Below are 57,671 nucleotides of genomic sequence, written 5' to 3'. Positions count from 1 at the left end.
GCGGTCGTTGGGAGGAGCTATAGCCGCCTGGCTCGGCGCCCGGACAAATCCTGCGGCACTGATTATTGAATCTACCTTTACTTCGGCGGCAGATCTCGGAGCTGACTTATATCCCTGGCTTCCGGTAAGGCAACTCCTCCGGTATCAGTATCCGACTATAGATTACATCAAGGAGGTGAAAGTGCCATTGTTTATGGCGCACAGTAGAGACGATCGGGTTGTGCCCTTCCACCATGGAAACGTACTCTTTGAGGCAGCACCGGAACCCAAGACATTTGTTGAGTTGCAGGGGAGTCACGGAACTGGATTCCTGGATACGGGGCTAGAATACCGGGAAGCACTCCAACAGTTTTTAGACACTGACGCATACCCAAACTCAAAAGATTGAACCTATGGATATTGTCGGACAAAAAATCACGGTAGAAATGGAAGGGTTCTCGGATATCAGGGATATTACGGATCATGTTCGTCAGTTTGTCCGTGAGAATGATTTTACCGAGGGACTTATCCATATTTTTCCGATTGGATCTACGGCTTCTATCACAACCATTGAATTCGAACCCGCTCTAGTGCAGGATATGAAAGACAAGCTGGAGGAGTTTGCGCCCCAGGATCAAACGACGCGCCATGGCCAGACTTGGGGCGATGACAATGGATTCTCGCACATGCGTGCCACTATGATGGGGCCCGGCATCACCGTACCATTGCACAACGGCAAACCGGTCTTGGGCACCTGGCAGCAGATCGTCATTATCAACCACGATAATCGTCCACGGGAGCGAGCTGTTTTCTTGCAGGTTTTGGGAGAGTAGATATTTGGAATTCATTGACAAAAAAACTAAATATGAGTACAGCTTTTTAACAAAGAGCGTTTAAAAAAGAGAGAAATCATTCACAAGAGTTGGAAATTATGAGTTGGGTAAGAATTTGGGTGCATATCGTATTCTCAACAAAAAACAGGATGCCGTTTCTCAAAACAAGAGAGCTGAGATATAAAGTATTTCGGCATATCAAGCAGAATGCTGAAGATAAAGAGATCTGGCTGGACTGTGTGAATGGTTACCGCGATCATGCACATTGTCTTATTGCGCTTGGAAAAGAACAAACGTTAGGCAAGGTTGTTCAGTTTATAAAAGGAGAATCATCCTATTGGATCAATGAAAATGAACTCACCCGGCATAAATTTATGTGGCAGGATGATTATTGGGCAGTGAGTGTAAGCGAAAGCCATGTGTCATCATTGAGGAAATATATTCATAATCAGGAAAAACATCATAAAACCAAGTCTTTTTCCAAGGAGCTTAGAGAATTTACAGATAAGTATGGATGGAAGGAATGAGAAGCCACAGTTATCTATTGCAGTTAGCTTCAGCTGACTGCATGATAAGAAGACAGTTCGAATTGACTGCTAAGGAAGAAGGCTTAAATCTTTTTTCAATTCTTATTCAGTTGACTGAAGTCAACTGCAATAGATAATATAAATTTTAGAAAGTTAAGTATTCTCTACAGTCTGGTCCGGGAGCAGGAGTCTTTGTCTTTGCTCCAAACAATTCCAAATATCTCCTTAATTTTGTGGCGTATGAATTGTATCATTATGCCAACCTTTCATTCTTAAACTGGAGTAATCTGCATGAACTTTTCACACCTTCATTGTCACACGCAATTTAGTATGCTTGACGGCGCTGCGAGCATCAGCCAGCTTGTCAAAAAGTCGAAAAATGAAGGGATGCCTGCCATTGCAATTACGGACCATGGTAACATGTTTGGCGTGCCGGAGTTTGTGAATGAAGCGCACAAGCATGGCGTGAAGCCGGTGATTGGATGTGAGTTTTACATTACGCCTTCGGGCATGGATGATAAAAGCGACCGAACGCGGTATCACCAGGTGCTGCTGGCTAAGAATATGGACGGTTATCGAAACCTTGCAAAGCTCTGCTCTCTCGGTTACACGGATGGACTTTATTACAAGCCCCGTATCGACAAAGAAACACTGGCCGAGCATTCCGAAGGACTGATTGCTACCACCTGTTGTATTGCCAGCGAGATTAACCAGACCATCATCAATGAGAGCGAGAAAGAAGCACGAGCCCTTTTTGAGTGGTATTTGAATGTCTTTGGGGATGATTACTACATTGAGCTTCAGCGCCACGGCCTGGAAGACCAGAATCGGTGTAACGAAGTGCTGATCAAATGGTCGAAGGAGTATAACGTAAAGATGATTGCGACCAATGATTCGCATTACGTGGAGGAAGAAGATTCTGAGGCGCACGATATTCTGTTGGCTCTGCAGACTAATGCGGATATTAATGATCCCAATCGATTTCGGTTTACCGATGACAACAACAACCTGAATACCGAGTTCTACCTGAAGACGCCGGCAGAGATGAAGGAGCTTTTTAGCGATGTTCCGGAGGCGGTGGATAACACCAATGAGATTATCGAAAAGGTCGATGATATTGAGCTCAGTTCAGAGTTGCTGCTTCCAGATTATACCATCCCGGATGAATATGACTCCATGTACGACTACCTGCGCCAGTTAACCTACGAGGGCGCCAAGGAGCGGTATGGGCAAGTCACTCAGGATGTAAGCGAGCGCATTGAGCAGGAGCTTGCCATTATCAAGGATATGGATTTCGTCGGTTACTTCCTGATTACACAGGACTTTACGACCGAAGCCCGTAAGCGTGATGTTTTTGTGGGGCCGGGTCGGGGTTCGGCGGCAGGCTCTATCGTAGCCTATTGCCTGGGCATTATCAATATAGATCCACTGCGGCACGACTTGCTGTTTGAGCGGTTCCTGAATCCCGAGCGGGTAAGTCCACCGGATATCGATATTGATTTTGACGATGGCGGCCGGCAGGAGGTCATTGACTACGTAGTTGAAGAATACGGGCGCAGCAATGTGGCCCAGATTGTGACTTACGGTACGATGAAGGCCAAAACATCCATCCGTGACGTGGGGCGTGTACTGGGTGTGCCGTTGGAAGAGGTAAATCGTATCACAAAAATGTTTCCGGATGGACCGGGCTTTACTGAGTTTGAAGACGTCCTTGATTCCCGCAAGAACCCAGAGTCGGCCAAAGACATCCAGCAGCTTTTTGAACATCCGGATCCACAGGTACAGAAGATGATGCGGTTTGCACGTACGCTGGAAGGCTCTGCGCGACAGACCGGTATACACGCGGCGGGCGTTATTATCGCACCGGGAGAAATAAGTGATTATGTGCCGGTGGCGCTCTCCAAGGATAAAGAATTGATTACCCAGTACGACGGTCCCCATGCCGAGCAGTGCGGACTGTTGAAAATGGACTTCTTGGGTCTTAAGACGCTTTCGATCCTGAAGACGGCCATCCAGTATGTGGAAGAAAATCATGGCGTTCATTACGAGCTGGATGATGTGCCTGAGGATGATGACAAGACCTTCGAGCTGTATCAAAAAGGGAATACCATTGGGACCTTCCAGTTTGAGTCGGACGGAATGCGGAAGTATCTCAAACAGCTGAAACCCACCACCCTGGATGACCTGATTGCCATGAACGCACTCTATCGTCCGGGCCCCATGCAGTTTATCCCCGAATATATTGATCGTAAGCACGGACGTAGCGAGGTCGAGTATCCCCATCCTGATCTGGAAGAATTGCTCAAGCCGACCTACGGCATTATGATCTACCAGGAGCAGATTATGAAGGCTGCTCAGATCATTGCCAACTACTCACTCGGTGAAGCGGATTTGCTGCGCCGTGCGATGGGGAAGAAGAAAAAGAAAGTGATGGCCAAGCAGCGCAAGGTGTTTACCGAGCGCGCGGTAGAAAACGGGGTGACCGAGAGCAAGGCCGAAGAGCTTTTCGATATTATGGCCGAGTTTGCCAATTACGGCTTTAATAAGTCGCACTCGGCTGCTTATTCGGTGGTGGCTTACCAGACGGCCTTCTTCAAGGCGAATTACATGCCGGAATATATGGCCGCCGTACTCACCCACAATATGGGTGACATCGATAAAGTATCGAAATTTATTGAGGAAGCTTACCATAATGGTATTACGGTGGATCCGCCCAATATAAACACTGGTGCCGGTAAGTTTGTAGCTGTGGATGGACGTATCCAGTACGGGATGGAAGCTATTAAGGGCGTGGGCTCTAATGCGGTGGCAGAAGTGGTAGAAGAGCGAAAAGAGAATGGAAAGTATGAATCTATTTATGATTTCGCCCGCCGTATCGACTCGCGCATCTGCAACAAGCGCACGCTGGAAAGCCTGATCCAGGCCGGAGCCTTTGATGAATTGAATCCGCATCGCCACCAGCTGCTGGAAAGTATGGAAATGATTGTTAGCTATGGCTCGCGCGTGCAGGAAATGGAAAATTCCAATCAGTCGGATCTGTTCGGCGATGGAACGGGTAGCGCTTCGGCCATTGATGAGCCCGAGCTTGCCAATGTTCAGCGATGGTCGAATATTGAGCGGCTCAACAAAGAGCGCGAGCTTATTGGGTTCTACCTGAGTGGGCATCCGCTTGAGAAGCACCAGGAAGATGTTGATATGTTTTGCTCACACACCCTCGATCCGGATAAGCTGGAGCAGCTGAACAATCGTACAGAAGTTCGATGTGCAGGCATCATCACGGAAGTAAACCGCGTAACGGATAAAAAAGGGCGCCCTTTTGCCTTTCTGCAGGTAGAAGATCTGCACGGCACGGTCGAAGTCATCGCTTTTAACGACGTATATGACAGCAATCTCGGTATGATTCAGGTGGATACGCTGGTCGTCGTTGATGGTAGCATTGATACCCGCCGCGGCAAAGCCCAAATTATTGCCAACAGCTTTGAACGCATCGAAAGCATGCGCGAAAAATACCAGGATCAGATTGAGTTAAAACTGGATATTGATACGACCCAGGTAAATGAGGATGAGTTGCAAGAAATGGCCAATTTGTTTAAACAGCACCAGGGACAAACGAATGTACGATTGAATGTGTTGAGCAAAGAAGCAAAAAGACCATTTGCAATGCACGTTCGTAAATTCGTTATTGATCCCAATGAAGAATTGTTAAATGGACTAAAAACGCTCTTAGGTAACGATTCTGTTACCTTAAAACGAAATGCGAGTCATGGTCGATAAATTTTTGCAATCTATCGGATAACAAGAAATGATATGATTGCATCGTTATATTATACGATATTTAACAAAATTCAAAAGCATTTAACCTTAATTAATGGATAAAATGTAGTTATGAGCAAAGCACTAAAATTTACAGATGAGTCTTTTGAAGAAGATGTCATTAACGTGGATTCCGATAAACCCGTATTGGTTGACTTTTGGGCCGAATGGTGTGGACCTTGTCGTATGGTAGGTCCTGTGGTGGATGAATTGGCTGATGAGTTTGAAGGGAAAGCCAAGATTGGTAAAGTAGATGTTGATTCCAATTCTGAAACATCCACAAAGTATGGCATTCGCAGTATTCCCGCACTATTGATTTTTAAAGGTGGTGAAGTAGTTGACCAGATTGTTGGAGCCGTTCCTAAGGCCCAGCTTAAGAAAAAGCTTGAAGCTCAGCTGTAATAGCTAAGTACCAATTACTTTCGAAGGGCGGTGGAGTATTCCATCGTCCTTTTTTATTTGCAGGAGGGTTTGTAAAACCACTCCACCTTGTCATTCTGAACTTGTTTCAGAATCTTATCTACATTTGTCAGCGTTTAAATGGAGATCCTGAAGAGATACTGAAACAAAGCTTGTCCCGACTTCAATATGAGTTCAGCATATGATTCAGGATGACAAGTCAGGTTATGCAGAAGGTCTCTTAAAGAGATCTTTGCTAAATCCGTCAGACGATTATGGTGGGTAGCTTGTAATATCTACCCCGGACTTCCAAAGTGCAGGAGAAGTGTTGCGATTTATTTATCAAACAGGTGCTGCAGGATAATGCCTTGGACCTGGGTCGGTTCCAATCTGGATTTAGGAATATGTTGCCCCTGTTGCGAGACTAACAGCGGATTTACGCCAGCTGATTCTGTTATGAGTCCGTGTGAGCCCCGAACACCTTTGCCATGGATGGGTATCAAATCCATCATATACCGGAAGCCCAACTTTTTTTGGAGCAGCCGCATGCCGGCTTTGAGTATTGGAAAGGTGATTTCTGGATCCATGAGCATTTCTGCGGGGTCGTAGCCCGGTTTAGCATGAATGTCGACGGTGGGAGCAAAATCCGGGGCTTTGGCATCATCCAGCCAGTAGTAGTAAGTAAACCATGCTTTGGACTCTGCAATGGCTACCAACTCACCGGATCGCGCATGATTCAGCCCGGCTTCCTTTTTACCTTCTTTACCTAAAATAGCAGCTACGCCCGGCATCTCTTCAAGCATCTGTTTGACAGGCTCAATATCCACCGGATCTTCGACATAAATATGAGCTACCTGGTGGTCGGCCACGGCAAAAGCGCGGCTGGCTCCGGCATCTAAGACCTCGCCTCCCAACTCTTCACGAACGGTAATGAAGCCGTTTTTTCGCAAGGTTCTGTTGAGCGAGACGGGCTGATTAACTTCAGTAATGCCATACTCAGAGAGAACGATTACCTGCGTGCCACGCTCTTCATAAAAATTGATAAGCTCTTCGCAAACTTGGTCAATTTCCTGCAGATCTGTTTTTATTTCTGAAATATCAGGCCCGGATCGTTGCAGGCAGTAATCCAGATGGGGGAGGTAAACAAGGTTTAATGTAGGATCGAACTCTTTGGCTACCATCTTGGCTGAATCGGCAATCCACTGGCTGGAAACAATAGATGTATTCGGTCCCCAGAAATTAAATAGTGGAAACTGTCCCAGTTCATCCTGAAGCGTATCTCGATAGGACATCGGCTTAGCATAAATATCCGGAACTTTAACGCCGTCTTTGCGATACATCGGTCGTTCGATAACTACATAATCAGCCCCGGAATAAGTAGCATAACGCCAAAATAGGTTTGCACAGGTAAAGTCAGGATTTTTTTGGCGGCTGATATCCCAGATAGTCTGTTGTTGGATGAGTTTGCCGGACCGCATCCAGAAGCGAATTTCGCCGGTGTCTCGAAAATACCAGCCGTTGCCCACTACTCCGTGTTCGCTGGGCATGGTACCGGTAAGATAAGTAGCCTGGGCGGAGCATGTAACAGCAGGCAGGATGGGATCCACCGAAGCCACGGATCCCTTATTGAACCACTTCTGTAAAAAGGGAGTGTGCTCGCCAATCAGGTCGGGCGTCAACCCTACAACATTTAGTACAGCTGTTTTCTGCATTTTCAAAAAAAGTTGGAAGCCAGATTAATTAAGACCTTTGCAAAATTACCTCATCTTGTCATTCTGTCCCGAATCCTCGGGATCAGAATCTTATAGCTATTTGATAGCATTCAAACGAAGATCCTGAACTAAATTCAGGATGACAAGTTAACTTTTGCAAAGGTCGCTGATAATTTACTAATCTAATCTTTGTTAAATTCTGTCAGAACCCATTCGAATTCACGTTCAATAGAATCAACGGGCGTTTTCTTAAGTTCTTCGGGTAGTACATCCCAGGTATATGTTTCTATTTCAAAATGCTGGCACAGGTTGTTTTCTTTCAGAAAGTCCAGACTTTTACTGATATCTTCCTGCGTGGAGGTCAATTGATTGAACTGATCGATAAAAATAGGCACGTGGTAGTGGATACGCCACTCACGAGCATCCGAGTCAAAGATATGAGGCAGAGCGGTATCTAAATCTCGATACTGATTTATGGATCCATCTGTTCGTCGCTCTACCACCTGGTGCAGGTAGGTTGACTCTTCAAATTTTTGGAGTTCCTTCTGGATAGATTGACGGTCTTTTGCAGCTTCAGGAAGAATCACCTTCAAAGCGGCACTGATTTGTGTTTTGCCTACCTTAATTCCGGCTTCATGGATTTGCTGTAGGGCTTCACTTGGTTCTTCGTATTCAACGGCAAAGTGACAGGTATCATAACAGAGTTGGATGTGATCTTTCAATAACTGTTTCGCTTCCTCAAAACTATAGTTATGGTGCTCCATCAGGTAGGCGGCACCGACCGGGAAGAGCCATTCGGTAAAAAAATCCACCGTTTCCTGGGTGTTTTCCAGCAGGCAGTCAGGTTCGGGTTCAATATCGATATGGATTAGCTTACCGTGTTCTTCCCTGATATCAGCTAACAAAGCAGCGACCCTCGCTAAGTTGATGCTTCCTTTCCGAAAAGCCTGTTCTTCCAGGCAAGGTTGTTGAAGCCAATATTTATAGGAAATGGGTGAGGTAGAAATGCCACCTTCAACGTCATTGGGTAAGAGCTCAGCCAAAATGTGAGCCAAATTAATTGTGTATTCAACCCGTTCTTCCGTCCGCCAGTCGGGGGTATAAACCAGATCCTTAACTCGCTGACGATGAAAGTTGCCATAGGGAAAGCCGTTCATCGTAAAAACGTAGCAGTCCTCATCGGCAAGCCAGTCTTTAAATTCGTTTAGCTTATTATCAGATCGGAGCGTTGCAGCTGCCTGGGCAGACAGACGGAGACCAATACCAAACGGCTGTTGTGGAGCAAGGCGCTTCTTAAGACCGGGGACATGGGTTTTAAGTTGTTGAAAAACCTGATCCCATTTTTCACCGGGATGAATGTTAGTGCAATACGTTAAGTGAAATGAGGGGTGGTTGCTTAATTGCATCCTTATTTATTGTGGGTGTTGTTAATAATTGATTATTTGTAAACCCATTTAGCGGTTAAAAGAGAGATAACATTCTATGTACAGGAGTTCAATCTCCCTAAATCCCTCTTCTCCAAGAGGGACTTTGAGTTATTATGTAGTACTTATGTTGAGCAAGGAGTTCCTCCTTGGAGAAGGAGGACAGGAGGATTGACAATGCTTTTTTCCAATTAATAAATTCTTATTCCAAGGGTCATGTTAAAGGTATCCATTAACAGATGACCAACAACTAAAACATTACACTTGGGCTCGCTGCTCTTCAAATGCTTTTAGTTCTGATATTGCTTCCCGGTACACATCGTAATCTACTTCATGAACCTCTCGTCCTGTGCCAATCTCTTCCAGCAACATAATGGTTAGTTCACCGCCAAGATGCTCGCGGAATTCTTCCAAGCCATGGAAAATAGATTCAGGATTCTCCGGGGCATCAATCTTATGCTCTAATTCTGGAATAAAGAGCTTGTATCCGGCATTGCGCAGCATTGTTAAAACTCGTTGGCACGCCTCTTCAGAGAGCAGGCCATCAACTTGGGAATAGATACAATCCAGGGCCAGGCCGATAGCGACTGCTTCGCCATGGCGCAGTTCGTAGTCCGTAATTTGTTCAAGCTTATGGGCCGACCAGTGTCCAAAATCCAGTGGGCGCGAGGAGCCCATTTCAAAAGGATCGCCAGAGGTGGCAATATGCTCCAGATGAAGCTCCGCACAACGATAAATGAGATGATGCATTGCTTCAGGGGCACGATGATCAAGAGCGGTGGCCTTATCTTCCAGGAATTCAAAGAAATCAGCATCTTTAAGCAAGGCTACTTTGACGGCTTCAGAAATCCCCGAACGCCAGTCTCTCTGATCGAGTGTGTTGAGGAATGAAAAGTCATTTAATACCGCAAAAGGCGGAGCAAAAGTGCCGAGAAAATTTTTCTTTCCAAAAGCATTAACCCCGTTTTTTACACCAATGCCGGCATCATTTTGTGCGAGGACGGTTGTGGGAATGCGAATGAGGCGGATGCCGCGATGGGCCGTTCCGGCAGCATAGCCTACCGCATCAAGTACGGCACCACCACCGATGGCTGCTACATATGAATGCCGATCGAGGTTGGCAGCATTGATGGCTTCGTGGAGCTGGTCAATAATGGTCGGGTCATTTTTAACGGCTTCTCCACCGGGAATAACCTGTATCTCATTTACCGCCTGAAAGGCATCTGCATGCGATTTCGCATACGACTTAATTTGGTTTTTGAGGTCCGGATGATGTTGGGAAACACCGGCATCAATGACAAAGAGGACTTTGCGGGCTACCTCAGCCGAAGCTTTGGTAACAGTATCCGAAAATAAGGCGTTATCGTGTTCGAATAAACCACTTGTAAAGTGGATGTTATAGGTAAAGGATACGGGTACGTTCTGTTCAATAGATTTCATAATGGCAGAACCTATTTAAATGGCTCAATAAGTGCAAAAGTTTTGAGTGTTAAAATTACAAGTTTTGCATTTTTTATATTTAATTCCCTGCGCCTATTGTTATTTTTATAACAGCCGGTGGAAATTCACCTAAATGATTGTTACCGTAAGGCACAATAAAAACAGGATAATAAATAGTTTTATTGTCTGTTGAATTACCTCGTCTAAAACAAATTATAACCGAACATAATTTATGTTATAATGGCTGATGCTCAACAAGAAATAGCCCTTTCTACTCTGCAATCGTTGATACATTCCTGGATAGAACAAAGATTGGATGGAGAAGTATTGGATTGGCTTAACTCGACCAGCAAAAAGTTGCAGGGAGAAGCGGAAGATTGGGAATTTTTTGCTTCATTTAGTGGAGTACCTCAGAAGACAGGGAAAGCCGCATTAGAATTGAAACCGGAAGAGATTGAGGCCGCCCGGAATATTAGACCCGGATGGCAGCCCGAATACTGGTCGCTGGATGAACTGGCAAGAACCTCTCTGGTGTTGAGTATTGCGGAAAGAGATCAGTCGTATTTTTTGGATATTCTCGAAAAGACATTTGTGGCAAGTGACATTGGAGAAGCGGTGGCACTTTATCAGAGTTTAGCAATCCTGCCTTATCCTGAGCAATTAGACAAAAGAGCCGCCGAGGGGATACGTAGCAATATGACTTCCGTTTTCAATGCCGTGGCCCTTAGAAATCCTTATCCGGCAGATTATATGGATCAGGGAGCCTGGAACCAGGTGGTGCTCAAAGCCCTTTTTGTCGAGAGCCCGCTCTACCTGATTGAGGGTATCGATCGGCGCGCCAATGAAAAACTGGCACATATGCTGGTTGATTATGCGCATGAACGTTGGGCCGCCGGTCGGAGCGTATCTCCCGAGTTGTGGCGCTCGGTGGGGCCTTTTGCTGAAGGTGATATGATTGGCGATCTTGAAAAGGTTTTAACCCATGAGGATGAAATTCAGCAGCAGGCCGCCGTCTTGGCTTTGTCAGCCAGTTTATCAGAAGAAGCAAAGGGCTTGCTTAACCAGCATTCCGAGATTGTAAAACGCGCTAAAGAAAAAAAGGCTAACTGGGATGACATCGGGGCCCGGTTTAATAATAATGATGAATAGTTAAGTCCTGAAGTCATCCAGATATTTTAACACAATTTTGAATCAAATTATCTTGTTTTATGTCCATTGATGAAATGAATTTTATTGATCCGCATGTTCACATGATTTCCCGAACAACGGATGACTACGAAGCCATGCGTCAAGCGGGGGTTGTAGCTGTCATTGAACCGGCTTTCTGGCTCGGACAGCCACGAACGGATGCGGCCTCTATGCTCGATTATTTTAGTATGATTGTTGGATGGGAACGGTTTCGGGCCGAGCAGTTTGGTGTTCGCCACTACTGTACCATCGGCTTGAATGCCAAAGAAGCCAACAATGAAGAGTTCGCGGAGGATGTCATGGAGCTGTTACCTCGCTTTGCCAATAAAGAGGGAGTAGTAGCCATTGGAGAAATTGGCTATGACGACATGACGGACCTGGAGGAAAAGTATTTCCACCAGCAGCTCGAGCTGGCTAAGAAGATGGATAAACTGGTGCTGATTCACACTCCGCATCGCAACAAAAAACAGGGAACCATCCGCAGTATGGATCTCTGTGAAGAACATGGGCTTGATCCATCCAAAGTCATTGTTGACCACAACAATGAAGAAACAGTGAAGGATGTGCTTGATCGCGGCTACTGGACGGCCTTCACGATCTACCCGGGAACCAAGATGGGTAATGAGCGGATGGTCGAAGTTGTGAAGCAGTACGGCACGGAGCGAATCTTTATCGACAGTGCTGCTGACTGGGGCAAAAGTGATCCGCTGGGCGTTCCCAAGACGGCACAACTGATGGCCAAGCGGGGAATACCTGAGGAGGACATCAAGAAAGTGTGCTACCAAAATGCCTTGGATGCCTATGCGCAAAGCGGACAGATGAGCGAAGAAGACTGGCTTGACCGTCCCTCGATCGACCAGAGCCAAACCTACAGCGGTAATTCTGTATTGCGTGGCGGGGCAGAGCCTTTTATCGAGAAAGAGCACCCCGATGAAGACGACATTATTATTGAGTAAGGACTACTGCGTACTGGGACTTTGCAAAACTACTATATCTTGTCATTCAGGACCCCGACAGTAGTCGGGACAGGCTTTGTTTCAGAATCTTATATGTCTTTGACAGCTTTTTAAGGAGATCCTGAACTGAATTCAGGATGACAAGTTTGGTTTTGCAAAGTTCCTCTTATTGCTTATTGTGGCGTCATTTGACCATGTCCTACGCACTACGAAATAAATTATGAACCAAGCTAAGCATTCATTTTTATCCAAGGTTCGGGCCTATGCTGAGCTCATGCGTCCAGCCAACATTATTACAGCATTTGCTGATATTTTAGCTGGTTTTGCCGCAGCGGGTGGAGTAGTAGCCTTTACAGATGGGGTGGTATCCGTTTCGCCGGTAACGTTGGGTTGGCTTTTGCTTTCCACCTTTGGACTGTATGGCGGCGGCGTAGTTTTTAACGATGTCTTTGATGCCAAACTGGATATGGAAGAACGTCCAGAAAGAGCTATCCCCAGCGGTAGGGCCTCAAAGACAGGAGCTATTCTTCTGGGAGGGCTGTTGCTAATCTCCGGCATTGTAGCCGCGGCGATGGTTAATGAGTACGCCGGTTTGCTTGCCTTGGGGATTGCGATCTGCGCTTTGGTATATGATTATTGGGCCAAGCACTCAACCCTTTGGGGGCCTCTTTTTATGGGAAGCTGTCGGGGGGGGAATCTGCTGCTTGGTTGTAGCGTATTTCCTGCTTTGATAGCCGATTTATGGTTTCTGGCTCTGCTACCTATCGCTTATATCGGGGCTATTACCTTGGTTAGTCAGGGAGAGGTACACGGAGGTAATAAAAGATCGGGTTTCGCGTCATTGGCACTGATTGTATTCGTGACGCTCAGTTTGTTCTTATTGGGTATACTTCCATCCTATGCAGTAGGGCCAGCAACTATTTTCGTCCTTGTGTTCGGTGGTCTCGTTTTACCCCCTTTCTGGAAAGCCGCTCTTCATCCTAAACCTTCTTTCATTAAAAAAGCCATTAAGCGAGGAGTCCTGTCTTTGATTTTATTAAATGCAGCCCTGGCTGCAGGATTTGGAGGGTGGAGAATGGGAATAATAGTAGCCTTATTGCTGCCTTTATCTATATTAGTCGCCAAGCTTTTTGATGTGACGTGATTTATTTATAAATAAATTTTGTATAGTCAAGGCAATTTGCTCGTACTGAATATGGCTCTATATATGAGCCTTTCTACGGCTATATACTTCCTTTTAGTTCCGACATTCTTGATTGCCGATAAACCGGATTTAATTGTAATTGGCATCAGTCATATACTTTCTTTTTATTAGAAGAAAGATAAAAAGTAAGGGGCTGTGGATATTTTCAGATCGAAAAACAAATACTTTTTAGTATTTACGGAAAGTTATTCTTCACCTGAATGGTTAAAATTTATGTAGAATCGGCTACTAAAAGAATTGGGTATGACATTTGAAGGAAGGGAATCAACGGGAAATGGGTACGCCGAAAGTCGTCAGCTCTGGGAGCAATTTTTAGGTGGCGATTTAGAAGCATGGGAGCGTATTTTCACCCTTTTTTATAAGGATTTGTATGGTTATGGATTAAAACTTTCTGCTCGCCCAGAGCTGACGAAAGATTGTATCCAGGAACTCTTTGTGGTACTGTGGGAGCGCAGAGACCATTTGGATGAAGTACAATCTATTAAAGCCTATTTGTTAGCTTCACTTAGAAGAAAGCTTTTAAAAAGGCTGAAGAAAAAAAGGAAACACTTTACCAGTCTTGAACAGGAAGACACAAGCCATTCAGTCGATATTCAGTTTTCACCAGAAGAGCTAATCATTAAAAGAGAGAGAGAAAATAGTAAGTTACAAGCGCTATATGAAGCCTTTGACGCCCTTCCTGACCGTCAGAAAGAAGTCTTGTATCTGAAATATTTTAATGGGATGAGTTACGAGGAGATTCAGGAAATACTTGAGATCAGTTACCAGTCGATACGAAATCATATATATCGGGCGGTTAAGCGGCTTAGGAATATTTTGAATGAAAATATTTCGGAGATCACCATTTCATTGTTACCATTTTTGTTTTCATTCCTTTTTGGGATATAGCAACTCGAGAACTGCTAAGAAGGGCAGGCAATTCTATTCTCGCAAATTTACCTCTTATATCAACTTGCAGATAATTTTTGCAATCGATACGCACAAAACGCAGCGTTTAGTACAAATAAAACGTCTTTTCTTGCTCAGGGATTAACGTTAATACTTCCTTAAAAAGGCACTTAGGGTATTATAAGCGGGTTTTCAGTAATTATTCCTAGTTTTTGAAAAAAATTGAGTACAAATAGGATTTATTTGCTCTATAGTGGAAAGAAACGGAAAAGATTAACATAAACATACTTAACGTGGAAGGTAATTCAATAACAGTTCAGCACTTATGCAGTGATCCTTCTTTTATCCGATGGGTAGAAGGAAGGGCAACCCAGAACGAAGAGAAAAGCTGGAATGAGTGGGTACAAAAGAATGAAGAAAACCGTCGGCTGGCCATTGAAGCTCAGCAAAGGATATCTGGTTTTGTATTTGATGAGCCAGCGTTGCCTGATGTGCAGGAAGAATGGAGTAAAGTGCACCATAGGGTTACAGCAAAAGAACAGGCAGAAGCTAAAGTTACAAATTTAGGTAACGGTAAGTCTTGGGATGCTGTTTCTGTCTTGTACAAAGTAGCAGCTGTGTTATTAGTCGGTGCTTTTGTTGGTTTTGCGGCCTATATCTTTCAAGAGTCCAATCAGGTAAAACAAGAGGTTGCTGTACATACCGTTACAACGGACTACGGAGAGACAAAGACGCTGAACCTTTCCGATGGGTCACAAATTATTTTAGCGGCCAACTCTCAGCTTTCATTCAAAGAGAATTGGCTGGAGCAGCCTACTAAGCGGCTTAGTTTAGATGGAGAAGCTTTTTTTGCTGTAGCACCTAAAAAAGCTAAAACTCATCCAAAATTAGAGGTTGAAACAGAGGATGGCACAGCCTCGGTATGGGGCACCCGCTTTACGGTAGATACTTATGTTGAAGGCACCCGTGTGGTATTAGAAGAGGGAGAAGTTGAAGTGAGGACCATACAGGATAAAAGAATGACCATGAACCCTGGAGAGATGGCGACGTTTCAAAAAGAAAGTTCAGAAATTCAGCTTCAAAAGGTAAATCCAAGGGTATATACCTCTTGGTCTACGAATGAACTCTTCTTTGATGATACGCCATTATCAGTACTGGTTAACCGAATTAAACGGACTTATGGAGTAAAAGTAAAAGTTCAAAATCCTGAGATATTAAGAAAGAAGCTCTCTGGGTCAGTGGACTTTAAGAGCTTAGATGGATTGACGGATGCTGTAGCTAAGATTTTTGATATTCAGATTGAGCAATCGGAAGATGGATTAATTATTAATAATAATAAAAAAGGTTAGGGAAATATGATTATGGAAAGGTATAAGTTGATAGTAAGCTTGGTCATCCTGTTGGTGGCTGTTACGCAGTGGACAGAAGCCCAGGAGCAACGAAATGTTTACGTCAGTTCTGCCGAAAATTGGAATGAACAGGCTGTTAAAGTAGTAGAAAAAGGAACAAGCCTGGAACATGTTCTATCCATGATCGAGGGGGGATATGATGTAAATTTCTTATTTGACAGTCGGTTGCTTGATGACAAAACTCTTTCAAGTCAGCAGACATTAAATTTTGAAGAAGGGTTGTTTAATTTACTGGATAATATCCTTACAGAATTTGATTTAGTATATAAAAAGTTGACCCAAAGAACGCTGGGCATTGTTGCACCACAAAAACAGAAATCGATGAAAACCATTAAAGGGAAGGTAATCGATTCAGAAGGAAAACCACTTCCGGGAGTTAACGTATTGGTTAAGGGATCTAATATAGGTACTTCTACTAATGGTGAAGGTCATTATGAAATAAATGTTGATGGTAATGTAACACTTATTTTTAGTATGATTGGCTTTGAGGATGTAGAAGTAAATACTGGTGATTTTGATCAGGATATCATTAATGTAACGTTATATGAAGCAACAGTTGGATTAAATGAAATTACCGTTGTAGGCTATAGTGAGGTAGAGACACAGCACGTAGCTTCTTCTGTTTCAGAAGTAGATATTGCTGAAATTGAAACCCAATCTCTTTCTAAAATGGAGGAGGCTTTCAGTGGAACTATTCCGGGAGTTGTGATGATGCAATCGAATAGCTTGCCTGGAGATGTACCCGGTGCTATTAGAATCAGGGGGAAAAGTACTCTCCAGAATGCCTCTCCCTTAGTGATTGTTGATGGAATGGAACAGTCTTTGACGGATTTGAATCCTGACAATATTAAAGACATTAGCGTTTTGAAAGATGCAGCCTCTGCATCGATGTATGGCTCACGCGGGGCTAACGGGGTAATTATTATCAATACAAAGCGTGGAGTTGCAGACCGGTTTAAAGTGGATCTCCATTCTTCTTTTACAGCGGATGAGCCCATAAAAGTGCCAGATTTTGTTAATTCCGCAGATTATATGCTACTTCGTAATGAGGCCCGGTCTATGCAGGGACAAACAGAGGCGTTTTCTCAGGAAGAGATAAATTTAGCTGATCAGGGAGCGTATGCCAATGTGGATTGGATGGACGAAATTATGCGGGATCAACCTTATGCTCATAATACTTCAGCCAGTATTTCGGGAGGTGGAGGTGTCGGTACCTTTAATCTGATGCTTGGCTATAAAGATCAAAAAGGGTTGAACTCCTATCAGGGGCAAGAAATGTATACCGCCCGTTTCAATACGAATATTAATGTAGCCGATAAGTTTGTGCTTTTAGCTGATTTCTATGCACGACGGCTACAGGTAGACCGCCTGCATATGAACGGAGGGAATGGCATATACGAAGCTGCATGGAGAATGAATCCAACCGACTCTGTTTATTATGAATCTGACAGGGAGAACCATTATAGGTTGCATGATGATCTGAATCCGGTAGCAAGCCTCAATGAAGGAGGAGCCGCTAATAATTTACATGACCGAATGACCATAAATCTGCGCCCTTCTTATAATATAAATAACAATTTAAGCCTGAAGGGCAACGTGTCATATATGCTTAATAAAAGTGCAAGTAAATATGAACGTAATACCTTTAAGTTTTTTGACGGTGATGGAAAACCGGTAGCAATCTGGGGGAACGAAGTGGGCGCAGACCAGGGGACAAGTGTAAGTCAGCTTACAACGCGAGCACTTTTGAATTATGAAAGAGGGCTCAGAAAAGATAAAGATAAGCTATATCTGACAGCCGGAACGGAACTCATGAATCATAATTATACCGACTATCGGGAAATCTCAAAAGTATCCTTTTTTGGGAAGGTGAACTACTCTTTTAATGACCGTTACCTGATTGAAGGAACTGTTAGAGCAGACGGTAGCAGTAAATTTGCTCCCGGGCATCGTTGGGGGGTATTTCCATCGGGAGCACTTGCGTGGAATGTGCATAATGAATCATTTATGTCGTCTCTGGTAGATGGGGGTTTTCTGAATAGGATGAAAATCAGACTTTCGTATGGATTGATAGGAAATGAAAATGTGGATCCATACCTGTGGGAAGAGGTTGTAAATAACTGGGGATGGACAATGCGTGTTCCAAATCCCGACTTCTCTTGGGAAACCCAAAAACAAGCCAATGTAGGTGTTGACCTTACCACTTTAAACGATCGACTGGATGTTACCTTCGATACCTATCGGAAGCACTCTTATGATCTGATCTATTCTACCTATCCGGTGCCTCCCCTGACAGGCTCTAGTAGTTTGGAGTCGTCTGTTAACATTGGTGAGGTGGAAAATAAGGGATGGGAGGTATCTGCCCAGTGGAATGATAACATTGGTGAACTTTCCTATAGCATTGGTGGTATGCTCTTTGATAACCAGAACAAGGTACTCAAAGCAGGACATGCAAAATCAGACACCCTTATTTTTAAAGGTACAAGTGAAAGGATTTGGTACCGGGGTATTACCATGGATAACTATTATGGTTATGAAAGTGACGGTTATTTCCAGACTCAGCAGGAAGTGGACAATGCCGAGGCCAAACTGCCCAATACCATGCCGGGAGACATCAGGTATATAGATCAAAATGGAGACGGGGTTATTAATAGCCAGGATCGTGTTAACCTCGGAGATCCTAATCCACATTATAACTATTCCGTAAATGTAGATTTACGCTATAAACGCTGGGATTTTCACCTGATAGGCCAGGGCGTGGGTGAACGAACCGGCCGGTTGAATGGGCTTACAGGTTATCCGGTGATCATGGATGGAGGTTCCAATAGCTATGGTACTCCAAGGCAATACTATATGGATAACCGCTGGACTCCCGATAATCCTAACAGCCGTTTCCCTCGAGTTTGGACAGGATCAAGCCCCAATGCTGAGTTGAGCGACGTCTGGCTAAGCGATGCCTCTTACTTTAGAATTAGATCAATAGAACTGGGGTATTCTCTGCCGGGTATAACCAATAGCATCAAGAATGTTCGGTTTTATGTAAATATTCAGGATGCTTTCACTTTTACCAATTGGGAAGGGTTCGATCCTGAAAAGAATGGCGGCAATGGGCATTATCCCAGAATGGCAAGCTATACTTTTGGGATTAAAGCATCGATATATTAAATAAATATCAAAAAATGAATTTGCAGATTATGAAGAAGCTATTATTTGTTATAGTACTTGTATCGATCAGTTTCACAAGCTGTAAGGATTTTTTGGATAAAACCGATCCTACAGCAACACAATTTACTGAATTTTTTAATGATGAAAACGATTTAAACCGGGTAGTATACAGTAGTTATTTAGATGTATTTACGAATCCCGGTGACCGTCGACTCTTGTTTTATATGAAAGATGGTAGATCAGATAATGCCTATTCTCGTAACACTGGCGACCATCATCAACTCATAGGGAACGGTAATTTTAATAGTAATTCAAGAATATTTGAGTACTATTATACCATACGTATGAAGCATATAGGTAGAATTAATACCTATCTTGCTAACATTGATGAACCCTATGTAGAAGATGAAGCAACCAGAACCAAATATGAAAATGTACTAAAAGGGCTACGGGTCTGGCACTATTTCATTTTAACCATGCAGTGGGGGGATGTGCCATTTGTATTAGAGCCGGCTACGTTAGAAGAAGCTACGGCAGCACCAACGCCTAAAGAACAAATTCTGGATACTTTGTTTATGCAGGCCGAAGAAATAGCAAGTAGCTTGCCTTCGGATGAGTATACAACAGATAAGTATATGTTTAACCAGTATTCATTTAAGGCTTTAACAATGCGCTATGCCTTATATAATGAGCGTTATGAGTTGGCAGCCCAATTGGCAAAAGAAATAATGGACAGTGGAAACTATGAATTGCATCCCAACTATGGTGACTTGTTTCAGTATGAGGCTGCTTCCAACAATAATGAGTTTATTCTCTGGCAAGATAGAGCAAGCTTTGGCAATCGGGATACGTGGTCTTTTAATCATTTAGGGCCCCATTATAGAACCAGTCAAGGTGATTCATGGTTAGTTCCCTTAAAATCGTTAGTTGATTCGTATTGGACTTTAGATGGATACAAAATTGGAAATTGTCCAGAACATACAAGAGAGGAACATGAATTAAACCCCCATCTTCATCGTGATCCACGTTACGAAGCAAGTATTATGGGGCATGGTGATGTCTTTTATGAAGATACCATCGATGTCTATAATGAGAATAGCCCGATGTTTTATGAAAAAGAACGGGCGAGTGCATCAGGGTACTGGTTCAAAAAGTTTGTCTCAGAAGCTGATGCTTTTAAAAGTGGTGGTAACTTTGAATATGGACTTATACGCTATGCTGAGGTACTCTTAACCTATGCTGAAGCTAAAATTATGCTTAATGATATAGATGCATTAGCAAAAAAATCTATTAACCGAGTTAGAAAAAGGGCAGGACTGGATATGACAGAAGCTGACGTAACATTGCCGCGCTACAGTTCTTATACCCAGGAACAATGGATTGATTTAATTCGGAATGAAAGGAGAATTGAGTTTGCAGCTGAAGGACAGCGGTACAATGATATCATACGATGGGGCATCGCCGAAGAGGTATTAAATCAGCCAGCCTTGGGACATACAAGGAAAGTAAACGGTGAGGTTGAGACGCTCCATATTGAAGAACGTTCATTTGAACCCCATAATTATGTATGGCCTTTTCATGAAAGTAGTATCAAGGTTAATCCAAACTTAGAACAGAACCCGGGCTATTAAACAGCAGTTGTATTCTACAAATTGAATATATAGCAGTAATATAACTTTTCTATTGATAAATATTTAGTAGATGAATTATCAATATTCGTGTTACTGCTATATTATTTTTATCGCTTAGATGCCCTGGCAAATCTCTTTGGTATACCCTGTGCTGTAGTAGTAAAATAGGCAATGGGTATAATCTGGATTGTACATGTATCACTTCTGTTAGCATAGCACATTTGAAGTGTAAAAAATGTTGGCCCTTCGACTTTATACTCTCCATAATAATGACCTTGGAGATCTGGAGTCAAAACTATTATGCTTGAGAGCAGAGCTAAGTAGCAATGCAAAAAGTTTGAAAACTTGTGAAAAAAGTTGGAATTCAACAAATTCAAAGATACATTATTGGTCGGTTAAAACCGATACCAAGATTCACCCCTTTCATTATATATACAAGGAACTGGATTTTGGAATTAAGCACAATTTACTATTAATAGATTTAAATATATTGTAAAACGTATATGTCTTATATAGCAATACGAAAGATACACAGTTTTGCCTTGGCTTACCGCGGTATGTTCATGGCTGCTGTGTTATTATTTGGAGTAGCCTTAGGTCAACTACAAGCACAATCAGGACAAGAGCTATCCTTGCAGGATCTGTCAGAATTTGAGGATCCTTCAGATAGTTGGCAAATAGCCGGAGATGTTTCCGCTCCGTTAGATCAGGAAAATACGGTTATTACATCGGAAGGTACCGGTGTTTTAGTCAATAATCCTTCGGACCATAATGGTGCTGATTTATTGACCAGTTTCGAACATGGAGATATTGACTTGGAGCTTGAGTATATGATGGCTTCCAACTCAAATTCTGGTATTTATTTGCAAGGACAGTATGAAATTCAGCTATTGGATAGCTGGAATGTTAAGGTTCCAACTTCCGGAGACAATGGGGGCATCTATGAGCGATGGGATACGAACCGTCCGCAGGGGCAAGAGGGTTTCCAAGGCTATGCTCCCCGGCAAAATGCCAGCCGCGCGGCCGGACTTTGGCAGCATCTGGAAATTTCGTTCCAGGCTCCCCGCTTTGATGACGAGGGAAATAAAATTGAGAATGCTAAAATTCTCCATGCCGAGCTTAATGGGGTGACAATCCATGAAAACATTGAGCTATACGGTCCAACCCGTGGAGCTTTGGAGGAAGATGATGTTGCCCAGGGGCCACTTCGTATACAAGGCGATCATGGAGCGGTTGCCTTTCGAAACATTAACATTCGCCGGTATGATGGCACCGCCCCAACGGTCAGTGACTTTGAGTTTAAGGTATTCGAAGGAGATTTTGATGAGCTTCCGAATCTGGACAGCCTCACTCCCATAAAATCTGGAACTTCTGAAAAGCTGACGACTAACCTATCCGGATTGCCCGATCAGTTTTTGATGCAATATACGGGGACCATTCAGGCCAAAGAGGCTGGAGAATACCAGTTTCAATTAAATACAGCCGGTGGAGGAGGAATTCTTTCAGTGAATGGTAAGCAGGTAATTCCATTTGATAGTAATGAGCATACGGTGAGCTTGCCAGAAGGTGAGTCGTCTTTTGAGATTCTTTATCACAAACAAGCCGGATGGAGTGATCCTAATTTACAGTTTGTCGTATCCGGTGATCAGCTCAGGGCACATGTGCTGAGCGATCAGTCTTTGAGTAGTGGAAATAATGTCAATCCTATTTATGTACATGCCGAGGATAAGCCGTTGCTGCGCAGCTTTAGGGATCTCCCGGGCGGCATTCGTGTGACGCACGCAGTTTCGGTAGGCAGTTTGGATAAATTGCATTATACATACGATCTCAAAAGTGGGAATATCGTACAGGCTTGGAGAGGTGAGTTTCTGAATGTTACCCCCATGTGGTATAGCAGGGGCGATGGATCTTCTCGACCCAATGGTTCCGTTCTCAACCTGCTGGAAAAACCTGCGCTGGCATTGAATAAACTGGATAACGAGCAGGAAAGCAGTTGGTCTGATGATACTTCTGGCACCGGGTTGAAACCCAAGGGATATCAGTTGAATAAGGATGATGAGCCAACTTTTAATTATCAGATCTACGGAACATCTGTAGAAGATGAGATTCGCGTCATTGAGGATGGCAAGGGCTTGCAGCGAACGATAGATATTCAGGAGGCTCCTGATGATTTATATGTTCGGTTAGCAGCGGGGAGCTCTATTGAGGAAGCGGGAAATCATCGATATATCGTGGACGATGCCTATTACATTGAGGCCGCTGGTTCATCAAGTCCGATAGTGCGATCTATTGATGATCGCCAGGAACTTCTTGTTCCCGCTCAGTCAACTGTTTCTTATTCCATCCTATTTTAAAATTTTACGAAATAATATGAAGTCGTTTATGTATTGCTTACGTCATTTTTTAAGTGCTTTGATTATTCTGTTGTTTATCAGCGGGTCAGCCCAGGCCCAGGAAACTCCCTCGGAAGAGGATTATTTTAAGATTGTGGATGTAACCAGTCCCGAAGAATACCTGCTGGAGGTGGGGGGGCTTACGGTACTACCCAATGGAAATTTAGGAATTGCTACCCGTCGCGGTGATATTTTCATTGTTGAAAACCCCACCAGTGACCAACCTTATTTTAGAAAATTTGCTACCGGATTACATGAAGTACTTGGTCTCGCTTACAAAGATGGTGCGCTGTATTGCGCTCAGCGAGGAGAGCTTACCAAGCTTGAAGATACCAATATGGATGGCAAAGCCGATGTTATCGAAACGATTTATTCCTGGCCACTCTCCGGACATTACCACGAGTATAGCTATGGTCCGATTATCGCCCCGGACGGTTCCTTTTTTGTATCTGCAAATGTAGCTTTTGGTGATCAGCAATGGTGGCGCGGCGAAAGTCGGGTGCCATGGAGAGGATGGACCATGCACATTACTGAAGACGGTGAAATGGAGCCTTGGGCAACAGGGATGCGATCTCCTGCCGGCCTTGGGATGATTGACGGCGAACTTTTTTATGCAGAAAACCAGGGCGACTGGATTGGATCCGGAGGAATCTGGCATGTTGAAAAAGGCGATTTTACCGGCCATCCTGCCGGTTTGCGATGGTCCGACCAGCCAAATTCACCGGTTGATATGACCACCGAAGAGCTGTATAAATATGTGGATCCTGAGTATAACAAAGATGAAAATGGAAATTACATCAAGCCTGAGAACAAGAAAGGCGAAGAGTATCGAACCATGTTTGAGCTCCAGGATGAGCTACCAGCTCTAAAAACACCGGCAGTGTGGTTGCCGCATGGTATTCTGGGTATTTCAAATTCAGATATCCTTGCGATTCCAGAAGGCCACTGGGGACCCTTTGGCGGACAATTATTCGTAGGAGACCAGGGGCAAAGTAAAATTATGCGGGTGGATCTGGAAAAAGTAAATGGAACGTACCAGGGAGTAGCTTTTGATTTCCGAAGTGATTTTCAGTCCGGGGTATTACGCATGGCCTGGGCCAAGGATGGCTCACTCTTCATCGGAGAAACGAACCGTGGATGGGGATCGGCCGGTGACGCTGATGAAGGACTGCAGCGATTAGTTTGGAACAGCCAGGTACCATTCGAGATGGAAACCGTACGTGCCAAGCCCGATGGCTTTGAAATTACCTTTACTGAACCTGTAGATCCTGAAACCGCTAATAACCTGGGATCATATGAAATTTCGAGCTTTATCTACAAATATTTCCCGGTATATGGCAGCCCCATGGTTGATCGTACATCGGCAAATATCAAAGGCGTAAAAGTTTCGGAAGATGGTATGAAAGTTCGGCTAGTGATCGACAATATGCGCCAAAATTACGTCCACCAGCTTGCATTGTTTGGTATTCGTTCTGCGGAAGGTGATCATCCATTATTACACCGGTCAGCTTACTACACCTTAAAGCGGATTCCAGAAGGTGAAAAGTTGTCGATGGATGAATTTACGGCAACTCCAGATCCCGAAGCGAATGCTGAAGAAGAGGTTGCAGCAGAGGAAGAACAGCAGGAAAAGGCTGAGTCTGTAGAAGAGGGAGGAGCTCCTTCATACGAAACAATAAAACCATTTCTGGCACAGTATACCTGCACGGCATGTCATGCCAGAAATGAGCGTAAGGTCGGCCCACCGTTTGCAGAAATTGCGAAGCGGGGGTACTCCGAAGAAGAAATGGTTGAGCTGATGTACAATCCTGACCTTTCAAACTGGCCGGATTATGCTACGGCGATGCCCCCCATGACAATTGTTCCAGAAGATGAAGCCTTACAGATTGCCGAATGGATTAATTCGCTGAAGTAGGAATTTGCTATTTATGGTTGATTTTCTGATTTATAGATAGCTTAGTAAAAGCTATTTTTTCTTGTCATTCTGAACTCATTTCAGAATCTCACTAACACTTATTGGCATTTAAATGGAGATCCTGAAGAGATACTGAAACAAGTTCAGCACGTGATTCAGGATGACAAGTATAGTTTTGAAAGGTATCGTATATAGATAATCCATAAATGCTAAATCAACGGTTCTTATGAGGGCAAACAAATGGATAGTCGGGTTATGTTTTTTTGGGGTTCTGATAGGATTGGGTTTGAAAGCTCAGGCTCAACAGCCCCAAAATGTAGTGTTCATTTTAAGTGATGACCACCGTTATGATTATATGGGCTTTCATCCAGATAGCCCGGATTTTCTGGAAACACCCTCCATGGACCGCATGGCCAAGGAAGGGGTGCATTTGGCCAATGCCTTTGTGACGACTTCTCTTTGCTCGCCAAGCCGGGCTTCTATTTTGACAGGTCAATATGCTTACCGCCATGGAGCCGTAGACAATGCAAATCCCATTAAGCCCGGCACAACCTTTTTTCCTCAGCAACTACAGGAGGAAGGGTATCAGACCGCCTTCTTTGGAAAATGGCATATCGGTGAAGCGCATGATAAGCCAAAGCCGGGCTTCGATCGATGGGTGAGCTTCCGGGGCCAGGGCGTATATTACAATCCAACGCTGAATATTGATGGTGAACGTCAACAGGCTGAGGGGTATATCACTGATTTGCTAACAGACTATACGCTGGATTGGCTCGACAATCGTGAGGGAGACCAGCCATTTTTTGTGTATCTCTCTCATAAAGCGGTCCACGCTGAATTTGAACCGGCCGAGCGTCATGAGGGAACATACGCCGATGCAGATCTATCCATGCCGCAGTCGATGAAAAATATTGAGCAGAATTACCAGGGCAAGCCAGATTGGGTGCGCGAACAACGTTATAGCTGGCATGGTGTGGATTATATGTACCATAATCGGGATGACCATCCACAAAGTCTGGAAGAGATCATCACTCGTTACAGCGAATCGCTGATGGCGGTGGATGAAAGTATAGGCCGTGTACTGGATTATTTGGAAGAACAGGGACTTGCAGAAAATACCCTTGTGGTCTATATGGGCGACAATGGGTTTATGCTGGGAGAACATGGTCTTATCGACAAGCGTCAGGCTTATGAAGAATCGATGCGGGTTCCTATGCTCGCGTGGGCGCCGAGATATATCGAAGCCGGTACCACAATTAATGAAAATGTGTTGAATATAGATATCGCATCTACCATCCTGGACTTGGCTGACGGAGCCATGCCGAATGATCATACGGTCGATGGCCGATCGTTCTTGCCGCTCCTGGGAGGAGAAGAAATATCAGACTGGCGGACCAGCTTTGTGTACCAGTACTTTTGGGAGCATGCTTTCCCACATACCCCCACCACCTATGCAATCCGGGGAGACCGGTATAAATACATCTACTATCATGGGGTGTGGGATAAAAACGAGCTTTATGACTTGAAGAACGATCCGCGTGAAATGCATAATCTTATTGATGTACCCGCCCAGCAAGAACGCGTGCAACAAATGCGAAATGAACTCTTTGATGCGCTGGAAGCGGATGGCGCAACAGATGTTATGTTCCGGCGGCCTTCGAATTACCAGGCGGATGAGAAACTGATTCACGAATAAGTTTTGATTGCAGTTCCTTTGCTTTCAGAAAAGTAAAATGGGTCAAAATTTAGATTGAGGAGCGGAGAGCAATACAAAGCAAATGAAGAGGACGGGAAAAAGCAGGAGACTGCGAGGCAACACCAATAATTGCTATTTGTTCAAAATAAATCGCATGGTAATTTTTGCTCCTCCATCAGAATAAGAAACCTCATCGGCGTATTCTTTAATAAGGTACACCCCACGTCCGCCTTGATTGAGTAGATTTTCTTCTTTGAGGGGATCGGGAAGAGAGGAGGGATCAAATCCGCCCCCTTCATCCCGGACACTAATTTGGAACTTGTTTTCTAAGCTTTTAGCCGTAATTGTTACCTTTTTCCCTGGGTCTTGCTTGTTTCCATGCATGATGGCGTTACTCACGGCTTCACTGAGTGGCAGCAAGATCCGATTATATTGGGCATCACTAAAAGAGAGCTGGTTTTGTAATTTGTTTACAAAAGATTCCAGCTTCTCCATTTCCTCAAAGGAGGAGCGTAAGATTAGCTCTTTCTTATGGTCTTCAGACATAAACAAAACTCCGCAGGGTTAATGCAAGGGCTGAGAGTAGCTTGGATTAGGCGTAGATACCACGCATACGCAGTGTAGTGGCCACTTTGTTGATACCAAATACATAAGCTGCCTGACGCAGGGTGATGTCGTGTTCTTCACGCACGTTAAAGAGGTTATCAAAAGCGGCACGCATCATCCGATTGAGTCGTCGGTTGACCCGTTCTTCGGTCCAGAAATAGCCCTGCCGGTCTTGCACCCACTCAAAGTACGAGACAGTTACACCACCCGCATTGGCCAAAATATCAGGCACTACCATGATGCCTTTATCCTCTAAGATAGAATCTGCATTGGCGGTAATGGGACCATTGGCTCCTTCAGCAATAATACGAGCATTAATCTTATCTGCATTGCGGGGACTTATCTGATCCTCTTTGGCAGCGGGAATCAACACATCGCATTCCAGTTGTAGTAATTCGTCATTAGTAATTTTATCGGCTTCGGAATAGCCTTCCAGGGAGTTATCATTCTTCTTGGCATATTCCATGGCTTCAGGGATATCGATACCATTTTCGTTATAGTATCCCCCCGTAATATCACTGATGGCAATGACCTTTGAGCCTTGCTCATACATCAGTTTGGCAGAAACGGATCCTACGTTGCCAAAACCCTGGACGACCGTAGTACATTTGTTAGGGGCAATGCCTGCTTTGTTGAGGGCTGCCAGTGTAACGGTAACCACTCCGCGCCCCGTCGCTTCTTTTCGTCCATGCGAGCCTCCCAGTATAATCGGTTTACCCGTAACAACCGCATTTTCTGTTTTATGGGCATTCATGCTGTAGGTATCCATGATCCATGCCATAATTTGCTCGTCGGTGTTCATATCCGGGGCGGGAATGTCCCGATCGGGGCCAAATACTTCGAGCATATTGGCCGTATAACGGCGCGTAAGACGTTCCAGCTCATTTCTGGAAAGCTGGTTCGGATCACATCGAACGCCTCCTTTAGCCCCACCGAAAGGGACGTTAACAATAGCACATTTCCAGGTCATCCACGAAGCCAGAGCTTTCACTTCTTCCAGATTCACATCAGGTGCATAGCGGATGCCCCCTTTTGAAGGCCCCAGCACGTTGTCATGGATCACACGATATCCTTCAAAGACCTGAATGTCTCCGGAATCCATTACTACGGGCACAGATACAATAACCTGTTTCACCGGACTGGCCAAGTATTGAAACATGCCTTCATCGAGCTCAAGAATTTCTGCGGCGAACCGAAACCGCTCCATCATGGATTTGAAAGGAGATTCTTCGTCTAACTTTGGTCCGGGTTCTTTGTAATAGCCTGTGGTGTGCATATTTTTATTGTAGGGCATAGATCAATATCTCTAAATAAGGAATTAGCTTTTTATTTTTTGTTATTGACAATCCACCTAATTCGGCGCGATGGAAAGAAGGTATGAAAAATTCTATAGATCATATAGGTTCAATTTACAGATGGTATTGTTTATAACCCTAATGCATTCAGTGGCTTTCCGTTTTTTGTGCTTCTCTTTCGTTTATTAACAATAAAATAATGTGCATTTTTGAGTTTAATTCAGGATTTTCTATATCAACAATATGTGATCAGTACATTCCTTACTCGTTAAACAATTTGGTAAATGGCTAATAATCGGAACTCAGAATCCGTACGCTCTTTTTTTGCTAATCTTATACCTCTTCGTTTTTATGCCTCTCTTCGGGAAGAACGTGTATTTTTAGCACTCATTGGTTTTTTCTTTATCGTTGCCGGCATAACATTTCCGTATGCCGAAATCGCAAAATGGGTAGGCTTTGCCCTCGCCGGTTATTCTGCAATCGCCAATGATAGCATCCAGACTATCGGCACCTTTATTGCTTCAAACGAAAATAAACGCTGGTGGGTACTCTGGCTTTTTATTGGAGGAATTTTCTTGGCCACGGTTTTTGCCAGTTGGTACATGTATGACGGCGACGTAAGCAACCAGCGATTGGCGGCCAAAGGCTTTGCTGATGCTCCGCAATCATTCAGTTTTTTACAGATTGCGGCTCCTATCTTCCTGTTGCTGTTAACCCGTATGCGGATGCCGGTATCGACTACCTTTCTGCTGTTAAGCTGCTTCTCTGCCAGCGCTTCGGCTATTGGCAAGGTGCTTGTGAAGAGCCTCTCGGGATATTTTGTGGCTTTCCTCGCGGCTATTATTGTTTGGGTGGTCATATCCAAAATCATCAAAAAATACTTTGTAGGGAAACCGCACAAAGCATGGACCGTATTTCAATGGATAACAAGCGGAACGCTCTGGTCGGTATGGGTTATGCAGGATGCCGCCAATATTGCGGTTTATTTGCCCCGCTCATTGTCATTAGCGCAGTTTTTAGGTTTTGCCCTCTACATTTTCTTTGGCTTGGGTATCCTGTTCTATATGAAAGGAGATAAAATTCAGAAAGTGGTAACCGAAAAGTCTGATGTCAGAGATATTCGTTCTGCCAGTATTATTGACTTTGTGTATGCCATTATTCTCTATTTCTTTAAAATTCAAAGCAATATCCCGATGAGTACTACGTGGGTATTTATAGGGTTGCTGGCTGGCCGCGAAATTGCTATGAGCTTTACCGATGCAAGGGGCAAAGGCAAACCATTGGGAACCAGCCTGAAGCTGGTAGGCAAGGATGCGGGCTATGCGTTATTTGGCCTGGCCGTATCCATTGCATTAGCTATTGCCATCAATCCGGATATTAGTACCGATATGTTTCACTACATTTTTGGATAATACCAAATACGACTCCCAGGTTGTAAGAATAGAAAGGGTTGCATTTAAGTAAAATTTAATGTTGATTTGAGATCTTAAAGATTTTTTCACTGACCAAGTGGAGAGATTATAGTAGTATAGTGATCAAATTATGATGCTATGGATGCAAGTGTTCTGGTTTTAAATAAGGATTATCAGCCACTGCATGTATGTTCGGTCCATCGATCCATAAAGCTGTTATTTCTGGATAAAGCCGAAATGATACACGATTACCCGGACCGTAAACTGCATACAGTCTCGGAGGAATATTCTTATCCTTCTGTGATCCGACTGCGGAGGTATATCAATATACCTTACAATAAGATTGTGCTATCAAGGAGAAATATCTTTAAGCGAGATGCCAATACCTGTCAGTATTGCGGATCATCTTACAACCTAACTATCGACCATGTGTTACCCCGAAGCCGTGGAGGAGCAGACAGTTGGGAGAATTTGGTTACTGCTTGCGATAATTGTAATGTCAAGAAGGGAGATCGAACACCTCAAGAGGCGCAGATGCCATTAAAGCGAAATCCATTTCGTCCGGTACATATTACTTTCCTGCAATCAATATTGGGGGGCGTGGAAGAAGAATGGAAACCCTACCTTTATATGTAAGTTCGTTACTTGTTTTAGAGATAACTAACGGATAACAGGGCTCTTCATAAGATTTACACAAAAAATTCGTATTTTTCAGATTCGTTGTTCGATGCCAGCTATATAATGCTGGTTAAACAGCTTGCGAACCGGATTTCTAATAACAATACCCAATCACCAAACAGATGAGTAGTAAAGGTCGAGTATTAGTAGCTATGAGCGGAGGGGTGGACTCCTCTGTTGCTGCTGTAATGCTCAAAGAACAAGGATATGACGTCATCGGAATTACGATGAAGACGTGGGACTATTCGCGTGTGGGCGGCAAGTCTGACAAGGAGACGGGATGCTGTACCATCGAATCGATGAATGATGCTCGTCAGATTGCTGTAAAGCATGGCTTTAAGCATTTTATTGTAGATATTCGGGATGAGTTTGGTGACTGGGTGATTGATCGGTTTGTAGAAGATTATATGAGCGGACGTACACCCAATCCGTGTGTCCTATGCAATACGCACATCAAATGGGCGGCCTTGCTGCGGCGTGCAGATAACCTGGGCTGCGATTTTATTGCCACAGGGCACTATGCCAATGTGCGTGAAGAAAACGGCCGGCATGTAATATCTCGTGGACTTGATCCTCAAAAAGACCAGTCGTATGCACTTTGGGGGGTGGAACAAAAACATTTAGCACGCACAAAATTTCCCCTGGGCAATTACGAGAAAACAGAAATTCGCGAACTGGCAGAAGAATTTGGCCTTACTAAAGTAGCGGGTAAACCCGATTCCTATGAAATTTGTTTTGTGCCCGATGACGATTATCGTCGATTTTTAAAAGATCGCGTAGATGGACTTGAAGAGCGCGTAAAAGGCGGTAAATTTGTTGATCAAGATGGCAATATTGTAGGTGAACATGAAGGATATCCATTTTATACCATAGGTCAGCGTCGCGGGTTAGACCTGGCGCTCGGCAAACGAGTGTATGTTACGAATATCAATCCCTATACCAATGTTATCACTATTGGGGAGAAGGAAGATCTTGTGAGTACTACTTGCCGGGCTAAAGACGTCAATCTCAGCAAATATGGTGAAGTGCCCGGCGGAAAAATGGAAGTGACCGGTGCAATCCGGTACAATGATGATGGAGTGATGGGGCAACTAAAACAACTTGGTGAAGACGAGATTGAGGTGACCTTCCCAACCGGCCGCGAAGCCATTGCTCCGGGACAAGCCGTGGTCTGTTACGAAGGTAATGATCTGGTAGCCGGCGGATGGATTCATAAAGTTAATGTAGATATGGATGTTCTTGAGCAGGTATAATTTAATCTTTTTGTGCTCGTTACAAAGTCTGCTTCGATTCTTATATCGGGCAGGCTTTTTTATTGGATGAAACAAAAACAGCAAGGTTTCGTCTAAATAGCTCTATTGAAGATCAATCATTAAAACAATATTTCGATCATGCAAAAAGCAACATATTATCTCTCTGCAATGCTCATGGTGGCCTGTTTTACGCAACCTGCAACGGCCCAATTTGAGGGTGAAATAACCTACGAAAGTTATGATTACAACAACGATCAAAAGGAGAATAATGATGAATTTACGCTCCACATCACGCCAGATCGTATATTGTTACAGGGAGAAAAAGAGTATGATTTTATGGGATCAATGAAGACGGAAGGCGTGCTGGTGCGGCTGGATCAACAAGATTTTGTCTTCTTGACGGGGGACGAAAGTGCACTAAAGATAGCCAAAGCAGACATAACATCCATGATGAACATGTTTGGGAATGGAAATGAGGTGTCATCTGCTGCTGAGAAATATGATATCCAGAAAAACCGGACAGGCGAAACCGGGGAAATTAAGGGCTATTCGGCTGAGAAATTTATTTTCCGGGACGAAGAAGGAGGGCAGGGAGACTACGCAGAAGTCTGGATGACTAAAGCAATTGACGTAAACTGGGGCATGCTGGCCGAACCATGGGGCAATGAAGATGCCAGTACTTTTATGAACGACAGCTTTCCTATGGATTTAGTGTTCCAGGAAAAGTATATACCGCTGCTTGTAAAAACGTACAAAGGGGACGTATTACATTCAGGGCTGGAAGTGGCCAGCATTAATGAATCGCGAATTGACCGTTCTATAGTAGAAGTACCTTCGGATGTTAAAGTACTTACCATGCAGCAATACCTTTTCCAAAAGATGAGCAACCGATAGAATCAGCAAAATTTATATCATAAAAAGGCCCTTTTGATTTTTTTCAAAAGGGCTTTTTTACTTTTAAAGTATCAAACATTCTTTGTGAGGGGATAGAATCCTTTAAGGAATATCCTAATTTGAATTATCAGGGGTCATATTTCCCAATAGGTACATATCTCCGGTAGGTTGTGGGACACCGCCTTTAGGCTCCATGGTTATAGCAAAAGCATTAGCGGATTGTTCACTGGCTTGAGCCATCTCCTCAATTTTGAAAAAGTTATCACGACTACTGTCGTTAACGGCGAATATTCCGGCACTCACGGGTTGGTTATCCCTTATGAGCCATAGCTGATAATCTTTACCCGTTGGTACGGGAGGCAGGTTGGCTACTTGTAACAAAGCCTGCTGTTTTTCCGAATCCCAAATAACCTTACCATAGCCATCGGGATTGACCTCAAGTCCCGACATCAGCACCATGTCCACATCCCGGGATTCCAGGATCGCCAGCATTTCTTCCTTGCGCTCTAATTCATTGGTCAGTTCAGTAATTTTAGTCTCCTGATTGCCAATAACGGTTTCTTTTCGATCAATTTCAGAGCTCAGGTTGAATGAGTAAAAAAGCAGGCTCAGGCTTACAATCAGCAGGGCAAAAGAGGCCGCAGTAGAAAAGGCCGACCAGTTAAATGACCGATCTTGGTCTTCTGCGGTTTTTTGATCGTCTATCGAGGTTACAGTTGCTTCGTCAGACGAGGATTCGGAGTCTGCTTGAATTTGAGCGAGTATCCGGGACTTAAGTGTTTCCGAAGGCTCATTCCTTTCTATAGTAAAAGCCAGTTGGTTGGCCGTAGACCACAATGCCTGATAGAGGCGCAACTGTTCATCAGTGGCCTCTGCCAACATCTCCTCGAACTCAGCACGCTCATCTTCATCAAGCGCATTCAGGACGTAGCCCGAACACAGCTCTTCGAAATGTTCATTATGTGATTGTTCGTTAGCCATCGGTTGATATAAATTCTTCTAAAATACGTTTTAGTTTGATCAATCCTTGTCGGGTTCGTGTTTTAACGGTTCCCAGCGGTATATCCAGATGATCCGCGATTTCAGACTGGGTCATGCCCCGATAATAGGCAATTTTAATAACTTGACTCTGACTCTCGGGAATTTCCTGTAAAGCTTTTTTAACTAGTTCGGCGCGGTCTGAAAAAATGGTCGTTTCCATCGGGTCATGCTTGTCGCCTTCCAACGTAAAAAGCGGCTCATGAATACTTACGGAAGCTTTTTTTTGTGTTTTATACCCTTTAGAGCGAATACGGTCTATCGCTTTATTGCGCGTTAATGTTACAATCCAGCTGTATGCATTACCGCGATTCTCATCAAAGGAATCCGCTTTATTCCATATTTTCACAAAAACTTCTTGTAGCACATCTTCAGCTTCCTCACGTTTTTTGACGATAGACAGAATCATCCCAAAGAGCAGTCTTTTATATAGCTCATATAGCTCCTCGAGGGCTTCTTCATCACGTGCCTTAATTCTTTTCATTAATTGTACTTCATCATCGGAGTTACCGTGCGTAACTTTTCCGATGGTTGCAAGTATGTTGAATATAAACACGATTGTTATCCTATTAGTTATTACGCAATGTGCAGCGTAATAGATTTACCTTCAAAAGAAGTTTGTTCAAAAGCTAAAATAACATTAGGCTAAATCAGCAAAAATATAACAAAACTTTTGAACTCTTTAGAATTTATGTCTTGGCTACTTCGAATGACTCTTTTGGTATCATTAATAATGTTACCAGCTATTTTATATCTACTATGGCGTTTTTATGTTTCTGGCAGACAATTGACTACAGCAACAACCTTTGGTAAGCGAATCATTCCCTTCATTCTTTGCTCATTTTATATTTTTCCTATTGCGGGAACATTGGAATTTTATGTGAATGGGCATATTGATGTATTAAAATATCCTAAGGCTTTGACTTATTGGTTCTGGTTTGGGCTGATATTCGTCTTTCAACTGTTCACATGGGTGCTTATCCTGGATGTGGCCAAATTATTCAGTTGGTTATTTTCGTGGCATCCGGGGATAATTAAAAGAGGGCATGCCTATTTGCTTTTGATACTGTTTGGATTGACTTTCATCTACAGCGGGTGGAAAGTTTATCATGATACGACCGAAATAACGAAAGAAGAAGTCGTCTTGCAGGTCAAAAACTTGCCAGATGCATTAGAAGGGTTTAAAGTGGTACATATTTCGGATATCCAGGGAGATGAATACACCGGCCGAAGTGAGATTGGCCAATATGTGCGAAAAGTTAATGCTCAGAATCCGGATTTGGTTCTTTTTACGGGCGACCTGATCTCCTATGGCACCGATTTTATCCGGATGTCGGCCGAGGAGTTTGGAAAAGCGGAAGCCACTTATGGAACGTATGCCGTCCTTGGTGATCATGATTACTGGGCCGGAACAAAGCATGTTGAAAAGGCATTGGCAGAGCATGGCATTCCATTACTCAAGGATGAAAATAGAGCGATTCTCGTGGATGATTCGTCCCGGGTGATGCTGACCGGAATCACCCAGGTTTACAGCAAACGTTCAAAGCCTGAAGACGTCGATTCGCTGGCCTGGCATGCTAAAGATGCGGTTCTGAAAATTATGGCCTCGCACCAGGTGGATGCACATCTCATCGAAAGCTCGCAAAAATACGGATTCGATATGCTGCTGGCGGGTCACACGCACGGGGGACAAATTCAGGTTCCGTTCATGGGGATGGATTTTTCTGCGGCAGCACGAGAAACCAAATATGTGAGCGGCTTATATCATGAAGGCGGATTACCCATCAATGTCAATAACGGGCTGGGTTTTACATTGGGTCCCATCCGATATAACGCCCCACCAACGATTACAGTTATTGAACTTCAAAGTAAAAGTTAAGGGTCAATAGCTAAATTTATTCATCTGGAGACTGGATCAAGGCCAACATTTTTGCAGGATCGTTGGTCGGAAGCTCACAGCTATAGTTTTGGCAGACATAAGCCGTGGGTTTTCCACCCTGCATTTCAAAGTCAGATAAATAGGGGATAAGCTTCGGAATGGCCTCGTCTTCCGGGGAGTGGAGCAAGGTAACAGCATTGGGCAGGAACCGGCTGGAAAGGAGCTCCGTCATTTGGCGGGTCAGTGGCTCCTCTTTTTGACCGGAAATGATGATTTCAGAAGTGGGATCGGCGGCGAAAGAGACTCCTTGTAAAGCAGCACCAAATCCCGTGGGGGCTTGCCGGATTTCGGAAGAAAAAAGCCGATTAATTTGATCCGCCATCTCTTCCCATTCCGTATTTCCGGTCATTCGTCCTAATCGAAGCAAGTTCAACATGGCAATAGAATTGCTGGAAGGAAGAGCACCATCATAAATTTCTTTTTTGCGTCCTAAAAGTTCTTCGCCAGCCTCGTCCGTAAAATAGAATCCGCCTTGCTTATTATCCCAGAATCGGTCAATAAACTGCTGGTTAAGCTGTACGGCCTGCTCCAGATAGCGAGTGGTATAAGTGGCTTCATAAAGTTCAATAAGCCCCCAGATAAGAAAAGCATAGTCATCGGCATGAGCTTCAATCCCTGCCTTACCTTCTCTAAATCTATGATAGAGCGTGCCGTTTTCGTCTATCAGTTGTTCAGAAATAAATCGGAAGCACTGTTCAGCCTGTCGGATGTAATTCTCTTCATTCAATGCTCGTCCCGCTTTGGCAAGAGCTGCAATGACAAGTCCATTCCAGTCTGTCAGGATTTTATCATCCAGCAGGGGTGCTACGCGCTCTTGACGTTTTTGCAGCAGTTCCTTGCGAATGGATTCCAGCTCCTCCTGCAGCTGTGCCTTCTCCATATTTCGTTCATCGGCCAGCTCTTGAACTGATTTTTTTAGGTGGGGAATCGATTTGCCGGTCCTACGACCTGTGGCTTCATCGGTATAATTGCCCTCTTTGATAATGTTGAAAACTTCGATAGCAAGTTCGGCCTTAGCGGTAGGCAAAACGTCACGAATTTCTGACGGGCTCCAAACATAGAATTTACCCTCTTCGCCCTCGCTGTCCGCATCTTCAGCGGAATAAAAGCCGCCTTTGGGATGCTGCATCTTTCGTAGCAGATAGCTGATGATCTCGCGGGCAGTCTGTTCGAATAACGGCTGATTCGTGCATTGCCAGCCTTCAATATAGACCATTAACAGCATCGCCTGGTCGTACAGCATTTTTTCAAAGTGGGGGAGTAACCATTCTCGATCGGTGGAATAGCGATGGAAACCAAGCCCAATGTGATCAAAAATACCGCCCATCCGCATTTGGGTGAGCGTTTCCTGAACCATCCGCAGCGCATCAGAATTATCATGCTGCTGGTGGTACCGAAGTAAAAACATGAGGTTATGGGCAGCCGGAAACTTAGGCGCCGATCCAAATCCACCGTAAGACGTATCAAACTGGCCGCTAAATTGTTGGTAGGCTTTGTCCAGGAGGTTGGCCCCCAACTGATCGCTGGCGGTAAAGTCGTTGGACTTTTGGAAGGCCTCCTGAATATTATCGGTAGATTTTAATACTTTTTCTCGCTCATTTCGCCAGAGTTGAGAAATCCACGGGATAAGCTCTCGCATGCCCGGGTGACCCTGTCGGCCCTGTTTAGGAATATAGGTGGCGGCATAAAAGGGCTTTTTATCCGGTGTAAGAAGGACGTTCAGCGGCCAGCCACCGCTGCCAGAAAGCATCTGGCAGACCAGCATATATGTTTTGTCGATGTCCGGACGCTCTTCTCGATCTACTTTGATGTTCACAAAGGCCTGGTTCATCATCGCAGCTACATCCTCATCTTCAAACGACTCATGGGCCATCACGTGGCACCAGTGGCAGGTGGCATATCCGATGGAAAGAAATACGGGCTTGTCTTCCTCTTTGGCCTTGGCAAATGCTTCTTCCCCCCATGGGTACCAGTCCACCGGATTATCGGCATGCTGAAGTAAATAAGGACTTGATTCCTGCGCAAGTCGATTGTGATCGGAGTCGTCACTCATTATTCTTTTGCATCAATATCTTTGGTGAAACGTTGGCTATAATCAACAAGAAACCGGTCGTACTTATCATCAAAAAGATCTGAAGAAATCATAAAGTCGGCGGAGGATCGATTACATGCCATCGGTATATTATAAAGTACGCCAATACGCAGCAGCGCTTTCACATCCACATCATGGGGCTGTGCCTGTAGCGGATCCCAGAAAAAGATCATCATATCAATTTCATTTTCAGAGATGGCGGCACCAATCTGGAGGTCACCTCCCAATGGACCGCTACTGAAGCGATGAATCTCTAACCCCACTTTATCGGCAATCAATTTTCCGGTTGTTCCAGTTCCATATAACCTATGTTTCGAAAGAGAGCCCTGGTTGAAGTCACACCAGTCAATTAAGTCTTCTTTCCGATGGTCGTGAGCAATAAGCGCAATGTTTTTCTTCTTGTTCATTCCCTTAGAACTGTGCGCAATGGGTGGGTCGGCATTTTTATAGCTCTTATTATTTGTACTCATGGATAGATAGATTAAATAATAGTTGTAAAAACTTTGAGTTAGCTCATCTGCTTCTAAGCTAATGGTTGTAAAGATAGCTCACAAACTATTTATTTTCTTAAGTTTTTTAGGATAAATGCATTACTTATCAATGTGATTGAGGGGTGTAGTGATTTATTAGTTCAGAATATGACAAGATGGGCTGATTGAACGGATGTGCTTCGTTAATTAATGATCTATGTCTTATATTTGAGACCGCATTTTATAAGTATTCAGAACTCTTAATTGATTTAATTTATTCTTTTTTGATATGGCTATAGAACGAACACTGACGATCTTGAAACCCGATTGTGTACGCAAAGAATTAATTGGCGAAGTTACCCGTCGTATTCAAGAAGCAGGCTTTAACATTGTTGCGATGAAGATGACCCGCCTCACCAAAGATACGGCCGGTGGTTTTTATGCTGTGCATAAGGAACGACCTTTCTATGATGAGCTGTGTGAATTTATGAGCAGCGGCGCCTGTGTGCCCATGATCCTGGAAAAAGAGAATGCTATAGAAGATTTTCGAACCTTTATCGGGGCAACGGATCCTAATGAAGCAGAAGAAGGAACCATCCGTGCCGATTTCGCTGACAGTGTAGGCGAAAATATTATTCATGGTTCAGATTCTGTAGAAAATGGCAAGAAAGAAGCTTCTTACTTCTTTTCTGAAGCTGAAGTGGTTGCTAATAAAGCATAAGTTGTTTTTTGCAAATGGTTGTCGGTTATTACAGAATACCTGGTAAATAATCGACAACCATCATCCATACCTGCTATGTATCTCCGATCATTTCTTCTTTTTTTGACGGTTTGTACCTTTGCTTGTCAGTCTCAAACATCCATAGATCGTTCCAAAGTAAAAGTAGGAGCAGAAGTATTGCTGGATGAACATCTTGATGAGCTGAAAGGAAAGCGAGTGGGTTTGGTTATGAATCCCACGGCCCGCGTTGATGGCGTTCATATGCTGGATACACTCATGGCCAGCAATGTAAACGTGACAGCCCTTTTTGCTGCCGAGCATGGCTTCCGTGGGGATGCCGGTGCTGGAGAAACGATTGAGGATGGCGTGGATCAAGCAACGGGACTTCCGGTTTATTCGCTGTATGGTAAAACCAAGAAGCCCACCCAAAAAATGCTTGATGAGGTGGATGTCTTACTGTTTGACATGCAGGATGTGGGTGCCCGTTTCTATACCTATAACGTTACAATGGGCAATGTAATTGAAGCCGCTGGACAGCACGGCGTACCCGTTTGGGTCCTCGACCGTCCGAATCCGGCAGGGGGAGATTATATTTCTGGTTGGATGTTGGAGGAAGAGCATCGGTCATTTGTTGGCGCTTATCCCATTCCAATGGCCCACGGCATGACGCTCGGCGAGCTGGCTAAAATGATGGTTGGAGAGCAATGGATAGATTACGCTTCCGACAGTACCTTGAAAGTAATTTCTATGCAAGGGTGGGAGCGTTCAATGAAATGGCCGGATACAGGACTGGAGTGGACTCCACCGTCTCCCAACCTGCCGACATTTAAGCACGCATTCATCTATCTTGGGACGGTACTGTTTGAAGGAGTAAATATCTCCGAAGGGCGGGGCACTCCTGACCCATTTATGAATATCGGCTCACCCACTTCAAAGTTAACCACCAGCCATATTGCCCCCTTGCGCCGCAACTTTGCGGGTATTAATGTGGAACGCGTCTCTTTTCGACCGAAGTCCATTCCCGGCAAGGCACCCAATCCGGATTTTGAAGGAGAACGCTGCCACGGAGTGGAATTGCAAATTACGGATGTTGATCAGGTTGATCCTGTAAAATTTGGTACGGCCCTTCTTTCGGCCTTCCTGGATGCGACCCCGGATGCCGAGCTCAGTGATTTTATTCAGAAACTGAGCGGCATCGATAAGGCAAGGTTGCTGCAACAGCTCGAGGACGAAAGCTACGTCGAGGAATGGGAGCAAACCGCCAGAGAATTTAGTGAACACCGGAAGCCCTATTTGATTTACCCAAAGTAGGCACCCCGCAGCTTACTTTTTCCGTTTCCACTCATAACAGAGCAGGGCAGTACTGACAGAGGCATTGAGTGATTCTACGTTATTATCCATATCGATACGGAAATGGTAGTCGCAGTGCTCAAGCGTTTTTTGGCGGATGCCGTTTCCTTCATTGCCAACCACAAAAGCCAGGGGGCGATCCACTTCGAGGGACCAGAGATCCTGATCGCCATCCATATCCAGTCCGCCAATCCAGAAACCGGCGTCCTTAAGTTTTAAGATAGCCTGGTTTAAATTGCCTGCTCGCACGATGGGAATTCGGCCTGCGGTGCCGGCGGAAGTTTTATAAACGGTAGCATTAACCGGGGCCTGCCGATGTTTAGGGACCAATACGGCTGATATACCGGCTGCAGCTGCAGTACGGAGAATAGCACCCAAATTACCGGGATCCTCAATTTGGTCAAGTAAAAGGACAGCAGGATACGCAGAGGTGTCGATTGTATCAATCCAGGTTCCAAAATCCTGGTAGGAAATGGCGCTCATCAAAGCTACAACCCCTTGGTCATTCACGCTGCCTACCAAATCATAAAGCTTGGAGCCGGGTACATGCGAAATAGGAATGCGATGGCTGGAAGCTAAATCAAAGATCGATGAAATCTGATGGTCGCGCAGAGAGTCGCGGACATATATTTTTTCAATTCGCTCTGCTTCGTTTTCAAGGGCTTCTTGGATGGGATGGCGCCCATAAATGTAAATATTAGAATTATCTTCAGACATATAGAAAATTTAGGATTGAAAAGACAACAATTTCGGTTAAGTTATTAGTATATTATGGCTTATTAAAATGGGTGCTTTTATCATGGAACAATCAAACAAAAATAATGACTGGAAGACCCCATCCGATGCACAGAATATACAAGATTCTGTGTACAGAACCGGTATTGCGAAGCTAATTAATCGGATTCATTCTACCTCTACAATTTATATTGTAGCAGGATTATGCCAGGTGGCGTTAGGATTGTTGGTCATTGTTGTAGCAATTTTGGGATACATAACCTCGCTGTGGTTATCTACCGTGTTAACGGGTATTGCAAGTATTACAACGATGGTGGGCTTCTTCCTGGTTTATCATACGGTCTCCAAATTGCATGATCCGGATTTGCTTTTGCGTAATGCTATGAAAAGGGTGATGGAGTCGAAGAATTAATATGACAGATTTTACAGATAAGAAAGAGCAGGAGCGATTGCAGTCGTACCTTAATATTCATTTGAAAAAAGACAAGCAGTCGCTTCCGGTTGAAGAACAAGTGGAGGAACTTCATAAAAAAAATCGTAAAAAATGGATCATGTTGGCCGTCAATATTGCGGCTATCCTGATTTTTGGCTATTCCTTTTACTACGATATAACCCAGCTTGGCCAAACGTTTTTTATCATCATCCTGGTCGTCTTTGGGGTTAATGTCGGCCTCATTTTTTATCAGCGGAAACAGATTAATGAACTGATAGATTATTTAATGTGGAAGCGGCATGAGTGACATGCAGCCGTACCAAACGGAACCTTAGGCTCTTTTTGACTCTTCATTTCATTAATATGGATCAACAAGCATATCGGCTGCCTGATTTATTTCATCACAGTTATGAGGAATGCATCGTAATTGCCCATCGTGGCGCTAGTGCCTATTATCCGGAAAATACGCTCCCGGCTTTTAAGGGAGCCCTCGAGATGGAAGCAGCAATGATAGAGCTGGATGTGATGCTCACCAGTGATGGCGTTCCGGTCGTATTTCACGATGCAAAACTCAGTATCCACAGCAATGGCAAGGGATTGTTAAGCTACCATACGCTGGAAGAGCTCAAGGCATTCGATGCAGGGGCTTGGTTTAGCCCTCAATATGCCGGAACAACAATTCCAACGCTGCAAGAAGTGCTGGAACTGGTAGCAGGTAAAATAGCCCTGAATATTGAAATAAAAACCGAAGCCGTTTCGGCTGAAATATCGGGGGGCGTGGAAGAAAAATGCCTGCAGCTGGTCCATGACTTAAATATGCAACATCATGTGCTATTTTCAAGTTTCGATTATAGGGCGCTCAGGCATCTTAAAAAACTGGATTCTGAAATCCCGGTGGCACTACTGTATAATCGCGGACAGTCCAACGGTCGGCCTCCCGCCCAGCTTATGAATGACTACCAGGTTGATGCGTTCAACTGTAGTTATCACGAATATATGGCAAAGTGGGGCCCAGAGTTACACCAACTCAATATTCCACATTTTGTTTATACGGTTGATGAGACCGACCAAATGCAGCAACTGCTGGATGCAGATGTCAGCGGTATCTTTACCAACCGGCCCGATCGGCTTAAAGCGCTTATTGACCAGCGAAGAAACGGTAAAAAGACGTAAAGAGGAAAAGGTTTTAGGGGAGAACTATTTGATAAATTACAAGATTCTGATATAATAGAAGTAGTCTTTTTCGCAGATCTTATTAAGCATGACCTATGCAAGAGAGGAAGATAGGTTTAAGGACTTTTACTGGGTAATATCAGGAAATGGAATACCATAACTAAGAATTGGGATTAAAATAAGGATTTTATATGTCTGGCGATATTTCACGTAAGGATTTTCTCAAAAATAGTACTTTTGGATTGGCTGGCTTGGCTACAGGAGGCTTTGGGCTTTCGGCCTCCTCCACGCCGCAAATTTTAGAAAATAACAACTGGAAAGACCGCTTTTCAGCAAACGACCGTATCCAAATTGCTACCATTGGCATGGGCATTATCGCCCACTATGATACGCAGACTGCTCTGGAAGTACCCGGCGTAGAGTTGGTTGCTGCCGCCGACTGCTATGATTCCCGGCTTGTCCGAACCAAAGAGGTCTTCGGTGATGATGTTTTTACCACCAGAGATTATCGCGAAATTCTTGATCGCTCTGATGTCGATGCAGTATTACTCTGCGTACCAGACCATTGGCACGCCAAGATGTCGATTGATGCGATGAATGCCGGTAAGCATGTTTATTGCGAAAAACCCATGGTGCATGACATTGAAGAAGGGCACCAGGTAATTCAAGCACATAAGGATACCCAAAAAGTAATGCAGGTGGGCAGCCAACATGCCAGTGATATCGTTTTCCAAAAAGCAGCAGAGCTTTTTGAATCGGGTGCTATAGGAAAGCTTAATCAGGTGGTAGCCTCGTATAATCGAAATTCTTCTCTGGGGGCCTGGCAGTATTCCATCCCGGAAGACGCTACCCCGGAAACCGTCGATTGGGATGCTTTTCTGGGAGATGCCCCTGAAGTACCCTGGGATCCCAAGCGGTTTTTCCGCTGGAGGTGCTACCACGACTATGGTACCGGGGTACCCGGCGATCTTTTTGTGCATCTTTTTACAGGGCTGCATACAGTGGTTGGAGCCAAAGGACCCACGCATGTGGCCGGGGCAGGCGGGCTTCGCTCATGGTTTGATGGCCGCGAAGCTCCGGACGTGCTCAGCGGTCAGTATCATTATCCGGAAACCGAAAACCATCCGGAGTTTACGCTTCTGCTGCAAAGTAATTTAGCGGATGGCGGTGGCAGTGGATTTCGTATCCGGTTTATTGGTGATGAAGGCGCTATTGACGTGGCTCCGGGCAACAGCGTGAAATTAACGCATTATCCCCGTCGCGCTCCATCGGTCGATCAGCTGGTCAACGGCTACAATTCGGTGATGACGTTTTCAGAGAAAGTTCAGCAGGAGTTTGAGCAAAACTACCGGGCCGAGCATGCCGATGATCTGCCCGGATCGCCGGAGTTAGATAATACCACTGAGTTTAGCACATCAGATGGGTATGACTCTCGATTAGCCCATTTTGTGGATTTCTTCGATGCCATCCGAAATGGCACATCCGTGGTAGAGGGGCCAGCGTTTGGATTTCGGGCGGCCGCTCCGGCACTGCTCACAAATATAAGTCAACGGGAGCAGCGGATGATTTCCTGGGATCCGGAAGGCATGAAATTAACTTAGAAGACCAATCTATGTAGGGAGAAATGGTAAGGTAGACAGGATGCCCACAGAGAATTAATATTTTCTTAAAAAAAATGTATTCTGGTTTGAATGCTGAGCAGAAACATTCTATTTTTTACTTTCCCTAATTAATAGAATGATCTCATGTCCACAAAATACATTTTCGTAACCGGAGGGGTTACATCTTCACTCGGCAAAGGTATAATCTGTGCATCTTTAGGGCGGTTGTTGGTTGCCCGCGGGCTTCGCGTCACCGTTCAAAAGTTGGATCCTTATATTAATGTCGACCCGGGAACTATGAATCCGTATGAACACGGGGAGGTGTATGTAACGGAAGACGGCGCGGAAACAGATCTTGATTTGGGGCATTACGAACGGTTTCTGGACATCAAGACTTCGCAGGAAAATAATGTGACCACCGGCCGCGTCTATAACGATGTGATTTCCAAAGAGCGGCAGGGTGCTTATCTTGGTAAGACCGTGCAGGTGATACCGCATATTACCGATGAAATTAAGTCGCACACCCTTGCTTTGGGGGAATCCGGTGATTACGATATAGTCATTGTTGAAATTGGAGGAACCGTGGGTGACATAGAAAGCCTTCCATATATTGAAGCAGTGCGACAGCTACGTTACGATGTGGGACGGCATAACACCCTTTCTATCCATCTTACTTTGGTTCCATATCTTTCTGCGGCACGTGAATTGAAAACAAAGCCTACCCAACATTCGGTTAAAACGCTTTCCGAAAGCGGGCTGCAACCGGATATTATCGTGGCACGTTCGGAATATGAGCTGGATGAGACCATTCGCAACAAGATCGCTCAGTTCTGTAATGTTGAGCAGGAAGATGTCATTGCCTCTCTGGATGCGGAAAGTATTTATGAGGTGCCGCTGCTTATGCAGGGCGAGGGTCTTGATGAGCGGGTCATGGATAAGCTGAAGCTTGAAGGCGGTGAGCCCGACTTGGAACAATGGATTGGATTTGTAGAAGCGGTGCGTAATCCATCTACTGAGATTGAAATTGCCTTAGTCGGTAAATATGTAGAGCATCATGATGCCTATAAATCTATTGTTGAGGCCTTTATCCATGCGGGCGCGGTTAACGATTGTGAGGTCAATATCCGTTGGATACAGTCGGATGATCTGACACCCGGTAATGTGGAGAAAAAATTGGAAGGAGTATCCGGGGTATTGGTTGCTCCCGGATTTGGGGGGCGTGGTATTGACGGAAAGTTGGCGGCCATCAATTATGTGCGTGAGAACAAGATTCCATTCTTTGGGATATGCCTCGGCATGCAGTGTGCGGTCATTGAATTTGCTCGAAACGTATGTGGATGGGAAGACGCCAACAGTACCGAATTTGATGAGGATACGGAACATCCGATCATCGACCTTATGCCGGACCAGAAAGACATTGAGAACAAAGGGGGAACCATGAGGTTAGGGCTCTATGATTGTAAATTAAAGGAGAACACCAAGACGTATGAAGCATATGGTAAACTACAGTTCCAGGAACGCCATCGCCATCGCTATGAGGTAAATAATAACCTCCGTTATAAACTCGTGGAGGAGGGGATGGAGCTGGTTGGCTTTAACCCCGAGCGGGACTTGGTAGAAATTATAGAAATTAAAAATCATCCCTGGTTTGTAGGTGTTCAGTTTCATCCGGAACTCTGTTCTACCGTCAACAATCCGCAACCACTCTTTGTGGATTTTGTGAAGGCAAGTCTGAATCATGCTAAAGAACATGATTTGAACGTACCCATAGAACGCGAAAAGATTATCGTCGGCGAAACCTAATGTCTTTCGATAACGACGTATTTTCTCATCGCGTGCGTCTGCGTGCCTGTGGATTGTTGGTTCAAGAGGAAAAAATCCTGTTGGTAAAAATCCACTCTCCGGTTATCGACCAGCAGGTATGGATGCCACCGGGCGGAGAAGTAGAATTTGGAGAATCAATGGCACAGAGCCTGGAGCGCGAATTTCAGGAAGAAACCCAAGCCACTGTTACAGTAGGTGGCTTGCTCCATATTAACGAGCTTATTGATGAGCCTTTCCATGCCGTTGAATGTTATTTCGAGGTCCACCACCAGTCGGGTACGCCTGCATTAGGGGGGGATCCCGAATTGAATGCCGGGGATCAGCTTCTGGAGGCCGTTGAATGGATGCCTATCGCAGAACTTGATGATCGTCCCTTTGCTCCTCAAAGCTTGCTGCCCAAGCTTAAATTATGGGAAAATCGATCTTCTTTTACCATCTTTGATTAGCCCTGAAATTCAAAATAATGTTTTAGAGCCCAAAAGTGTTATGAATCCAATAAAATTATCGGTTCCGTTATTTATTTATTTAGCCTTGCTGGTTAATGCATGTCAGGTACAAGAGGTGTCCAGCCGGGTGGTCATCCAGAATGTGCAGGGATATACGTTTTATAATGATGAGCTGAAGGAGTTTTCTGCCATTACTTTCGAGGATGGTAAAGTAGTGGATGTCTACAGTGATACGACCTTTGTCAATGCAGGGGCATACACCCTTATTGATGGAGGAGGTAAAGTAATGCTACCCGGACTTATCGATGGGCATGGCCATGTAATGGGATTAGGTTTTCAACAGATAAATGCAAACCTGGCAGGCACCCAATCGTTGGATAAGGCCTTACAGCAGGTAGAGGAATATGCTACCCAATATCCCAACCTCAATTGGATACAGGGGCGAGGATGGAATCATACCCATTGGGATATTAACCGATTCCCAACGGCCCAGGAGCTCGACCAGGTTGTTAAAGAGCGCCCGGTTTGGCTGAGTCGAATTGATGGACACGCGGGCTGGGCCAATTCTCGCGCCATGGAACTGGCTGGCATCACCTCCAAAACGGAAGATCCCGAAGGTGGAAAGATCATTCGTAATGAAGAGGGGGAGCCGACAGGCGTATTTGTAGATGCCGCCATGCAGTTGATTGCTTCCGAAATTCCTGAACCCTCAGATAGACAGCGAGAGCTTGCTTTACTGAAAGCCCTCCAGCAAATGCGCAGCCATGGGTTGACCGGTGTTCATGATGCGGGGGTAAGTGTTGAGGCTTGGAAAATGTATAAAAATTTTGCTGATGAAGATTCTCTGACTACGCGTATCTATGGCATGATTGCGGGAGCAGGGCAGACCTTCGATTCGTTGTCGCAAAATGGACCGGTTGAGTCATATCAGAACGATATGCTGGCGCTTCGGAGTGTGAAGTTGTATGCCGATGGAGCGCTGGGAAGCCGGGGCGCTGCAATGATTAAACCATACAGTGATGATCCCGATAATCGGGGGCTGCTGTTTTCTTCGGAGCAGGAGATGACCCAAAAGATCTTGAAAACGGCTTCGGCCGGATACCAAACAAATGTACATGCTATCGGAGATCGGGCTAATCGGGTTGTGCTCGATGCCTTTGCCAACGTCAAAGATAGCCTGGGCAATCAGTCGTTGCGACATCGCATCGAGCATGCCCAGATTGTGGCCCCGGAAGATATCCCGCGCTTTAAACCGCTCAATATTTTGGCCTCCATGCAGCCGACGCACGCTACCAGTGATTTAAATATGGCTGAAGATCGGATTGGTCCGGAGCGAATGGAGGGCGGCTATGCCTGGCAGACTTTCTTGGATCAGGGGACGGTAGTGGTATCAGGCTCTGATTTTCCGGTTGAGCATGTGAATCCTTTTTATGGCTTGTATTCTGCTGTAAGCCGGCAAACCCAGCAGGGGAATCCCGAAGGCGGTTGGTACCCGGAGGAACGGATGCACCGCGAGCAGGCGTTGCGCTCTTTTACGCTTAGTGCAGCCTATGCGGCCCACCAGGAAGAGATGCTGGGTAGTCTGGAACCCGGAAAATGGGCTGATTTTATACTGGTGGATAGAGATCTGTTTGAAGTGCCGGTCCAGCAAATCTGGCAAACAAAAGTTTTGGAAACATGGGTTGCCGGGGAAAAAGTGTATTCAGCAACAGACTAACAGTTTCAATATAGGTTACAAGCGTTTATGAACATACGGATACAGCAGCACAATCCGACAATAGGTGATTTGGAAGGTAATTTTGAGCTGATTAGTGAAGCTATATCTTCGGCTGAAGCTGATGGCATAGATCTGCTACTGCTTCCGGAGATGGCTACCTGCGGATATCCACCGATGGATTTGCTCGAGTACGATGCCTTTTTGGAGAGCATTTACGAGATCAATCAGCGAGTTATTTCTCAGGTCAACGATTTGGCGGTTGTTTTAGGGACCGTTACGCAGAATGAATCCGGAGTCGGACGAAAGTGCTATAACAGTGCGCTTGTTCTTCAGAAGGGTAGGGTGAAAGCGGAAATTCATAAAGCATTACTGCCAAACTATGATGTGTACGATGAATTGCGGTATTTTGAACCTGGCACCCAATTTGAATGTGTGGAGCTCTATGGGCATAAAGTAGGGATTACTATTTGTGAGGATATTTGGTACAACTACAGTGACCCGCAATATCTAACGTACGATTTGCAGCCGGCCCGGCAATTAGTGGACCGGGGAGCGGAAATGATTCTCAATATTTCAGCCTCTCCATACACCCGAAACAAGCCGGCCATCCGCGAAAAGATGCTCAAAAAGAATGTGGAAGAGCTTAACGTTCCCATTTTATATGCCAACCAGGTGGGAGGGAATACCGAACTTATTTCGGATGGCGATTCTCGTGTTATCGACCAGGAGGGGAGACTTATTGATCGGGCCGCGATGTTTGAAGAAGATATTATAGATGTAGAATGGGAAGAAGGGAGATCCCTGCAATCTTTATCAGGTGACATGCCGCCGGTCCCTGCTCTTCCTGAACAATTTTTTAAGGGGCTCCGGCTCGGCTTGCGAGATTATCTGCAGAAAACCGCTGTTTCAGACAAGGTATTGGTTGGATTGAGCGGGGGCATCGATTCGGCCCTTGTAGCCTGTATTGCCAAGGAAGCCGTCGGCCCGGATAATGTGCTGGGTATTACCATGCCATCGGCCTTCTCCTCGGAAGGGAGCATTAGCGACTCCGAGCAACTGGCCAAAAATTTGGGTATTGATTTTGAAGAAATAGCGATCGAGGGGCTGTATGATGAATTTAATGATGCTCTTGATCCACTATTTGGTGATGCCTCTTTTGGGCTGGCAGAAGAAAACCTGCAGCCCCGCATCCGGGGAACCTTGCTGATGGCCTGTTCGAATAAGTTCGGGCATATGCTGCTTAATACCGGTAATAAATCGGAACTGGCAACCGGTTATTGCACCTTGTACGGTGATATGGCCGGCGGATTGGGAGTCATCGCAGATTTATATAAAACAGAGGTTTATGAGGTGGCTCATTGGCTAAATAATGATTATTATAAGAGCGAAATAATTCCGAAGGACATTTTAGTGAAACCACCAAGTGCAGAATTACGCCCGGATCAAAAAGATTCGGACTCGCTGCCGGACTATGATACCTTGGATGCTGTGTTAAAAGCATATCTTGAAGATCAGCGTTCGGTTGAAGAAATCGAAGCACTTGGTTTTGATAAGGAGATGGTAAATCGCATTTTATCCCTGGTTGATCGAATGGAGTTTAAAAGGGCTCAATCCGCACCGGTACTAAAGCTGAGTTCCAAAGCTTTTGGTTCCGGCAGACGCTGGCCGATCGTTCAGCAGTGGACAAAAAACAGATCGAAATAGCTTAGGCAGCAGTTGACTTGGGTTCAGCTTCAGGTCAAGATCGATGATCAGCAATAGTACTATACAGCAATTGTATAATTCAAAAAACATTATTTGACACTTATGCAACAGAAGTTATCCTTGGTTGTTTTAACCGTCCTGTTAATTCCTTTCTTAGCGACGGCACAGAACTCTGATTCTTCACCTGATATTGAATTGAAGGGAGTCCCCATATCTCCTACACTTTTATCCTACAATAATCCACTGGAAAGTGAGGGGGTACCTTCTGCTGCAGACAGCTCGGAACAGGCTGGGTTACAGCCAAGCGGTTTTGAAAAAGATGTGATGGCACGGATCGTAAGTATCTATCGTATCCATGTGAAAGCTATTGAAGCACAGCTGAATGATAATCCTCTGAAGGCAGAAGAATATATTACAGATGCACTGGGAGGACTCCAGGAGCTGCTTGACAAATATCCGGAGGTGCAGTCGGATCAGCGTTTTAGTGAAGTCTATCGCTCGGTAATGACGGAATACCGAAAATTTTATGGAGTCAAAGGGTCAGAGAGTCAGGTAGAGGGTGAGATTTTTGCTATCCAAAAAGAGCTCTACTCTGACGATAATGATTGGGTGAAAGATAGTTACAACCTGCCAGAAAATATTCCAACCAACCGCACGGAAGTACCACTGGTTCAAAATAAGAGTGTGAACAAGCATTTAATGTATTTTTCGATGAAACGGCCACAAGTTATGGAGAAATGGCTGATGCGATCGGAAAAATACTTTCCCATGATGAAGGAAATTTTTGAAGAAGAAGGGGTGCCCCAGGAATTGATCCATCTTTCCATGGTCGAAAGTGGCCTGAATCCCACAGCTAAGAGCTGGGCTTCGGCGGTGGGAATGTGGCAGTTTATTCGGTCCACAGCCTCAATGTATGGACTTGAAGTGAACTGGTGGGTTGATGAACGGCAAGATCCAGAAAAAGCAACGCGGGCGGCGGCTCAACATTTGAAGGATTTGTATGAGGTTTGGGGAGACTGGCACCTGGCCATGGCCGGTTATAATATAAGTCCCCGGGGGTTAAAGAGTGCCATACGTCGGGCTGGTGGCCAAAAAGATTATTGGGCCGCCTCTCCTTATTTACCACGGGAAACACGGAATTATGTGCCGGGTTTTATTGCGGCTACGATGATTGAGATGAATCCTGAATCTTTTGGATTTAAAAAGGAATACCAAGCGGCCCATTATGATTATGATGTGTACCGCGTAGCTCCTCTTATGCCGCTGGATAGGCTGGCTGAGGCTGCGGGCATCACGCTGGATAAGCTGAAGGAGTATAATCCTGAACTGTTACGCTGGGCTACCCCTCCTGGAAATGAGTATCCGTTGAAACTACCGCTGGGTACCGAAGAACGGTTTGCATCCAATTACGAAAATATTCCCAAGGATGAGCGCGGCCGTAATGTGGCTATGCATACGGTCAATCGGGGAGAATCACTTGGCCATATTGCACGGAAATACGGAACATCGGTGCGAGCTCTTTATGAGACCAACGAAAATTTATCGAGCACTATTTATCCCGGGCAGAAAATTGTAGTGCCCCTGGCTCCGGGTAGCAAGAAAGAGATTGCAGCAAACCGTCCCACAAATCAATCCAAAAGTAAAACGACCGCAAAGAAGAGTACTAAGAACAAGTCTTCGAATAATTCTAACAAAGCCCGCATTCGTTACCAGGTTAAAAGTGGTGATACCGTGGGGCACATTGCGGAATGGTTTGATAGCAGTTCATCACGCATTCGGTCATGGAATAATACCTCCAATGTTATTCGCCCCGGTGAATACTTGACTATTTACGTTCCCAAAGCTGAGCAGGAATACTATCAGAAGGTGGATGGAATGTCGTTCAGTAAGAAGCAACAGATAGAACGACAGCAGCAGGCGGGTAAAGAAATTAAAAAAGCCTATTTGGCTTCTTCCTCAAAAGCTTCCGGGGAATATACCGTGCAACCTAATGACACTCTGATTGATATTGCCAATTCTCATGGAATTTCGGTAAGCCGAATTAAACAACTGAATGGCTTAAATGGATCTCGGATTTATGTAGGGCAGAAGCTGAAAGTAGGTGCTCCTGAATAGATTGCAGAGGCAATAGGGTATAGAAAAATATAAGCGGTGGCAAAAGCAGATTTACATATCCATACCAAAGCTTCGGACGGACGAATGAGTCCCGAGGGAATTCTACAGTGCGCGAAGAAGCATAAGTTAGAAATTATTGCCATCACGGATCATGATACCCTGAAAGGATATGATCAGGCACGGGAACTCGCTGAAAGAAGTGATGAGCTGACGTTGCTACCGGGTATCGAAATTACTTCTGATTTTGATGGTCGTGAGTGCCATTTGCTGGCTTACTGTTTTGATCCTGATCATCATGAAATTCGTCAATTGGTATTAGATCATTACCGATCCAGAATAAATCGTGGGCACTGGATTATTGAAGAACTGGCTAAGGAAGGGCTCGAGCTTACTATTGACGAAGTAAAAGCCGAAGCACGCGGCGGAAATATTGGCCGCCCCCACATTGCCGCTGTACTCCTCGACAAGGGATATGTGGGTTCTTTTAAAGAAGCTTTTATTCGTTATCTTAGTGATGAGCAATTGGGTTCCATTTACAATGAGTATTATGACTATCAAAAGGTTATTAAAACAGTTAAGAAAACGGGTGGGGCTACAGTCATTGCCCATCCGGGACGGCTCTATTCTGAAGAGGAGTTGGAACACCTTGTGAAGGCCGGAGTAGATGGTATTGAGGTAATGCATCCAAGCCATGATTACCAAACCCAAAAACGTGTTGAGGCGTTTGCCGATAAACACAATCTGTTAAAAACCGGGGGCAGCGACTTTCATGGAAGTGATAAAAAATATAAAAGATACTTTGGTGTGGTAACGATCAACACCAAATATGTTCACCGGTTAGTAAGGCTGACAAATCAACGTAAAGAAATGATGGCTTAGTTTATGGCGTACAAGAAGATTGAAGGTAATACCGAGGAGTCTGAGGTAAGGATAGGTATTGCTGTAGCCCATTGGAATTCTTTTATCACTGACGAACTCCTCGATGGTGCCCTGGAGGCTCTCCGACAAAAGGGAATTTCAAAAGAAAATATTGTTATCGCTGAATGCCCGGGGGCCTATGAAATTCCTTTTACAGCTAAAAAACTGCTGCCCAAAGTAGATGGGGTCATTACATTGGGAGCTGTTATCCGTGGAGATACTCCTCATTTTCATTATGTATGTGAAGGCGTTAATCGAGGCGTGACTGATTTGAATTTACAGGGCAATAAACCAGTGGTATTCGGTGTTTTGACTACGGATAACGTCCAACAAGCCCAGGAACGGGCTGGACTCTCGGGCGAGAAGGGGAATAAGGGAGCAGAAGCTGCACTGGCCCTGCTAAAAATGATCAGCCTGAGCCGGCAGATCGATTATTTATAATGTTAAAAGCTTGATATAACGAGTATAAAACTCTAATATTGATAGCTTAATAATTACCAGTTTTACGCTTTTGAAACCGATTTCGCTTACAAATACCGAACAAAATGATAGCGATAAGCAGTCGCAGGCCCGTCTTTTAGAACGGGGAACGTTACCCGAGCATATTGCTATTATTATGGATGGCAACGGCCGCTGGGCTAAAAGTAAAGGCAATATGCGGTCTTATGGACATAAGGCCGGGGTAGAGTCGGTGCGTGATATTACTGAAGTTTGTGCTCAGCTGGGTGTGAAGTACCTGACGCTATACGCTTTTTCGACAGAGAACTGGTCGCGTCCCAAGTTAGAAGTAAATGCACTGATGCGGTTGCTGGCAAGGTCACTTCGTAAAGAGGCCGAAAACCTGAATGAAAATAACATCCGGCTGGAGACTATAGGCCAGATTGATCGGTTCCCAAAACGTTGTAAGCAAGAATTGACGGAAGCCATTGAGCTCACGAAAGACAATGACCGCCTGAACTTGTGTCTGGCGCTCAGTTATTCCGGCCGCTGGGATATCACCGAAGCCGTTAAGAAACTGGCTCATCGCGTGCAGGATGGCGAAATTGAACCGGAAGATATTAATGACGATATGATAAGCAGTCATTTGTCAACAGCTGAAATCCCTGATCCTGATTTAATTATCCGTACCAGCGGAGAATACCGGATCAGTAATTTCCTGTTATGGCAGCTTGCATATTCCGAACTGTACATCACAGAAACCTATTGGCCCGACTTTCGGCGTGATGAATTATACAAGGCCATCCATTCTTTTCAAGAACGAGAACGCAGATTTGGTAAGCTTTCCAAAAAAGAACAAAAGAAACAGGCCGGTCTGCACGTTCAAGAGTTGACGACATAACCTTTCATATAAATAACGTACGCTCAATCTTATTCAAGAAATTATTCACGTGAAGAAATTATTACTCACACTTTCTGTACTCTGTTTTATCTCAATTTCTGGGTTTGCCCAGGATACCACATCCGATAGTACTTCTATCAACATTGAGAACCCCCTGAATGTAACGCCACAGCGATTCGAAGTGCTGGGGGTCGAGGTAGAAGGGCTGACCACTTCACGCGAAGAGTTTGTTATTGGTACCAGCGGCCTGGAAGTAGGATCGCGTGTACAGATTCCCGGCGAGGATATTGCACAAGCCATTAGGAGTCTGCATCAAACTGGGCTGTTTTCGAATGTGAAAATTTTAAAAACAAGGCAGGAAGGCGATGGCATCTATCTTAAAATTCAAGTTCAGGAGCAACCACGGCTCGCTGAATATCGAATTGAAGGGGTTAAGCGTTCTGAGCGAAGCGACCTGGAAGAGAAAATAACCATGGTGCCAGGTTATGCCGTAACCGAATCATCCATCGCGCAGGCTACCAATACCATTAAACGGTATTACAAAAATGAAGGTCACTGGGATACTAAGGTGGATGTTCAACGGTCACGGACGGATACCGTGCGAAACCGTGTGACGGTAACCTTTAATATTGATGCCGGAGAGCGTCTTGAAGTCAAAGAGATTTCGTTTGATAATAATGAGCAATTTAGTGATCAGGAACTTCGGAAGTCGCTTAGCACCATAGGCGAAGATCGCTGGTGGAAATTTTTCTCCAAGAAATTATACAAGGAAGCAGATTTTGAAGAGGCCCAAAATAACCTGCGCAAGTTTTACCGGGATCATGGTTATCTTGATTTTCGCATAACCAGTGATACCGTTTATACCTTTCCCTATACCCAGCGCCGACTGTTTGTGCTTGAGACTCCGGCCCGTGGAATTAAAGTGAATATGTCGGTCCACGAGGGCCCCCAATATAAGGTGCGCGATATTAACTGGGAGGGAAATACCGTTTACACCGATGAGCAGCTGACACAAACCCTGGGCTTTGAGAAAGGGGAAGTCTTTAATCAGACAAAATTTAAGACACGGCTGGAGATCAACCAGAGTGGTCCCGATGTAACCAGTTTATACCAGGATATTGGGTACCTGTTTTTCAGGGCAGAGCCGAATATTGAAGTAGTAGCTGAAGATTCGGTAGACCTGAACATCAATTTAGTTGAAAATGACATTGCATACATAGAAAAGGTGTCCTTCGAAGGCAATACCAAAACCCACGATGATGTGGTTCGTCGATCATTACGGACTGTACCGGGGCAAAAATACAGCCGTCAGGCTATTATCCGGACCATTCGGGAATTGGGTCAGTTAGGCTATTTTCGTCAACAGGCTATTGAGCCCAACTTGGCACCCGATCCCGAAAACAATACGGTTGATGTCAACTATACCCTTGATGAATCCCAGAGTACCGATAACTTTGAGTTTTCCGGTGGTTTTGGGGGGCGTGGTATTGGGCTGATCTTATCAGCTAAGGTGAACTTCAACAACTTTTCCATGGGCCGGGCTATTAAGGGTGAAGGCTGGAACCCCATTCCATCGGGTGATGGACAGAAGCTCTCATTGGGAGTACAGGTTACCGGCAGTGGTTATCAAAGTTACAGTATTGGGTTCCAGGAGCCCTGGTTATCTGGAAGACCTCTTTCCCTGGGCGTAAATATGAGTTACGATTTAATTAGTTACAGGGGCAGTGACCAGCGTAACGAATTGTTTTCAAGCAGTGTCTCTTTGGGACGTCGCCTTAAATGGCCGGATGATTACTTTTCGCACCAGAGCGTACTTTCTTACCAGCTGTATGATGTAGCTGGTGGCGCTTCATTCTTACCGGAAGGCGCTTCCAACATCCTCAGTATCAAACAGATTTTGGAACGTAATTCTACGGATAATAAGATTTCACCAACCCGAGGATCTAAGTTGCGTTTATCCGGTGAGCTTGCACCGCCCTTACCGACTTTTGCACAGTATTATAAGTTGAAGTCAAGCTATCAAAACCATACTGCTGTTGTCGGTAAATTAGTGCTTACCAACACCATAGAATATGGGTACCTGGGATATTTAGGAAGTGGCAAGCGCAGTAATTTTCAACGCTTTAAGCTGGGGGGAACTCAGCTGCAGCAGCGGCAGTCATTCCTGGATGATAATATTGATCTCCGTGGTTTCCCAGGTGGACAGAATGGTTCTATTACACCTTTTGAGGATGGTGAAGCTGTGGGTGGTCGTCTGTATTCCAAGTATTCCCTTGAGCTGCGTTATCCTGCTATTACCGAGCAACAGGCACAAGTTTATCCATACGCCTTTATGGATGCCGGTAATGCCTACTTAGATCCGAGCCAGTTTGCGCCCTTTGATGTAAAACGATCCGTAGGCCTTGGGACACGTATTTATCTGCCCATACTTGGCCTGGTTGATCTCAGCTATGGTTATCGACTGGATGGCATCCCCAATACGCGGGTACGCGCTGGGGAATGGCAGTTTCTCTTTAATATCGGTGCACCATTCTAATGGTCAAGCTGAATGCTCATATTGTAGCTGCTGCATTTTTGGTACTGGCATTGACCGGTACTGTTACCGCCCAGCAGCAAAAGGTTGGCTATGTGGATACCGATGTCATCCTTTCGCAAATGCCGGAGTATCAAAATATCCAGCAAGAGCTTCGGTCGGTCAGTTCTGACTGGGACAGCGAGCTCAAAAGAATGGATGAAGAGATTGAGCAGTTGAAGGAGGATTTCCAGTCAAAAAAAGTGCTCTACACGGATGAGCAACGGGCACAGCAGCAACAGCAAATACAGGCCCTTATAGAACAGCGGGAACAGTATTTAGAGCAAAAGTTTGGGGCCAAAGGCGAATATTTTCAAAAACAGAAGGAGTTATTGGAGCCGATCCAGCGATCCGTTTTTGAGGCTATAAACACCATAGCAGAGCAAGAAGGCTTCGATTTTATTTTTGATCGAGCTCAAAATGCAGGTCTGTTATTCGGAAAAAAAGAATTTAATTTAAATGAAAAGATACTACAACAGTTGGGGATTACGTTAAATCAATCCAGCAATTGACTAAAATTGTTAGTATTATCACAGGCTTTAACAAAATACAATGTTAAAAACAGATGGAATCAATGATTAAAAAGATATTAAGCGCGGCTTGTCTGTTGCTTTTTGTAACCAGCGCAACGGCATATGGACAGTTGAAGGTGGGGTATATGAACACCCAAGAGGTGTTGAGCGAGCTACCCCAGCGCTCAGAAGTTGAACAGCAACTGAACAGTTTTATCAGCTCCAAGCGTGGAGAACTGGAAGATCGTATTGCTAACTTTCA

Annotated in this window: 47 protein-coding genes (2 of these 47 running past the window's edge); 37 read left to right on the top strand and 10 right to left on the bottom strand. The window is 44.7% G+C overall.

Translation table 11 applies throughout. The features are described 5' to 3' along the window. The 5 genes from J6I44_RS13110 to trxA form a co-directional block, all read left to right on the top strand. On the top strand, window positions 1-388 hold the final stretch of the coding sequence (locus J6I44_RS13110) for an alpha/beta hydrolase (RefSeq protein WP_265766601.1). Its footprint begins 446 nt before the window's first position; the window shows 388 of its 834 coding nt (coding positions 447-834); its start codon lies off the left edge, out of view; the stop codon is at window positions 386-388. 4 nt (window positions 389-392) lie between these two features. Then, complete coding sequence (locus J6I44_RS13105) at window positions 393-812, top strand: secondary thiamine-phosphate synthase enzyme YjbQ (RefSeq protein WP_265766600.1); 420 nt, start codon at window positions 393-395, stop codon at window positions 810-812. A 98-nt stretch (window positions 813-910) separates the two neighbouring features. Continuing rightward, window positions 911-1,339: a transposase gene (locus J6I44_RS13100; protein ID WP_265766599.1), complete on the top strand. Its 429-nt coding sequence runs from the start codon at window positions 911-913 to the stop codon at window positions 1,337-1,339. 291 nt (window positions 1,340-1,630) lie between these two features. Beyond that, window positions 1,631-5,113: a DNA polymerase III subunit alpha gene (gene dnaE / locus J6I44_RS13095; protein WP_265766598.1), complete on the top strand. Its 3,483-nt coding sequence runs from the start codon at window positions 1,631-1,633 to the stop codon at window positions 5,111-5,113. A 111-nt stretch (window positions 5,114-5,224) separates the two neighbouring features. Then, a complete protein-coding gene (gene trxA, locus J6I44_RS13090; protein ID WP_265766597.1) occupies window positions 5,225-5,554 on the top strand; it encodes a thioredoxin in 330 nt (109 codons plus the stop codon). A 332-nt stretch (window positions 5,555-5,886) separates the two neighbouring features. Here the strand turns inward: trxA and J6I44_RS13085 are convergent, their stop codons facing one another. The 3 genes from J6I44_RS13085 to J6I44_RS13075 form a co-directional block, all read right to left on the bottom strand. Continuing rightward, a complete protein-coding gene (locus tag J6I44_RS13085) occupies window positions 5,887-7,263 on the bottom strand; it encodes an alkaline phosphatase family protein (RefSeq protein ID WP_265766596.1) in 1,377 nt (458 codons plus the stop codon). A 182-nt stretch (window positions 7,264-7,445) separates the two neighbouring features. Further along, the gene (gene eboE / locus J6I44_RS13080) at window positions 7,446-8,669 is read right to left on the bottom strand and encodes a metabolite traffic protein EboE (RefSeq protein WP_265766595.1); all 1,224 of its coding nucleotides are present in this window, start codon (window positions 8,667-8,669) and stop codon (window positions 7,446-7,448) included. A 276-nt stretch (window positions 8,670-8,945) separates the two neighbouring features. Next, window positions 8,946-10,127, bottom strand: coding sequence for a 3-dehydroquinate synthase (locus tag J6I44_RS13075; RefSeq protein WP_265766594.1), 1,182 nt, complete (start codon window positions 10,125-10,127; stop codon window positions 8,946-8,948). A gap of 240 nt (window positions 10,128-10,367) precedes the next feature. Here J6I44_RS13075 and J6I44_RS13070 point away from each other — a divergent pair, with 240 nt between their 5' ends. From J6I44_RS13070 to J6I44_RS13025, 10 genes are all read left to right on the top strand, one after another. Then, window positions 10,368-11,276, top strand: coding sequence for an EboA domain-containing protein (locus J6I44_RS13070; RefSeq protein WP_265766593.1), 909 nt, complete (start codon window positions 10,368-10,370; stop codon window positions 11,274-11,276). Window positions 11,277-11,335: 59 nt separating this feature from the next. Next, window positions 11,336-12,271, top strand: coding sequence for a TatD family hydrolase (locus tag J6I44_RS13065; protein WP_265766592.1), 936 nt, complete (start codon window positions 11,336-11,338; stop codon window positions 12,269-12,271). Window positions 12,272-12,491: 220 nt separating this feature from the next. Then, a complete protein-coding gene (gene eboC, locus J6I44_RS13060) occupies window positions 12,492-13,415 on the top strand; it encodes a UbiA-like protein EboC (RefSeq protein ID WP_265766591.1) in 924 nt (307 codons plus the stop codon). 303 nt (window positions 13,416-13,718) lie between these two features. After that, complete coding sequence (locus J6I44_RS13055; RefSeq protein ID WP_265766590.1) at window positions 13,719-14,363, top strand: RNA polymerase sigma factor; 645 nt, start codon at window positions 13,719-13,721, stop codon at window positions 14,361-14,363. Window positions 14,364-14,656: 293 nt separating this feature from the next. Further along, window positions 14,657-15,712 (top strand): FecR family protein, encoded by a 1,056-nt coding sequence (locus J6I44_RS13050; RefSeq protein WP_265766589.1) that lies wholly within the window; start codon window positions 14,657-14,659, stop codon window positions 15,710-15,712. Between the two features lie 12 nt (window positions 15,713-15,724). Continuing rightward, the gene (locus J6I44_RS13045) at window positions 15,725-18,937 is read left to right on the top strand and encodes a SusC/RagA family TonB-linked outer membrane protein (RefSeq protein ID WP_265766588.1); all 3,213 of its coding nucleotides are present in this window, start codon (window positions 15,725-15,727) and stop codon (window positions 18,935-18,937) included. 29 nt (window positions 18,938-18,966) lie between these two features. Further along, on the top strand, window positions 18,967-20,568 hold the full coding sequence (locus J6I44_RS13040) for a RagB/SusD family nutrient uptake outer membrane protein (RefSeq protein ID WP_265766587.1): 1,602 nt from the start codon (window positions 18,967-18,969) through the stop codon (window positions 20,566-20,568). A 503-nt stretch (window positions 20,569-21,071) separates the two neighbouring features. After that, window positions 21,072-22,922 (top strand): 3-keto-alpha-glucoside-1,2-lyase-like domain-containing protein, encoded by a 1,851-nt coding sequence (locus tag J6I44_RS13035; protein ID WP_265766586.1) that lies wholly within the window; start codon window positions 21,072-21,074, stop codon window positions 22,920-22,922. Window positions 22,923-22,950: 28 nt separating this feature from the next. Then, window positions 22,951-24,876: a hypothetical protein gene (locus tag J6I44_RS13030; RefSeq protein ID WP_265766585.1), complete on the top strand. Its 1,926-nt coding sequence runs from the start codon at window positions 22,951-22,953 to the stop codon at window positions 24,874-24,876. 226 nt (window positions 24,877-25,102) lie between these two features. Continuing rightward, a complete protein-coding gene (locus tag J6I44_RS13025) occupies window positions 25,103-26,572 on the top strand; it encodes a sulfatase family protein (protein ID WP_265766584.1) in 1,470 nt (489 codons plus the stop codon). Window positions 26,573-26,704: 132 nt separating this feature from the next. Here J6I44_RS13025 and J6I44_RS13020 read toward each other — a convergent pair whose 3' ends face one another. Continuing rightward, window positions 26,705-27,118: an ATP-binding protein gene (locus tag J6I44_RS13020; RefSeq protein WP_265766583.1), complete on the bottom strand. Its 414-nt coding sequence runs from the start codon at window positions 27,116-27,118 to the stop codon at window positions 26,705-26,707. 46 nt (window positions 27,119-27,164) lie between these two features. Next, window positions 27,165-28,472 carry a Glu/Leu/Phe/Val family dehydrogenase gene (locus tag J6I44_RS13015; protein WP_265766582.1) on the bottom strand — a complete coding sequence of 436 codons (1,308 nt, stop codon included), beginning with the start codon at window positions 28,470-28,472 and terminating at the stop codon, window positions 27,165-27,167. Between the two features lie 285 nt (window positions 28,473-28,757). Between J6I44_RS13015 and J6I44_RS13010 the strand changes: the two genes are divergently transcribed. The 4 genes from J6I44_RS13010 to J6I44_RS12995 all read left to right on the top strand — a co-directional run bounded on the left by J6I44_RS13010 (window position 28,758) and on the right by J6I44_RS12995 (window position 32,710). Continuing rightward, window positions 28,758-29,885: a hypothetical protein gene (locus tag J6I44_RS13010; RefSeq protein WP_265766581.1), complete on the top strand. Its 1,128-nt coding sequence runs from the start codon at window positions 28,758-28,760 to the stop codon at window positions 29,883-29,885. 138 nt (window positions 29,886-30,023) lie between these two features. Continuing rightward, the gene (locus J6I44_RS13005) at window positions 30,024-30,521 is read left to right on the top strand and encodes an HNH endonuclease (RefSeq protein WP_265766580.1); all 498 of its coding nucleotides are present in this window, start codon (window positions 30,024-30,026) and stop codon (window positions 30,519-30,521) included. A gap of 164 nt (window positions 30,522-30,685) precedes the next feature. Further along, window positions 30,686-31,816 carry a tRNA 2-thiouridine(34) synthase MnmA gene (gene mnmA / locus J6I44_RS13000; protein WP_265766579.1) on the top strand — a complete coding sequence of 377 codons (1,131 nt, stop codon included), beginning with the start codon at window positions 30,686-30,688 and terminating at the stop codon, window positions 31,814-31,816. 138 nt (window positions 31,817-31,954) lie between these two features. Next, the gene (locus J6I44_RS12995; protein WP_265766578.1) at window positions 31,955-32,710 is read left to right on the top strand and encodes a hypothetical protein; all 756 of its coding nucleotides are present in this window, start codon (window positions 31,955-31,957) and stop codon (window positions 32,708-32,710) included. A 114-nt stretch (window positions 32,711-32,824) separates the two neighbouring features. Here J6I44_RS12995 and J6I44_RS12990 read toward each other — a convergent pair whose 3' ends face one another. Continuing rightward, entirely contained in the window at window positions 32,825-33,691 is an 867-nt protein-coding gene (locus tag J6I44_RS12990; RefSeq protein ID WP_265766577.1) for an anti-sigma factor, read from the bottom strand. Next, window positions 33,684-34,304, bottom strand: a complete 621-nt coding sequence (locus J6I44_RS12985; protein ID WP_265766576.1) for a sigma-70 family RNA polymerase sigma factor — start codon at window positions 34,302-34,304, stop codon at window positions 33,684-33,686. Before J6I44_RS12985 ends, J6I44_RS12990 begins: the two co-directional genes overlap by 8 nt. 231 nt (window positions 34,305-34,535) lie before the next feature. On the opposite strand from J6I44_RS12985, the gene J6I44_RS12980 reads away from it, so the two are divergent. Further along, window positions 34,536-35,627, top strand: a complete 1,092-nt coding sequence (locus tag J6I44_RS12980; protein WP_265766575.1) for a metallophosphoesterase — start codon at window positions 34,536-34,538, stop codon at window positions 35,625-35,627. 16 nt (window positions 35,628-35,643) lie between these two features. Here the strand turns inward: J6I44_RS12980 and J6I44_RS12975 are convergent, their stop codons facing one another. Further along, window positions 35,644-37,740, bottom strand: a complete 2,097-nt coding sequence (locus J6I44_RS12975; RefSeq protein WP_265766574.1) for a thioredoxin domain-containing protein — start codon at window positions 37,738-37,740, stop codon at window positions 35,644-35,646. Then, window positions 37,740-38,186 (bottom strand): methylglyoxal synthase, encoded by a 447-nt coding sequence (locus J6I44_RS12970; protein WP_350356707.1) that lies wholly within the window; start codon window positions 38,184-38,186, stop codon window positions 37,740-37,742. Before J6I44_RS12970 ends, J6I44_RS12975 begins: the two co-directional genes overlap by 1 nt. 358 nt (window positions 38,187-38,544) lie before the next feature. Between J6I44_RS12970 and ndk the strand changes: the two genes are divergently transcribed. Further along, window positions 38,545-38,970, top strand: a complete 426-nt coding sequence (gene ndk, locus J6I44_RS12965; RefSeq protein ID WP_350356706.1) for a nucleoside-diphosphate kinase — start codon at window positions 38,545-38,547, stop codon at window positions 38,968-38,970. Between the two features lie 75 nt (window positions 38,971-39,045). Beyond that, window positions 39,046-40,281 (top strand): exo-beta-N-acetylmuramidase NamZ family protein, encoded by a 1,236-nt coding sequence (locus J6I44_RS12960; protein WP_265766571.1) that lies wholly within the window; start codon window positions 39,046-39,048, stop codon window positions 40,279-40,281. A gap of 12 nt (window positions 40,282-40,293) precedes the next feature. Here J6I44_RS12960 and rlmB read toward each other — a convergent pair whose 3' ends face one another. Further along, window positions 40,294-41,037 (bottom strand): 23S rRNA (guanosine(2251)-2'-O)-methyltransferase RlmB, encoded by a 744-nt coding sequence (gene rlmB, locus J6I44_RS12955; protein WP_265766570.1) that lies wholly within the window; start codon window positions 41,035-41,037, stop codon window positions 40,294-40,296. A gap of 82 nt (window positions 41,038-41,119) precedes the next feature. Between rlmB and J6I44_RS12950 the strand changes: the two genes are divergently transcribed. The 15 genes from J6I44_RS12950 to J6I44_RS12880 all read left to right on the top strand — a co-directional run. Beyond that, entirely contained in the window at window positions 41,120-41,467 is a 348-nt protein-coding gene (locus J6I44_RS12950) for a hypothetical protein (RefSeq protein WP_265766569.1), read from the top strand. Between the two features lies 1 nt (window position 41,468). Further along, window positions 41,469-41,795: a hypothetical protein gene (locus tag J6I44_RS12945; RefSeq protein ID WP_265766568.1), complete on the top strand. Its 327-nt coding sequence runs from the start codon at window positions 41,469-41,471 to the stop codon at window positions 41,793-41,795. Between the two features lie 56 nt (window positions 41,796-41,851). Next, complete coding sequence (locus J6I44_RS12940) at window positions 41,852-42,661, top strand: glycerophosphodiester phosphodiesterase (RefSeq protein WP_265766567.1); 810 nt, start codon at window positions 41,852-41,854, stop codon at window positions 42,659-42,661. A 191-nt stretch (window positions 42,662-42,852) separates the two neighbouring features. Beyond that, window positions 42,853-44,262, top strand: a complete 1,410-nt coding sequence (locus tag J6I44_RS12935; RefSeq protein WP_265766566.1) for a Gfo/Idh/MocA family protein — start codon at window positions 42,853-42,855, stop codon at window positions 44,260-44,262. A 144-nt stretch (window positions 44,263-44,406) separates the two neighbouring features. Continuing rightward, window positions 44,407-46,065 carry a CTP synthase gene (pyrG, locus tag J6I44_RS12930; protein ID WP_265766565.1) on the top strand — a complete coding sequence of 553 codons (1,659 nt, stop codon included), beginning with the start codon at window positions 44,407-44,409 and terminating at the stop codon, window positions 46,063-46,065. Continuing rightward, window positions 46,065-46,532 carry an NUDIX domain-containing protein gene (locus tag J6I44_RS12925; protein WP_265766564.1) on the top strand — a complete coding sequence of 156 codons (468 nt, stop codon included), beginning with the start codon at window positions 46,065-46,067 and terminating at the stop codon, window positions 46,530-46,532. The genes pyrG and J6I44_RS12925 overlap by 1 nt, the downstream gene beginning before the upstream one ends. A gap of 40 nt (window positions 46,533-46,572) precedes the next feature. Further along, on the top strand, window positions 46,573-48,249 hold the full coding sequence (locus J6I44_RS12920) for an amidohydrolase (protein WP_265766563.1): 1,677 nt from the start codon (window positions 46,573-46,575) through the stop codon (window positions 48,247-48,249). Window positions 48,250-48,276: 27 nt separating this feature from the next. Continuing rightward, on the top strand, window positions 48,277-49,953 hold the full coding sequence (locus J6I44_RS12915; RefSeq protein ID WP_265766562.1) for an NAD+ synthase: 1,677 nt from the start codon (window positions 48,277-48,279) through the stop codon (window positions 49,951-49,953). 102 nt (window positions 49,954-50,055) lie between these two features. Further along, the gene (locus tag J6I44_RS12910) at window positions 50,056-52,068 is read left to right on the top strand and encodes a LysM peptidoglycan-binding domain-containing protein (protein ID WP_265766561.1); all 2,013 of its coding nucleotides are present in this window, start codon (window positions 50,056-50,058) and stop codon (window positions 52,066-52,068) included. A gap of 36 nt (window positions 52,069-52,104) precedes the next feature. Then, window positions 52,105-52,947, top strand: a complete 843-nt coding sequence (locus tag J6I44_RS12905; protein WP_265766560.1) for a PHP domain-containing protein — start codon at window positions 52,105-52,107, stop codon at window positions 52,945-52,947. Window positions 52,948-52,950: 3 nt separating this feature from the next. Beyond that, entirely contained in the window at window positions 52,951-53,427 is a 477-nt protein-coding gene (ribH, locus tag J6I44_RS12900) for a 6,7-dimethyl-8-ribityllumazine synthase (RefSeq protein ID WP_265766559.1), read from the top strand. 70 nt (window positions 53,428-53,497) lie between these two features. After that, window positions 53,498-54,325 carry an undecaprenyl pyrophosphate synthase gene (gene uppS, locus J6I44_RS12895; protein ID WP_265766558.1) on the top strand — a complete coding sequence of 276 codons (828 nt, stop codon included), beginning with the start codon at window positions 53,498-53,500 and terminating at the stop codon, window positions 54,323-54,325. 49 nt (window positions 54,326-54,374) lie between these two features. Next, a complete protein-coding gene (bamA, locus tag J6I44_RS12890; RefSeq protein WP_265766557.1) occupies window positions 54,375-56,861 on the top strand; it encodes an outer membrane protein assembly factor BamA in 2,487 nt (828 codons plus the stop codon). Further along, on the top strand, window positions 56,861-57,409 hold the full coding sequence (locus tag J6I44_RS12885; protein WP_265766556.1) for an OmpH/Skp family outer membrane protein: 549 nt from the start codon (window positions 56,861-56,863) through the stop codon (window positions 57,407-57,409). The genes bamA and J6I44_RS12885 overlap by 1 nt, the downstream gene beginning before the upstream one ends. A 62-nt stretch (window positions 57,410-57,471) precedes the next feature. Continuing rightward, window positions 57,472-57,671: the 5' end (the start) of an OmpH/Skp family outer membrane protein gene (locus J6I44_RS12880; RefSeq protein WP_265766555.1), read on the top strand. The gene runs 331 nt beyond the window's last position; the window shows 200 of its 531 coding nt (coding positions 1-200); it begins with the start codon at window positions 57,472-57,474; its stop codon lies beyond the right edge, outside the window.

The sequence above is a fragment of the Fodinibius salsisoli genome, from assembly GCF_026229185.1.
Classification (GTDB): Bacteria; Bacteroidota; Rhodothermia; order Balneolales; family Balneolaceae; genus Fodinibius; species Fodinibius salsisoli.
The sequence above is the reverse complement of the archived record's forward strand: the minus strand, read 5'-3'. Positions and strand labels throughout refer to the sequence as shown.

Excerpts from the sequence above, each read along its gene's own strand:
- J6I44_RS13015 (WP_265766582.1), bottom strand. The coding sequence starts at position 28,472 with ATGCCCTACAATAAAAATATGCACACCACAGGCTATTACAAAGAACCC.
- J6I44_RS13075 (WP_265766594.1), bottom strand. The coding sequence starts at position 10,127 with ATGAAATCTATTGAACAGAACGTACCCGTATCCTTTACCTATAACATC.
- J6I44_RS13035 (WP_265766586.1), top strand. The coding sequence starts at position 21,072 with ATGTCTTATATAGCAATACGAAAGATACACAGTTTTGCCTTGGCTTAC.
- J6I44_RS12960 (WP_265766571.1), top strand. The coding sequence starts at position 39,046 with ATGTATCTCCGATCATTTCTTCTTTTTTTGACGGTTTGTACCTTTGCT.
- J6I44_RS13085 (WP_265766596.1), bottom strand. The coding sequence starts at position 7,263 with ATGCAGAAAACAGCTGTACTAAATGTTGTAGGGTTGACGCCCGACCTG.
- ribH (WP_265766559.1), top strand. The coding sequence starts at position 52,951 with ATGGCGTACAAGAAGATTGAAGGTAATACCGAGGAGTCTGAGGTAAGG.
- pyrG (WP_265766565.1), top strand. The coding sequence starts at position 44,407 with ATGTCCACAAAATACATTTTCGTAACCGGAGGGGTTACATCTTCACTC.
- J6I44_RS12990 (WP_265766577.1), bottom strand. The coding sequence starts at position 33,691 with ATGGCTAACGAACAATCACATAATGAACATTTCGAAGAGCTGTGTTCG.
- J6I44_RS13070 (WP_265766593.1), top strand. The coding sequence starts at position 10,368 with ATGGCTGATGCTCAACAAGAAATAGCCCTTTCTACTCTGCAATCGTTG.
- J6I44_RS13045 (WP_265766588.1), top strand. The coding sequence starts at position 15,725 with ATGGAAAGGTATAAGTTGATAGTAAGCTTGGTCATCCTGTTGGTGGCT.
- trxA (WP_265766597.1), top strand. The coding sequence starts at position 5,225 with ATGAGCAAAGCACTAAAATTTACAGATGAGTCTTTTGAAGAAGATGTC.
- J6I44_RS12995 (WP_265766578.1), top strand. The coding sequence starts at position 31,955 with ATGCAAAAAGCAACATATTATCTCTCTGCAATGCTCATGGTGGCCTGT.
- mnmA (WP_265766579.1), top strand. The coding sequence starts at position 30,686 with ATGAGTAGTAAAGGTCGAGTATTAGTAGCTATGAGCGGAGGGGTGGAC.
- dnaE (WP_265766598.1), top strand. The coding sequence starts at position 1,631 with ATGAACTTTTCACACCTTCATTGTCACACGCAATTTAGTATGCTTGAC.
- J6I44_RS12935 (WP_265766566.1), top strand. The coding sequence starts at position 42,853 with ATGTCTGGCGATATTTCACGTAAGGATTTTCTCAAAAATAGTACTTTT.
- J6I44_RS12925 (WP_265766564.1), top strand. The coding sequence starts at position 46,065 with ATGTCTTTCGATAACGACGTATTTTCTCATCGCGTGCGTCTGCGTGCC.
- rlmB (WP_265766570.1), bottom strand. The coding sequence starts at position 41,037 with ATGTCTGAAGATAATTCTAATATTTACATTTATGGGCGCCATCCCATC.
- eboC (WP_265766591.1), top strand. The coding sequence starts at position 12,492 with ATGAACCAAGCTAAGCATTCATTTTTATCCAAGGTTCGGGCCTATGCT.
- J6I44_RS13105 (WP_265766600.1), top strand. The coding sequence starts at position 393 with ATGGATATTGTCGGACAAAAAATCACGGTAGAAATGGAAGGGTTCTCG.
- J6I44_RS13010 (WP_265766581.1), top strand. The coding sequence starts at position 28,758 with ATGGCTAATAATCGGAACTCAGAATCCGTACGCTCTTTTTTTGCTAAT.
- J6I44_RS12975 (WP_265766574.1), bottom strand. The coding sequence starts at position 37,740 with ATGAGTGACGACTCCGATCACAATCGACTTGCGCAGGAATCAAGTCCT.
- J6I44_RS12915 (WP_265766562.1), top strand. The coding sequence starts at position 48,277 with ATGAACATACGGATACAGCAGCACAATCCGACAATAGGTGATTTGGAA.
- J6I44_RS13030 (WP_265766585.1), top strand. The coding sequence starts at position 22,951 with ATGTATTGCTTACGTCATTTTTTAAGTGCTTTGATTATTCTGTTGTTT.
- J6I44_RS12950 (WP_265766569.1), top strand. The coding sequence starts at position 41,120 with ATGGAACAATCAAACAAAAATAATGACTGGAAGACCCCATCCGATGCA.
- J6I44_RS13020 (WP_265766583.1), bottom strand. The coding sequence starts at position 27,118 with ATGTCTGAAGACCATAAGAAAGAGCTAATCTTACGCTCCTCCTTTGAG.
- J6I44_RS13040 (WP_265766587.1), top strand. The coding sequence starts at position 18,967 with ATGAAGAAGCTATTATTTGTTATAGTACTTGTATCGATCAGTTTCACA.
- J6I44_RS13025 (WP_265766584.1), top strand. The coding sequence starts at position 25,103 with ATGAGGGCAAACAAATGGATAGTCGGGTTATGTTTTTTTGGGGTTCTG.
- eboE (WP_265766595.1), bottom strand. The coding sequence starts at position 8,669 with ATGCAATTAAGCAACCACCCCTCATTTCACTTAACGTATTGCACTAAC.
- J6I44_RS12910 (WP_265766561.1), top strand. The coding sequence starts at position 50,056 with ATGCAACAGAAGTTATCCTTGGTTGTTTTAACCGTCCTGTTAATTCCT.
- J6I44_RS13005 (WP_265766580.1), top strand. The coding sequence starts at position 30,024 with ATGGATGCAAGTGTTCTGGTTTTAAATAAGGATTATCAGCCACTGCAT.
- J6I44_RS13055 (WP_265766590.1), top strand. The coding sequence starts at position 13,719 with ATGACATTTGAAGGAAGGGAATCAACGGGAAATGGGTACGCCGAAAGT.
- J6I44_RS12940 (WP_265766567.1), top strand. The coding sequence starts at position 41,852 with ATGGATCAACAAGCATATCGGCTGCCTGATTTATTTCATCACAGTTAT.
- J6I44_RS12885 (WP_265766556.1), top strand. The coding sequence starts at position 56,861 with ATGGTCAAGCTGAATGCTCATATTGTAGCTGCTGCATTTTTGGTACTG.
- J6I44_RS13065 (WP_265766592.1), top strand. The coding sequence starts at position 11,336 with ATGTCCATTGATGAAATGAATTTTATTGATCCGCATGTTCACATGATT.
- J6I44_RS13100 (WP_265766599.1), top strand. The coding sequence starts at position 911 with ATGAGTTGGGTAAGAATTTGGGTGCATATCGTATTCTCAACAAAAAAC.
- J6I44_RS12920 (WP_265766563.1), top strand. The coding sequence starts at position 46,573 with ATGAATCCAATAAAATTATCGGTTCCGTTATTTATTTATTTAGCCTTG.
- J6I44_RS12945 (WP_265766568.1), top strand. The coding sequence starts at position 41,469 with ATGACAGATTTTACAGATAAGAAAGAGCAGGAGCGATTGCAGTCGTAC.
- J6I44_RS12970 (WP_350356707.1), bottom strand. The coding sequence starts at position 38,186 with ATGAACAAGAAGAAAAACATTGCGCTTATTGCTCACGACCATCGGAAA.